This is a genomic window from Mesorhizobium sp. WSM4846, assembly GCF_055811415.1.
This window is the reverse complement of record NZ_JBVVPZ010000033.1, coordinates 22,957-76,332: the sequence shown is the minus strand read 5'-3', so window position 1 is coordinate 76,332 and position 53,376 is coordinate 22,957. Positions and strand designations below refer to the sequence as shown.

40 protein-coding genes and 3 pseudogenes are annotated in these 53,376 nt (G+C 63.6%); 23 read left to right on the top strand and 20 right to left on the bottom strand.

Annotated features, from left to right (window positions below; all coding sequences use genetic code 11):
• Positions 1–11: 11 nt before the first annotated feature.
• The 3 genes from AC0L15_RS24010 to AC0L15_RS24000 all read right to left on the bottom strand — a co-directional run bounded on the left by AC0L15_RS24010 (position 12) and on the right by AC0L15_RS24000 (position 1,735).
• Positions 12–602, bottom strand: a complete 591-nt coding sequence (locus tag AC0L15_RS24010; protein WP_473497262.1) for a hypothetical protein — start codon at positions 600–602, stop codon at positions 12–14.
• Between the two features lie 16 nt (positions 603–618).
• Positions 619–1,059: a hypothetical protein gene (locus tag AC0L15_RS24005; RefSeq protein ID WP_473497261.1), complete on the bottom strand. Its 441-nt coding sequence runs from the start codon at positions 1,057–1,059 to the stop codon at positions 619–621.
• A 76-nt stretch (positions 1,060–1,135) separates the two neighbouring features.
• On the bottom strand, positions 1,136–1,735 hold the full coding sequence (locus tag AC0L15_RS24000) for a TetR/AcrR family transcriptional regulator (RefSeq protein ID WP_091592382.1): 600 nt from the start codon (positions 1,733–1,735) through the stop codon (positions 1,136–1,138).
• An 82-nt stretch (positions 1,736–1,817) separates the two neighbouring features.
• On the opposite strand from AC0L15_RS24000, the gene AC0L15_RS23995 reads away from it, so the two are divergent.
• Together AC0L15_RS23995 and AC0L15_RS23990 are read left to right on the top strand one after the other, a co-directional pair.
• Positions 1,818–3,101 carry an MFS transporter gene (locus AC0L15_RS23995; protein WP_473497259.1) on the top strand — a complete coding sequence of 428 codons (1,284 nt, stop codon included), beginning with the start codon at positions 1,818–1,820 and terminating at the stop codon, positions 3,099–3,101.
• A 345-nt stretch (positions 3,102–3,446) separates the two neighbouring features.
• Positions 3,447–5,015: an alkaline phosphatase D family protein gene (locus AC0L15_RS23990; protein WP_287246984.1), complete on the top strand. Its 1,569-nt coding sequence runs from the start codon at positions 3,447–3,449 to the stop codon at positions 5,013–5,015.
• Between the two features lie 250 nt (positions 5,016–5,265).
• Here the strand turns inward: AC0L15_RS23990 and AC0L15_RS23985 are convergent, their stop codons facing one another.
• A complete protein-coding gene (locus tag AC0L15_RS23985) occupies positions 5,266–5,541 on the bottom strand; it encodes a hypothetical protein (protein WP_287063426.1) in 276 nt (91 codons plus the stop codon).
• Between the two features lie 200 nt (positions 5,542–5,741).
• On the opposite strand from AC0L15_RS23985, the gene typA reads away from it, so the two are divergent.
• Both typA and AC0L15_RS23975 read left to right on the top strand, forming a co-directional pair.
• Entirely contained in the window at positions 5,742–7,571 is a 1,830-nt protein-coding gene (typA, locus tag AC0L15_RS23980) for a translational GTPase TypA (protein WP_287246986.1), read from the top strand.
• A 300-nt stretch (positions 7,572–7,871) separates the two neighbouring features.
• A complete protein-coding gene (locus AC0L15_RS23975) occupies positions 7,872–8,486 on the top strand; it encodes a LysE family translocator (RefSeq protein WP_023800471.1) in 615 nt (204 codons plus the stop codon).
• 9 nt (positions 8,487–8,495) lie between these two features.
• On the opposite strand, the gene AC0L15_RS23970 is transcribed toward AC0L15_RS23975, so the two are convergent.
• Positions 8,496–8,819: a YciI family protein gene (locus AC0L15_RS23970; RefSeq protein ID WP_473497257.1), complete on the bottom strand. Its 324-nt coding sequence runs from the start codon at positions 8,817–8,819 to the stop codon at positions 8,496–8,498.
• A 130-nt stretch (positions 8,820–8,949) separates the two neighbouring features.
• Positions 8,950–9,514 (bottom strand): annotated as a pseudogene (locus AC0L15_RS23965) (peroxidase-related enzyme).
• Between the two features lie 135 nt (positions 9,515–9,649).
• Here AC0L15_RS23965 and AC0L15_RS23960 point away from each other — a divergent pair.
• Both AC0L15_RS23960 and AC0L15_RS23955 read left to right on the top strand, forming a co-directional pair.
• A complete protein-coding gene (locus AC0L15_RS23960; protein WP_473497255.1) occupies positions 9,650–14,458 on the top strand; it encodes an NAD-glutamate dehydrogenase in 4,809 nt (1,602 codons plus the stop codon).
• Between the two features lie 92 nt (positions 14,459–14,550).
• Complete coding sequence (locus AC0L15_RS23955; protein WP_287063418.1) at positions 14,551–15,930, top strand: MFS transporter; 1,380 nt, start codon at positions 14,551–14,553, stop codon at positions 15,928–15,930.
• A 47-nt stretch (positions 15,931–15,977) separates the two neighbouring features.
• Here the strand turns inward: AC0L15_RS23955 and purH are convergent, their stop codons facing one another.
• From purH to htpX, 4 genes are all read right to left on the bottom strand, one after another.
• Positions 15,978–17,594, bottom strand: a complete 1,617-nt coding sequence (gene purH, locus AC0L15_RS23950) for a bifunctional phosphoribosylaminoimidazolecarboxamide formyltransferase/IMP cyclohydrolase (protein ID WP_473497253.1) — start codon at positions 17,592–17,594, stop codon at positions 15,978–15,980.
• Positions 17,595–17,685: 91 nt separating this feature from the next.
• Positions 17,686–19,410, bottom strand: a complete 1,725-nt coding sequence (locus tag AC0L15_RS23945) for a heparinase II/III family protein (protein ID WP_287063413.1) — start codon at positions 19,408–19,410, stop codon at positions 17,686–17,688.
• A 133-nt stretch (positions 19,411–19,543) separates the two neighbouring features.
• On the bottom strand, positions 19,544–20,944 hold the full coding sequence (locus AC0L15_RS23940) for an RsmB/NOP family class I SAM-dependent RNA methyltransferase (protein WP_473497251.1): 1,401 nt from the start codon (positions 20,942–20,944) through the stop codon (positions 19,544–19,546).
• Complete coding sequence (gene htpX / locus AC0L15_RS23935; protein ID WP_287171787.1) at positions 20,935–21,948, bottom strand: zinc metalloprotease HtpX; 1,014 nt, start codon at positions 21,946–21,948, stop codon at positions 20,935–20,937. Before htpX ends, AC0L15_RS23940 begins: the two co-directional genes overlap by 10 nt.
• A gap of 122 nt (positions 21,949–22,070) precedes the next feature.
• Here htpX and AC0L15_RS23930 point away from each other — a divergent pair, with 122 nt between their 5' ends.
• Positions 22,071–22,310 (top strand): DUF1674 domain-containing protein, encoded by a 240-nt coding sequence (locus AC0L15_RS23930; protein WP_473497249.1) that lies wholly within the window; start codon positions 22,071–22,073, stop codon positions 22,308–22,310.
• A gap of 180 nt (positions 22,311–22,490) precedes the next feature.
• Here AC0L15_RS23930 and AC0L15_RS23925 read toward each other — a convergent pair whose 3' ends face one another.
• A complete protein-coding gene (locus AC0L15_RS23925) occupies positions 22,491–23,156 on the bottom strand; it encodes an HAD-IA family hydrolase (protein WP_128173621.1) in 666 nt (221 codons plus the stop codon).
• Positions 23,157–23,328: 172 nt separating this feature from the next.
• Between AC0L15_RS23925 and AC0L15_RS23920 the strand changes: the two genes are divergently transcribed.
• From AC0L15_RS23920 to AC0L15_RS23910, 3 genes are all read left to right on the top strand, one after another.
• Positions 23,329–24,198: a transglutaminase-like domain-containing protein gene (locus AC0L15_RS23920; RefSeq protein ID WP_287063406.1), complete on the top strand. Its 870-nt coding sequence runs from the start codon at positions 23,329–23,331 to the stop codon at positions 24,196–24,198.
• Positions 24,199–24,539: 341 nt separating this feature from the next.
• Entirely contained in the window at positions 24,540–25,901 is a 1,362-nt protein-coding gene (locus AC0L15_RS23915; protein WP_287246992.1) for a pilus assembly protein, read from the top strand.
• 431 nt (positions 25,902–26,332) lie between these two features.
• Positions 26,333–27,601 (top strand): SAM-dependent methyltransferase, encoded by a 1,269-nt coding sequence (locus AC0L15_RS23910; protein ID WP_287246993.1) that lies wholly within the window; start codon positions 26,333–26,335, stop codon positions 27,599–27,601.
• Positions 27,602–27,660: 59 nt separating this feature from the next.
• Here AC0L15_RS23910 and acs read toward each other — a convergent pair whose 3' ends face one another.
• A complete protein-coding gene (gene acs / locus AC0L15_RS23905) occupies positions 27,661–29,616 on the bottom strand; it encodes an acetate--CoA ligase (RefSeq protein WP_287246994.1) in 1,956 nt (651 codons plus the stop codon).
• 306 nt (positions 29,617–29,922) lie between these two features.
• Here acs and AC0L15_RS23900 point away from each other — a divergent pair, with 306 nt between their 5' ends.
• Positions 29,923–30,195 (top strand): usg protein, encoded by a 273-nt coding sequence (locus AC0L15_RS23900; RefSeq protein WP_023800098.1) that lies wholly within the window; start codon positions 29,923–29,925, stop codon positions 30,193–30,195.
• 265 nt (positions 30,196–30,460) lie between these two features.
• On the opposite strand, the gene AC0L15_RS23895 is transcribed toward AC0L15_RS23900, so the two are convergent.
• Together AC0L15_RS23895 and AC0L15_RS23890 are read right to left on the bottom strand one after the other, a co-directional pair.
• Positions 30,461–31,495 carry an aldo/keto reductase gene (locus AC0L15_RS23895; RefSeq protein ID WP_128168592.1) on the bottom strand — a complete coding sequence of 345 codons (1,035 nt, stop codon included), beginning with the start codon at positions 31,493–31,495 and terminating at the stop codon, positions 30,461–30,463.
• A 38-nt stretch (positions 31,496–31,533) separates the two neighbouring features.
• Positions 31,534–32,711: pseudogene (locus tag AC0L15_RS23890) on the bottom strand (MFS transporter).
• Between the two features lie 137 nt (positions 32,712–32,848).
• Between AC0L15_RS23890 and AC0L15_RS23885 the strand changes: the two are divergent.
• On the top strand, positions 32,849–33,757 hold the full coding sequence (locus tag AC0L15_RS23885; RefSeq protein ID WP_023800095.1) for a LysR family transcriptional regulator: 909 nt from the start codon (positions 32,849–32,851) through the stop codon (positions 33,755–33,757).
• A 49-nt stretch (positions 33,758–33,806) separates the two neighbouring features.
• Here AC0L15_RS23885 and AC0L15_RS23880 read toward each other — a convergent pair whose 3' ends face one another.
• The 4 genes from AC0L15_RS23880 to AC0L15_RS23865 all read right to left on the bottom strand — a co-directional run bounded on the left by AC0L15_RS23880 (position 33,807) and on the right by AC0L15_RS23865 (position 36,397).
• Positions 33,807–34,856 carry an aldo/keto reductase gene (locus AC0L15_RS23880; RefSeq protein ID WP_287246996.1) on the bottom strand — a complete coding sequence of 350 codons (1,050 nt, stop codon included), beginning with the start codon at positions 34,854–34,856 and terminating at the stop codon, positions 33,807–33,809.
• 135 nt (positions 34,857–34,991) lie between these two features.
• Positions 34,992–35,393 carry a type II toxin-antitoxin system VapC family toxin gene (locus tag AC0L15_RS23875; protein ID WP_287063389.1) on the bottom strand — a complete coding sequence of 134 codons (402 nt, stop codon included), beginning with the start codon at positions 35,391–35,393 and terminating at the stop codon, positions 34,992–34,994.
• On the bottom strand, positions 35,393–35,647 hold the full coding sequence (locus AC0L15_RS23870; RefSeq protein ID WP_123151235.1) for a type II toxin-antitoxin system Phd/YefM family antitoxin: 255 nt from the start codon (positions 35,645–35,647) through the stop codon (positions 35,393–35,395). The genes AC0L15_RS23875 and AC0L15_RS23870 overlap by 1 nt, the downstream gene beginning before the upstream one ends.
• A gap of 87 nt (positions 35,648–35,734) precedes the next feature.
• Complete coding sequence (locus AC0L15_RS23865; RefSeq protein WP_023800093.1) at positions 35,735–36,397, bottom strand: YggS family pyridoxal phosphate-dependent enzyme; 663 nt, start codon at positions 36,395–36,397, stop codon at positions 35,735–35,737.
• Positions 36,398–36,543: 146 nt separating this feature from the next.
• Here AC0L15_RS23865 and leuS point away from each other — a divergent pair, with 146 nt between their 5' ends.
• Together leuS and AC0L15_RS23855 are read left to right on the top strand one after the other, a co-directional pair.
• Positions 36,544–39,168 (top strand): leucine--tRNA ligase, encoded by a 2,625-nt coding sequence (leuS, locus tag AC0L15_RS23860; RefSeq protein ID WP_287246997.1) that lies wholly within the window; start codon positions 36,544–36,546, stop codon positions 39,166–39,168.
• On the top strand, positions 39,155–39,742 hold the full coding sequence (locus AC0L15_RS23855; protein WP_287246998.1) for an LPS assembly lipoprotein LptE: 588 nt from the start codon (positions 39,155–39,157) through the stop codon (positions 39,740–39,742). Before leuS ends, AC0L15_RS23855 begins: the two co-directional genes overlap by 14 nt.
• Before the next feature lie 118 nt (positions 39,743–39,860).
• Here AC0L15_RS23855 and fsa read toward each other — a convergent pair whose 3' ends face one another.
• On the bottom strand, positions 39,861–40,514 hold the full coding sequence (gene fsa / locus AC0L15_RS23850; RefSeq protein ID WP_287246999.1) for a fructose-6-phosphate aldolase: 654 nt from the start codon (positions 40,512–40,514) through the stop codon (positions 39,861–39,863).
• A gap of 187 nt (positions 40,515–40,701) precedes the next feature.
• On the opposite strand from fsa, the gene AC0L15_RS23845 reads away from it, so the two are divergent.
• The 7 genes from AC0L15_RS23845 to AC0L15_RS23815 all read left to right on the top strand — a co-directional run bounded on the left by AC0L15_RS23845 (position 40,702) and on the right by AC0L15_RS23815 (position 48,980).
• A complete protein-coding gene (locus AC0L15_RS23845; RefSeq protein ID WP_287247000.1) occupies positions 40,702–42,885 on the top strand; it encodes a primosomal protein N' in 2,184 nt (727 codons plus the stop codon).
• Between the two features lie 294 nt (positions 42,886–43,179).
• Positions 43,180–43,575 carry an AGROH133_08824 family phage infection protein gene (locus AC0L15_RS23840; protein ID WP_287247001.1) on the top strand — a complete coding sequence of 132 codons (396 nt, stop codon included), beginning with the start codon at positions 43,180–43,182 and terminating at the stop codon, positions 43,573–43,575.
• A 246-nt stretch (positions 43,576–43,821) separates the two neighbouring features.
• Positions 43,822–44,382, top strand: a complete 561-nt coding sequence (locus AC0L15_RS23835; RefSeq protein WP_077380756.1) for a F0F1 ATP synthase subunit delta — start codon at positions 43,822–43,824, stop codon at positions 44,380–44,382.
• Positions 44,382–45,911, top strand: coding sequence for a F0F1 ATP synthase subunit alpha (gene atpA / locus AC0L15_RS23830; protein WP_287247003.1), 1,530 nt, complete (start codon positions 44,382–44,384; stop codon positions 45,909–45,911). The genes AC0L15_RS23835 and atpA overlap by 1 nt, the downstream gene beginning before the upstream one ends.
• A 33-nt stretch (positions 45,912–45,944) precedes the next feature.
• Positions 45,945–46,829, top strand: coding sequence for a F0F1 ATP synthase subunit gamma (locus AC0L15_RS23825; protein ID WP_287247004.1), 885 nt, complete (start codon positions 45,945–45,947; stop codon positions 46,827–46,829).
• 72 nt (positions 46,830–46,901) lie between these two features.
• On the top strand, positions 46,902–48,473 hold the full coding sequence (atpD, locus tag AC0L15_RS23820) for a F0F1 ATP synthase subunit beta (protein ID WP_287247005.1): 1,572 nt from the start codon (positions 46,902–46,904) through the stop codon (positions 48,471–48,473).
• Positions 48,474–48,572: 99 nt separating this feature from the next.
• Positions 48,573–48,980: a F0F1 ATP synthase subunit epsilon gene (locus AC0L15_RS23815; protein ID WP_027154563.1), complete on the top strand. Its 408-nt coding sequence runs from the start codon at positions 48,573–48,575 to the stop codon at positions 48,978–48,980.
• Positions 48,981–49,199: 219 nt separating this feature from the next.
• Here AC0L15_RS23815 and AC0L15_RS23810 read toward each other — a convergent pair whose 3' ends face one another.
• Positions 49,200–50,684 (bottom strand): mannitol dehydrogenase family protein, encoded by a 1,485-nt coding sequence (locus AC0L15_RS23810; protein ID WP_287247188.1) that lies wholly within the window; start codon positions 50,682–50,684, stop codon positions 49,200–49,202.
• Between the two features lie 177 nt (positions 50,685–50,861).
• Here AC0L15_RS23810 and uxaC point away from each other — a divergent pair.
• A pseudogene (uxaC, locus tag AC0L15_RS23805) lies at positions 50,862–52,270 on the top strand (glucuronate isomerase).
• A gap of 36 nt (positions 52,271–52,306) precedes the next feature.
• Entirely contained in the window at positions 52,307–53,284 is a 978-nt protein-coding gene (locus AC0L15_RS23800; RefSeq protein WP_287050659.1) for a TRAP transporter substrate-binding protein, read from the top strand.
• Positions 53,285–53,376: the final 92 nt, after the last annotated feature.

Below are 53,376 nucleotides of genomic sequence, written 5' to 3'. Positions count from 1 at the left end.
GGATGACGAAGTCAGTTATCGACGCGGCCGAAAGCGGGTACATCGCCGATAACCACGCGCTTGTCCTTGCCGCAGGCAAAGGTCCGCGCCTTCTCGTCGGCGAGCTTGCGGGCCTGGTCGTTGGCGCCGGGGTTGCCGGTGGCCAGCACCAGGCCGACGGTGCAGCCCTCATAGGTCTCCGGCTGGGCGACCTTGGCGACGATCAGCACGTCGGTCGGTTTGTTCTCCGCCTCGGGATTGCTGATCGAGCGCCGATGGATGACCGCAAACGGGACGGCGCGATCGCCGTTCGTCTCGATGCGCCACTCTAGTTTGGGTGCCGCCGTGTTGAAGGCGACAAAACTTTCCCAGACCGCGGTCATGTCGCTGGGCGGAAAACCATAAAACAGCGATTCGCGGGCGTCGTCGTAGGCGATCAGCACCGGGTAGCCGCGATAGCCCGAACAGACGAGACTGGCCCAGTCGCCTTCGCCTTCCTCCGCCTGCGCGTAGGTCACGCAGTCCTTCTTCCAGTAGAGATCGGTGTAGGCACTGGAAATGTCGCCGGCCCGGGCAGGCTGGCAGAGGCCGGCGAGGGCAAGCGGGATCAGAAGCGCACGCACGCGATACACCCTGTGGTCATTTTCGCTGCCGGGCTCTAAGCTTCGCAAAAAAATACAGGGCGTACAACGCGGAAAAACAAATGGATACAATGGACGTTTGGTAGTCCATCCAGGAAATTGCGACGAGCGACCCGAAGGTTGCAAACAGCGTTACCGGCACAGCGACGCCGGTGTACAGGAAAATCAAAGCCGAGGCCGATATCAAGACGATAAGAGCGCTCCCTGTGGGACTATAGTCGGGAGCCTTAAATAAGAAATAGGCAAGGGCTGATGAAATAAGTATGAGAAACAAAAATCTGCGCAGGACGGCTTCCTTGACCGTATACTCGTTCAGGTCAAAGACCGTCCGAATGTCTCTTTTCTCCTGCTCGCCAATTAAACCCGAACTCCCTCGCCTCAGGTAGTGAAGCAGGAACATCTTTTCGAGGTCGTCTAAAAACGTTCGAGCAAGGTTCAAGTCGTTACCGGCAATTATCAGCAGACCACGAGCGTGACGGCCATACTGCTTCCGGCTGGAAAGGACCGCAAGAGGTCTATTTCTTCAAGCTCGCTTCGATCAGCAGGTCGGCATTGCGGGCCACAGACTTCGCCGGTCCGCCGGCCCCGAACAGCTGGCCGCTGATATAGGCGCCTTCGATCAGGAGCAGCAGCCCGTCGCCCAGCGTATCGGCGTCGCCGGCACCCATCGCCGCCGCCATGGCGCGCAGGCGTCGGCGCAATTCCTGCTTGTTGGCCTCGCTCACCACGCGGGCCGGGTGGCCGCGTTCGGGATATTCGACGGCCGCATTGGTCATGCCGCAGCCGCGATAGTCGGGTTTTTGCGTGCGCTTGCCGATGCGGGTCAGGAAGGCGGCGATCTGCGCGCGCGGATTGCCGGGATGGGCAGCCACCGCCGCGTCGAAGCGGGCCCAGAACTCGAGGTCGTATTGCCGCAGATAGGACGCGGCCAATTCGTCCTTGGAGGGAAAACTGCGATAGAGGCTGGGCTTGGTGACGCCGGCGCGCCGCACGATCTCGTCGACGCCGATCGCCCTGATGCCTTGCCGGTAGAACAGGTCGCGGGCAACGCGAAGGATTTTTTCGCCCGCGCGGGGCCGTTCATCCGCTTTGATCGCTGGTTCAATGCTTTTCATTCTTGGACGTGCCGTTGCCTGCTTGACAATGTTACCGATCGGTACGTATGTTCCCACGCATTGCAACGTACCGGTCAGTAACATGATAGCTCGATCCCGCCCGTTTGGCCAGCGCTATGCTTTCGTCGTGGTCGCCGTCATTTTCCTGTGCCTGCTGATCGCGGCGGGCCTGCGGTCGGCGCCGGCCGTGATGATGCTGCCGCTGGAGGAGAGTTTCGGCTGGCGGCGCGATGTCGTCTCGCTCGCCGCGGCCATCGGCATCTTCCTCTACGGCCTGACCGGGCCGTTTGCCGCGGCACTGATGGAACGGATCGGGCTGCGCCGCACGCTGCTGGCGTCGCTGGTGCTGATGTCGGGCTCGACGGCGCTCAGCCTGTTGATGACCCAGCCGTGGCACCTGCTTCTCACCTGGGGCGTATTCTCCGGCGTCGGTTCCGGCGCGGTCGCCACGGTGCTCGGCGCCACCATCGTCAATCGCTGGTTCAAGACCAATCGTGGCCTGGTGATGGGGCTGATGTCGGCCTCCGCCGCCACCGGCCTGCTGGTGTTCCTGCCGTTGCTCGCCGCGCTCGCCCAGTCGGGCGGCTGGAAGCCTGTCGCCATCGCCATTGCCGTCGCCACCGCCTGCCTGGTGCCGCTGGTCTGGCTGCTGGTGCCGGAACTGCCGTCCGCGATCGGCATGGTGCGCTACGGCGCTGAGGCCGACGACGTGCCGCCGGTTCCGCCGGCCTCGCAAGGCAATTTCCTCACCCACACGTTCAGCACGCTGTGTCGTGCCGCCGGCACGCGCGTGTTCTGGTACCTGTTCGCCACCTTCTTCATCTGCGGTTTCACCACCAATGGACTGGTCGGCACGCACCTGATCGCGTTTTGCGGCGACATGGGCATCGGCCAGGTGCAAGCCGCCGGTCTGCTGTCGCTGATGGGCATCTTCGACCTGATCGGCACGACTCTGTCGGGCTGGCTCACCGACCGTTTCGACCCGCGCAAGCTGCTCGGCGTCTATTATGGCATCCGCGGCCTGTCGCTGATCTATCTGCCTTATTCCGGCTTTTCGTCGACCAGCCTGATCATCTTCGCCGTGCTCTACGGATTGGACTGGATCGCCACCGTGCCGCCGACACTCAGGCTGTCGAACGAGGCGTTCGGCGACCGCAGCGGCCCGATCGTCTTCGGCTGGATCGTCGCCGGCCATCAAGTGGGTGCGGCGGCGGCCGCCTTCTTCGGCGGCACCATGCGTGAATTGCAGGGCAATTACGAACTTGCCTTCCTCATCGCTGGCATGACGGCAATAGCCGCAGCCTGCATCTCGCTGTTGATCAACACCAGCCGTCCGGCCTTCGAGCCGGAAGGCCAACCGGCGTAGGCGCCCTCGTCACAGGAGAGGCGCCGTCGGCCGGATTGCCAATCTCCCCCTTGTGGGGGAGATGCCCGGCAGGGCAGAGGGGGCGCGAAGGATCGCCAGCCTCTGGATTCTGCGTCGGCAAAGGGTTTGCGACTCTGTCTGATTTCTATCTGTTGTACGTCGGCGGGACAGCCCCCCTCTGGCCTGCCGGCCATCTCCCCCACGTGGGGGAGATCGGCAGTTTCGCCGACTGGGCGACCCAGCCTTCTCCTGTTGTTTGTAACGAAACCTTCATGGTTTCGAGATGTGCGTGAAACATTGAGGCTGGACCTTGGCGGCGACGTTTAAGCCATCCAGGAGACAGCCATGAACAAGATTTCGCGCCGCGCTTTTGTCACGTCAGCGAGCGCCGCCGGCCTCGTCGGCGTATCGGGCCTCGCGCTTCCCTATTATTCGCGCGCCAATCAGCGGCCCGCCTTCACCCATGGCATCCAGTCGGGCGATGTCGACGCAATCAGCGGCGTGGTGTGGACGCGCACCGACCGCCCTTCGCGCGTCATGTTCGAAGTCTCGTCGACGGAAAATTTCGCCAATGCCTTGCGCCTTGCGCCGCTCGATACGTCGCCGGCCAGCGATTACACGGTAAAGCGGCTGCTCACCGACCTCACCTCCGACCAGGACATCTTCTACCGCATGGTCGCGGCCGATCTTGCCGACATCAACGCAGTCTCCGAGCCGATCGTCGGCCGCTTCCGCACGGCGCCGGCCTCGAAACGCGACATCCGCTTCGCCTGGTCGGGCGATACCGCCGGCCAGGGCTGGGGCATCGACGACACCGGCATGAAGACCTATGCCACGATCGGCAAGCATACGCCCGACTTCTTCCTGCATTCCGGCGACACCATCTATGCCGACGGCCCGATGAAGGACGAGGTCGAGCTGCCCGGCGGCAGCAAGTGGAAGAACAAGGTCCTCATCGACGAAAAGCGCAAGGTTGCCGAGACGCTGGACGAGTACCGCGGCCAGTGGAAGTACAACATGATGGATAAGAACGTGCTGGGGCTCAACGCCATCTGCCCGACCTTCTACCAGTGGGACGACCACGAGGTGGTCAACAACTGGTCGGATTCGAAGAACCTGAGCGCCGACGACCGCTACTCGGAAAAAAACATCCATGTGCTGGCGGCACGCGCGGCACGCGCCTTCCATGAGATGACGACGATCCGCTACGAGCCGTCGGAACCGGGCCGCGTCTATCGCAAGATCGCCTACGGGCCGCTGCTCGATGTGTTCTTCCTCGACATGCGCTCCTATCGCGGCGCCAACGGTCCTGGCATGCAGGATACGGTGACGCCGCAATCGCGCATCCTCGGCGAACAGCAGATGAAGTGGCTGAAGCGCGAACTGGCAAACTCCAACGCGACCTGGAAAATCATCGCCGCCGACATGCCGCTTGGTCTCGTCGTCTGGAACGACGCCACCAACAAGGCCGGCGCCGAGGCCGTCAGCAATGGCGACAATGGCCCGGCCAAGGGCCGCGAACTGGAAATTGCCGACCTCCTTCGCTACATAAAGAATGCCGGCATCACCAACACCGTCTGGCTGACCGCCGACGTGCACTACACGGCGGCGCATTACTACAATCCCGACAAGGCGCAGTTCCAGGACTTCAATCCATTCTGGGAATTCGTCTCGGGTCCGCTCCATGCCGGCACCTATGGACCCAATGATTTCGACATGACCTTCGGCCCGGAGCTGAAATTCATCAAGGCGCCAACCGCCGAGCAGGGGCAGAACCTGCCACCCTCGGCCGGCCTGCAGTTCTTCGGCCTCGTCGACATCGATGGCGCCACTGAACAGATGACGGTGCGGCTGATGGATCGCGACGACAATGAACTCTACAAGGTCACGCTCGACCCGGTGCATTCGGCGTGAGGGGACTGGGTTCAATAATGGCCAAAACGCAGGCGGGACAGCGCCCCCCCTCTGTCCTGCCGGACATCTCCCCCACATGGGGGGAGATTGGCAGCTTGGGCGCTCCGCTCGCGCCTGCAACGTTGGAGGTTGGCGAAAGCGGCGGCGACGTCCGATCTCCCCCCTCGTGGGGGAGATGCCCGGCAGGGCAGAGGGGGGCGTGAAGGATCGCGGAACGGTATCTCGGGATGACTACCGCCGTCGGCGGTCGTCAGTCCGGATAGCAAACGGTCGGAATATTGGGCCAAACAGCGCCGTCGCAGTTGGCGGCCTCCTGCCTTTGCTTGAAGGCGGCGCTGACCGGCCCGGTCACCACCGGGTCGACGCCATCGGGAGCGTCGGCAAACAATTGCTCCGCCGTTCGGGTGTCGGACGGCGGGGCAGGCTCCTTCGACGTCGCGGCCGACTGTGCCACGCCTGCCGCAAGCAGAACGGCGAGCGCAGCCCATGCAAGGATTGGCCGGTATCTGATGCCCGTTTTGCTCATGAAATTTGAACTGTCCCGACCGTGAAAGGTTCCGCTTTGGTTAATAATTCAATTTCACACCAAGACGCTTAAGATTTGGTGACCATGTATTTGGTGGCACGCCTCCTCTTTCGCAATTGCGAAAAACCCTGTATGAGCCGCCCAACCGAAAGAGGCAGCGCCTTTTGGCCTGCTGCCTGCAACGCTCCCGAGACCACAATATGAAAATTCGTAATATCGCGATCATCGCGCACGTCGACCATGGGAAAACCACCCTCGTCGACCAGCTCCTGAAACAGTCCGGCTCGTTCCGCGACAACCAGCGCGTTGCCGAACGCGCCATGGATTCGAACGACCTCGAAAAGGAACGCGGCATCACCATCCTGGCCAAGGCGACCTCGGTCGACTGGAAGGACACCCGCATCAACATCGTCGACACCCCCGGCCACGCCGATTTCGGCGGTGAAGTCGAGCGCATCCTGTCGATGGTGGATTCAGCCATCGTGCTGGTCGACGCCGCCGAAGGGCCGATGCCGCAGACAAAATTCGTCGTCGGCAAGGCGCTCAAGGTCGGATTGAAGCCGATCGTCGTCATTAACAAGATCGACCGGCCGGACGCCCGCCACGTCGAGGTGGTCAACGAAGTGTTCGACCTGTTTGCAGCGCTCGACGCCACCGACGAGCAGCTCGACTTCCCGATCCTTTACGGTTCGGGCCGCGACGGCTGGGTCTCGGAAAACCCCGAAGGTCCGAAGGACCAGGGTCTGGCGCCGCTGTTCGACCTCGTCATCGAGCATGTGCCGGCGCCGACCGTCCACCCCGGCCAGTTCCGCATGATCGGCACCATCCTGGAAGCCAATCCGTTCCTTGGCCGCATCATCACCGGCCGCATCGAATCCGGCACGCTGAAATCCAACCAGGCGGTCAAGGTGCTGCATCATGACGGCACCCAGGTTGAAACCGGCCGTATCTCGAAGATCCTGGCTTTCCGCGGCCTCGAGCGCCAGCCGATCGACGAGGCGCAGGCGGGTGACATCGTCGCCATCGCCGGCCTGTCGAGGGGTACCGTCGCCGACACGTTCTGCGACCTGTCGGTGACCGAGCCGCTGCATGCGCAGCCGATCGATCCGCCGACCGTGACGATGTCGTTCCTCGTCAACGATAGCCCGCTGGCCGGCACCGAGGGCGACAAGGTGACCAGCCGCGTCATCCGCGACCGCCTGCTGCGCGAGGCCGAAGGCAATGTCGCGCTGAAAATCGAGGAATCGCCTGACAAGGATTCGTTTTTCGTCTCCGGCCGCGGCGAATTGCAGCTTGCCGTGCTGATCGAGACGATGCGCCGCGAAGGGTTCGAGATTGCCGTGTCGCGGCCGCGCGTCGTCATGCAGAAGGGCGAGAACGGCGAGTTGCTCGAGCCGGTCGAGGAAGTCGTCATCGACGTCGACGAGGAGCATGCCGGGGTCGTCGTGCAAAAAATGTCGGAGCGCAAGGCCGAGATGGTCGAATTGCGCCCGTCAGGCGGCAACCGCCAGCGCATCGTCTTCCACGCGCCGACGCGCGGCCTGATCGGCTACCAGTCGGAACTGCTGACCGACACCCGCGGCACCGCCGTCATGAACCGGCTGTTCCATGCCTACGAGCCTTACAAGGGTGAGCTGCCGGGCCGCACCAACGGCGTGCTGATCTCCAACGAGCAGGGCGAGTCGGTGGCCTATGCGATGTGGAACCTGGAAGACCGCGGCCCGATGGTCATCGATCCGGGCGTCAAGGTCTATCAGGGCATGATCATCGGCATCCATTCACGCGACAACGACCTCGAAGTGAACGTGCTGAAGGGCAAGAAGCTGACCAACATCCGCGCCGCCGGCAAGGATGAGGCGGTGAAGCTGACGCCGCCGATCCGCATGACGCTGGAACGCGCGCTGGCCTGGATCCAGGACGACGAGCTGGTCGAAGTGACGCCGAAGACCATCCGCCTGCGCAAGCTCTATCTCGATCCGAACGAGCGCAAGCGTTTTGAGAAATCGGCGAAAGTGGTCGGCGCGGCGTAAGGCGACGTCTCATTGAAGGGGATCGGCGCTGCCCCTCATCCGCCTGCCGGCACCTTCTCCCCGTGGACGGGGAGAAGATCGCTGACCGCACCCTCGGCGTTCATTTTTTGCAACGCTGGTAATTGGCGGAACCGTCGATGACGGCGCCCTTCTCCCCGTTGACGGGGAGAAGATGGCGGCAGCCAGATGAGGGGCAGCGCCGACGCCTGTTCAGAGGGCAAAGTTCTCTGCAAGCTGCAGGGGTGCCAAACCGCCGCTGATCGGGTATCCTTGGGCTCTCTGACGCTCGAAGGCACTCACATGCACGTCACCTCGCTTTTGATCTTCGCCGCCGCCCTTTTCGTCGCCGCGGGCTCGCCCGGCCCCTCGATTGCCGCCCTGGTGGCGCGGGTTATCGCAAAGGGCTTTCGCGACGTGTTTCCATTCCTGCTCGCCATGTGGATCGGCGAGGCCATCTGGCTGTCGCTGGCGGTGTTCGGGCTGGCGGTGGTGGCGCAGACCTTCCATCTTGCCTTCGTCGTGCTGAAATGGGTCGGCGTCGCCTATCTCGCCTACCTCGCCTGGAAGATGTGGACGGCCCCGGTCGAGGCGCGCGAAGGCGAGATGCCGCGCGAGGAGTCGGCCGTCAAACTGTTCTTTGCCGGCATGGCGGTGACGCTCGGCAATCCCAAGATCATGATGTTCTACCTGGCGCTGCTGCCGACCATCATCGATCTCGCCTCAGTGACGGTCGTCGGCTGGATCGAGCTGACGCTGACCATGGCCGTGGTTCTGGTCGCCATCGATCTGGCCTGGGTGCTGGCGGCAGCGCAGGCGCGAAAACTCTTGAAGAGCAGGCGGGCGATGAAGATCGCCAACCGCGTCAGCGCCACCACCATGGCCGGTGCCGCGGCGGCGATCGCGGCTCGATCCTGAGCCGGTGCGTCAGCCCATTTCGATGATCGGCGCGATCTCGACGCTGAAACCCGGGTCCTTCAGGATAGGACAATCCTTAGCCTTGGCGACGGCATCGTCGATGTCGTTCGCTTCGATGATTGTGTAACCGGCGGTCGGATTGCTGCCGCCATTGTTCTCGACCTTGCCGCCGGGCAGCAAGGTCTTCGACATGCCGACCGGATTGCCACCGTCGACCACGGCCGAGCCAAGCTTGCCGTACCAGCCGTTCCAGGCATCGATCGCCGCTTGCCGTTCGGCCTCGTCGGTCGGCATCTTGCCAGAGCCGTGATAGACATAGAGAAATTTCGCCATGTTCTCCTCCGTTGATCAGCGGCGTCGAACCGACATGCGGGTCACGCCGCAGGAGCGATCATCGGACCAAACCGGCAAAGACGCAACGAGAATGCGCAATAGCTAATATAAGATCCGGTTGGGCCGCACCTCACCGCGCCATCGCGTGGTATTCATCGTTCGGCCGCATGTCGACCGCCGCCACCACCCGGTTCGACATGTTGAAGAAGGCGGCGGTCGAGGCGATGTCCCGGATGTCGCAATCGGAAAAGCCGGCCTCACGCAACGCTGCCCGGTCGGCCTCGACGAACTTGCCCGGCTGCTCAGTCAGCTTCACCGCGAATTCGAGCATCGCCTTATGTTTCGCGGAAAGGTCGGCGGCGCGGAAGTTCATCACCATGATCTCGCCAAAGGCCGGGTCGCCGGAAAGCTTGCGCACCGCCGCGCCATGGGCGGCGAGGCAGCAGTAAGCAATGATTGATGGAGGAGACGGCGACCGCGATCATCTCGCGCTCCAGCTTGGACAGGCCTGAGACACCCAGCATCAGATCGTTGTACATGTCGGTGAAGGCGCGCAGCTTCGTCTCGTCGAAAGCGTAGGCCAAAAGCACATTGGGAACGAGGCCGAGCTTCTCCTCGCATTTGGCGAAATAGGCTTTCGTCGCTTCGCTCAGTTCCGCAGGCGCGAGGTCAAGTGCGATGATTTTGTCTTTTATGGCGGATTTTCTCCTCATTTTCGGTGACCCACCGGCAAATCCCGACATTTCGTCGCAAGCGGTCAAACCTTTGTCGCCAAATATCGGTCATCTGCTACCATAGTCGCAAAACATATGAGGGAGGGATTTAGCGACATGGCCGGCCTGAAATCTGCAAGCCAGTTGAAAAAGATAAGCACGGCCAAGGGCGGCGAGAAACCCGGCAGGCTTGCCGATTACCTGCTGGCCCGTGCGCCGGCCGAAGATGTCGCCGCCTATGAGGTCACCGCCCTCGAACGCGCCGCCGATCTCGCCGGACGCGCCGTCGCCAGGCACAAGAAGGGCGATTGCGTCGTCGCCATAGAGGTTGATTCCGGTGTCGTGCGCCAGGGCAGGCCGATGACGGTGATCACCGTCGTCAACGACAACATGCCGTTCCTGTTCGATTCCATCCTCGGCGAGATCACCGAGAGCGCCGGCGAACCGCTGCTGGTTACCCATCCGGTCATCGTCGTCAGGCACGGCAAGAGCGGCGTCGACGAAATCCTCGGCGATGGCGGCTTCGCCAAGGGCGATCACAGTCATGAACGGCTGAGCGTCATCCACGTCCATATCGGCCGTGTTTCGTCCGAGCAGGCCGAGGCATTGGCTGACCGGCTGAATAAAATATTGGGCCAGGTGCGCGCCGCCGTCACCGACTGGAAGCCGATGCTGGCCCGCCTCGACCAGGCAATCTCCGAGTTCCGCTACGCTCCAGTGCCGCTCGACAAGGCCAACGTCACCGAAGCGATCGCCCTCCTCGAATGGCTGCGCGACGACAATTTCACCTTCCTCGGCATGCGCGAGTTCAAATATACCGGCGGCGAGAAGAGCGGCACCCTGGAGCGCACCGAAAAGCCCGGCCTCGGCATCCTCTCCGATCCCGACGTGCTGGTGCTGCGGCGCGGCACCGAAGCGGTGTCGACGACGCCGGAAATCCGCGCCTTTCTGCACGGGCCGGAACCGCTGATCGTCACCAAGGCCAACGCCAAATCGTCGGTGCACCGCCGCATCTATCTCGATTACATCGGCGTCAAGACCTACACCGCCAAGGGCGTGCTCGCCGGCGAGTTGCGCATCGTCGGCCTGTTCACCTCGACCGCCTACACGCGCTCGGTGATGAAGATCCCCTATCTCAGGTCGAAAGCCGAAACCATCATCGCCAAATCCGGTTTCAACCCTGAAGATCACTCCGGCAAGGCACTGATCAACGTGCTGGAGAGCTATCCGCGCGACGAACTGTTCCAGGTTCCGGTGCCGATCCTGCGCAAGCACGCCGAAGCCATTCTGGGGCTGATCGAGCGGCCGCGCGTCAGAGCGCTGGTGCGCGCCGATCAGTTCGACCGCTTCGTCTCGATCCTCGTTTTCGTGCCGCGCGACCGCTACGACAGCGTCGTGCGCGAGAAGATCGGCAGCTATCTGAAGACGATGTTCCAGGGCCGGCTTTCGGCCTACTACCCGGCCTTCCCGGAAGGCGGGCTGGCTCGTGTCCACTTCATCATCGGCCGTTCCGGCGGCAGGACGCCGAAGGTCGACCAGGCGACGATCGAGGCCGCGATCCGCGCCATCGTGCGGACCTGGGACGACATTCTGCGCGAGACCGCCGAAGAGACCGGCGCCGACGCGGCGCTCACGGCGATCGCCTCGCGCTTCTCGGGAAGCTATCGCGACAGCTTCTCGCCGGCGGAGGCGTTGGCCGATGCTGGTCGCATCGCTAGGATCAGCGCGGCCAATCCGATCGCTATCGACTACTATCGTCATGCCAACCAGGAACCGCATCAGGCGGCGCTGAAGATCTATCACCATGGCAGCCCGGTGGCGCTGTCGCGGCGGGTGCCGGTGCTGGAGAACATCGGTTTCCGCGTTATCAGCGAGCGCACCTTCGAGGTCGGGGACGAGGCTTCCGGCATGATCAATAGTGATCAGCCGGGCATGGTCTTCATCCACGACATGGAACTCGAAAACAGCTACGGCAAGCCAATCGACCTTGGCGATCGCGGCGCGCTGTTCGAAGACGCCTTCCTTTCCGTCTGGCGCGGCGACATCGACAATGACGGCTATAACGGCCTTGCCCAGACCGCCGGCCTGTGGTCGGGCGAGGTTTCCATCCTGCGCGCCTACGGCCGCTATCTGCAGCAGGCCGGCATCCCGCAAAGCCAGGATTTCATTGCCGCCGCGCTCAACCGCTATCCGGAAATCGCGCGTGGCCTGCATGAGCTGTTCGTCGCCCGCCTCGGACCGACGGCGCAGACGGAAGGGGCGGTCGCGGCCAGGCACCTCAAGGCCAAGATCAGGGATGCGCTGGAAGAGGTTCCCAACATCGACGACGACACCATCATCCGTCGCTACCTCAACCTGATAGAAGCCTCGCTGCGCACCAATCATTTCGTTCCCGATCTGAAGGAGAAGAGCCAGTCGCTGGCGATCAAGCTCGACTCGCAAGCGGTCGACGGCCTGCCGGCGCCGCGTCCGTGGCGGGAAATCTTCGTCTACGGCTCCGAGGTCGAGGGCGTGCATCTGCGCTTCGGCCCGGTCGCGCGCGGCGGCCTGCGCTGGTCGGACCGCGCCCAGGACTACCGCACCGAGGTGCTCGGTTTGGTCAAGGCGCAGCAGGTCAAGAACGCGGTGATCGTGCCGGTTGGCGCCAAGGGCGGTTTCTATCCGAAGAAGCTGCCGATGGGCGCCGGCCGCGACGCCATCTTCGAAGCCGGCGCGTCCGCCTACAAGAATTACGTCTCCAGCCTGTTGTCGATCACCGACAATATCGGCCTGGACGGCGTCATTCCGCCGGCTGAGGTCGTGCGGCGCGACCAGGACGATCCCTATTTCGTCGTCGCCGCCGACAAGGGCACGGCGACCTTCTCCGACGCCGCCAATGCCATCAGCGAGAAGCATGGCTTCTGGCTCGACGACGCCTTCGCCAGCGGCGGCTCGGCCGGCTACGACCACAAGAAGATGGGCATCACCGCCAAGGGCGCCTGGGAAGCGGTCAAGCGGCATTTTCGCGAGATGAACCGCGATATCCAGACCACACCCTTCACCGTTGTCGGCGTCGGCGACATGTCGGGCGACGTGTTCGGCAACGGCATGCTCCTGTCCGAGCAGACCCGGCTGATCGCCGCCTTCGACCATCGTGACATCTTCATCGATCCCGCTCCCGACATGGCGGTTTCGATGGCCGAGCGCCGGCGCATGTTCGCCCTCGCCCGTTCGAGCTGGCAGGACTACGACAAGACAAAACTGTCCGAAGGCGGCATCATCGTCTCGCGCAACCAGAAATCGATCACCCTGCCGCCGGCCGCGGCCGCGGCGATCGGCCTCGGCAAGACGACCGCCTCGCCGGTCGAGATCATGAGCGCCATCCTCAAGGCGCCGGTCGACCTTTTGTGGTTCGGCGGCATCGGTACCTATCTCAGGGCATCGACGGAAACCAACCAGGACGCCGGCGATCGCGCCAACGATGCTATTCGGGTGACTGCGCTCGAAGTGCGCGCCAAGGTCATCGGCGAGGGCGCCAATCTCGGCGCGACGCAGCGGGCCCGCATCGAGTTCGGGCTGAATGGCGGGCGCTGCAATTCCGACGCCATCGACAATTCGGGCGGCGTCAACTGCTCCGACGTCGAGGTCAACATCAAGATCGCGCTGGCTTCCGCCATGCGCAAGGGGGCGCTGACCCGCTCCGCGCGCAACAAGCTTCTCGCCGAAATGACCGACGAGGTGAGCGCGCTGGTGCTGTCCAACAATTACGAGCAGACGCTGGCGCTGTCCCTTGCCCGCAAGCGCGGCCTTGCCGATATCGCCCATCAGAGCCGTTTCATGGCAGCGCTCGAGGCGCGCGGCCTGCTCGACCGAAATGTCGAAGCTCTGCCGTCGCCGGCAGCCCTTGCCGAGCGCGAGACGCGCAGCGAGCCGCTGACCAGGGCCGAGCTCGGCGTGCTGTTGGCCTATGCCAAGATCGTGCTGTTTTCCGACATCGTCGCCAGCGACGTGCCGGACGATCCGCATTTCGACCGTGACCTGATGGGCTATTTCCCGGACCGTATGACCAAGAAATTCGCGGCCGAAATCCATGGCCATCGCCTGCGCCGCGAAATCATCGCCCGTGTCGTCGCCAACGATCTGGTCAATCGCGGCGGCCCATCCTTCATCAACAGGCTGCAGGAAGCAACCGGCCGCAGCGCGGCCGACGTGGTCCGGACCTTCGCTGTGGTGCGCGACGGCTTTGGCTTGCCGGCGCTCTATCGCCAGATCGACGCGCTCGACAACCAGATCGACGGACAGGTGCAGCTCGACCTTTATCAAGCCGTCAGCCGGCTCACCTATGTCGCCAGCGGCTGGTATCTCAAGAACTATACCGGTACCGCTCCGCTGGGCCAACGGATCGCCGAATTGCAGAACGCCCGCAAGGCACTGGAGCCGAAGCTCCCTTCGCTGCTTCCGGCCTTCTCGCGCGAGCGGATAGAGGAGCGGCGGCATGGTCTGGCCAAGGGCGGCGCGCCCGAACAGCTGGCAGAACATCTGGCGCTGACCGATGTGGCCGGCGTCGTGCCTGACATCGCGCTGACGGCCCGAACGGCCAACGCCGACATCATCGCCGCCGCGAAGGCGTTTTTCGCGGTCAGCGATGCCTTCCGCATTCCGCGCGTCGAGGATGCGGCGCGCTCGATCGCGCCGTCCGACTACTACGATCAATTGGCGCTTTTCCGCGCCACCGACACGATCGGCGCAGCCAGGCGCGGCATCGCCGTCGCAGCGCTCACCGGCCATGCCGAAGCGGCGGACCCGGTGGCGGCATGGCTGGAGGCCGGCGGCGAGAGGGTCGGGCGCATCCGCGAGCGGCTGCAGGCGCTGACCGAGGGCGGCGACATCACCGTGTCGCGGCTGTCGGTGGCATCGGGGCTGATCAGCGACCTGACGGCGCTGTGAGAAGTCTTCCACATCGCGCGCGATTGCCAGCAGGAACTGCGCTATAGAGCGAAACGGTGCCCTGCTTCGGGGCACCGTCTGCGGGAGGGCATATGGCCGAAATAGCAGTGCAGCGGACGTCGGGACGCGGCATCTGGGGATGGATGCTGTTCGACTGGGCGGCGCAGCCGCTCTTCACGGTTATCACCACCTTCATCTTCGGCCCCTATTTCGTCTCGCGTATGGCAAGCGATCCAGTCATTGGCCAGGCGGCCTGGGGCTACGGCATTGCCGCCGCTGGACTAGTCATAGCTGTGCTGTCGCCTGTCCTCGGCTCGATCGCGGACCAAACCGGTCCGCGCAAACCATGGATCGGCTTTTTCGCGGTGATCCAGATCGCTAGCCTGTGCATGCTGTGGTTCGCCGCTCCCGGCTCCAACGTTTTCCTGGTCGTGCTGTTCTTCTCGCTGGCTTCGGTAGCGGCGGAATTCTCGACGGTGTTCAACGATTCGATGATGCCGCGCCTAATGCCGAAGAGCGAGATCGGCCGCATCTCCAACATCGCCATGGGCCTTGGCTATCTCGGCGGCATGATCGCGCTGATCTTCGTGGTCTTGTTCATGGCCGGTTCGCCAGAAACCGGCAAGACGATTCTCGGCCTTAGCCCGGTCCTTGGCCTCGACCCGCGGCTCGGCGAGGACGCGCGGGCAAGCGGACCAATGGCAGCGGTGTGGTATCTCTTGTTTATCCTGCCGATGTTCTTCTTCACGCCCGATGCTATGAAAGGCATCCCCCTTCGGCCGGCGGTGCGCGAGGGCCTTTCGGAACTGAAGTCGACGCTGGCCGAAGTGCGCAAACGCAGCGGCATCTTCCGTTTTCTCGTCGCTCGCATGATCTATCAGGACGGCGTCAACGCGCTGCTGGCGCTCGGCGGTACGTTCGCGGCGGCAATGTTTCTCTGGTCGATTCCCGAGATCGGCCTGTTCGGTATCATCCTCAATGTCGTTGCCATCATCGGCTGTCTTGTAGCAGCCCGTCTCGACACGGTTCTCGGCTCCAAGGGCGTGGTCATGATCGCGCTTGTCATGTTGTCGGCCGCTACTATCGGCATCGTCTCGACCGGGCCAGGCTTCACGCTGTTCGGAGCGCTGCCGCTGTCCACCGCCGATTCGGGCGGCATGTTCGGCACGGCGGCGGAAAAGGCCTACATACTTTACGGCTTGCTGATCGGGCTGGCCTTCGGGCCGGTGCAGGCGTCGTCACGCTCCTACATGGCGCGCAGCGTCACCCCAGCCGAGTCGGGCCGTTATTTCGGCATCTATGCGCTGGCCGGACGGGCTACGAGTTTCCTCGCCCCATTCATGGTGGCGACCATCACCGCCGCCAGCGGCTCGGCGCGGCTAGGCATGGCGGCAATCGTGCTGTTCCTCGGCGTCGGCCTGGCGATCCTGGTCCGCACGCCGTATCCGGCGGACAACCGGCCGGCGCAGTAGAGGCGCGGCTTCCCTTCTCCCACAAGAAGGGGAGAAGGCAAGAGGCGCTAATGCCTGAAATGCCTGACGCCGGTAAACACCATGGCGATGCCGTGGGCGTCGGCGGCGGCGATGACATCGTCGTCGCGCATCGAGCCACCCGGCTGGATGACGGCGGTGGCGCCGGCTTCGATCGCCGACAGCAGCCCATCGGCGAACGGGAAAAAGGCATCCGAGGCGACGACAGAATTCTTGGTCAGCGGCTCGGCCAGGTCGGCTGCCTCGGCCGCGTCGAGCGCCTTGCGCGCGGCGATGCGCGAGGAATCGACGCGGCTCATCTGGCCGGCGCCGATGCCGACGGTGGCACCGTCCCTGACATAGACGATGGCGTTCGACTTGACGTGCTTTGCGACGCGGAAAGCGAATCTGAGATCGGCCATTTCGGCCGTTGTCGGCGCCCGCCGGGTCACCACTTTCAGGTCGAGGTCGTCGACCACCGCATTGTCGCGGCCCTGGACGAGCAACCCGCCGGAAACGGATTTCACAGTGGAGCTGGCCGCGCGCGGATCGGGCAAGCCGCCGGTGACCAGCAAGCGCAGGTTCTTCTTGGCGGCGACGATGCGGATTGCTTCGTCCGAGGCGCCCGGCGCGATGATGACCTCGGTGAAGGTTTTGACTATCTCTTCGGCGGCCTCGGCATCGAGGGTGCGGTTCATCGCGACAATGCCACCAAAGGCCGAGACCGGATCGCAGGCAAGCGCCTTGGCATAGGCCGCCTTCAGCGAAGCGCCCTCGGCGACGCCGCATGGGTTGGCGTGCTTGATGATGGCGACGGTGGCGGAGCGGGCCGGATCGAACTCGCCGACCAGTTCGAAGGCGGCGTCGGTGTCGTTGATGTTGTTGTAGGAAAGCTGCTTGCCCTGAAGCTGGCGCGCCGTCGCGACGCCCGGTCGCTTGTCGCCATCGACGTAGAAGCCGGCGCTCTGGTGCGGGTTCTCGCCGTAGCGCATCACCTGGTCAAGCCTGCCGCCGAAGGCGCGCCAGGTGGGATGCTCGATCTCCAGCGCTTCGGCGAACCAGCCGGAAATCGCCGCATCATAGGTCGCGGTGCGGGCGAAGGCCTTGGCCGCCAGCTTCTTGCGGAAATCCAGTGAGAGCGAGCCGAAATTCATCTCCAGCGCGTTGAGCACCGAGGCATAGTCCTCGGGATCGGTGACGATGGCGACGTAAGCGTGGTTCTTGGCCGAAGCGCGGATCATCGCCGGGCCGCCTATGTCGATGTTCTCGACGATCCAGGCGTAAGCGGCGCCGGAGCGGCGGACATCCTCGAAAGGGTAGAGATTGGAGACGACGAGATCGATCGGCTCAATACCATGATCGCTCATCGCCGCGGCGTGTTCGGGATCGTCGCGCACGCAAAGCAGCGCGCCGTGCACGGACGGATGCAGGGTCTTGACGCGGCCGTCCATGATCTCGGGAAAGCCGGTGAGTTCGGAGACGTCGCGCACAGCCATGCCTGCCTCGGCGATCGCCTTTGCCGTGCCGCCGGTGGAGACCAGCTCGACGCCGGCCGCGGCCAGCGCCCTGGCGAAATCGATGAGCCCGGTCTTGTCGAAAACGGAAAGCAGCGCGCGACGAACGGGAACGAGGTCGGGCGCGGGAATGTTCTTGGCGGCAACGGCCATGGGCTGGCGGCCTTTCACGGCTGGTTGGGACAGTGTCCGCGCGCCGTAGCACATGAGGCCTGGAAATCAAACTGCGTGACTAACCGCAGTCTCAGCTTTTTGCCGGATGACCGGCGATGAACGTCCGTGTCAGTTGCCAATGGACTTCGGAAATCTCTGACGCCTTGAAGGCCAGCACGATCTGCCGGCTGCGGCGCGGGCCGCCAAGACCGGCGAAATAAATGGATTCTTCGACCTCGGGCGCCACCTCGGTGCAGGTGAACACCCATGTGTCGGCTTCATCGGCGGTCAGCACCAGACGGTCGTGCTCGTCCTTGAGCAGGCCTATGTCGGGATGGATGTGGAAGCGCACGGTGACGAAATCGCGGCCGTTGTTGCGGATCGCAGCATTGCCCGGCCGCAGAAGGCGATCCCTGCCGGCGAGCACATTGCCGTTCGTCGACAATTTCAGTTCGCGCTCATGCAGCAAGCCGAAGCGCGCGACATAGCCGTCATGGCGAGCCAGAAAACCCTGTGTGCCTTGCTGGTCGGTGCGCTTGCAAGGCACATGCTGCGGGCCGCCGATCAACGGCGTGCCGAGCAGATCGTTGACGCGCAGCGAGTGGCTGAAACGCGCCGACGAGGTGTCGTTGATGGTGGCTGTCGAATGGGCGGCCGTGGCGCGGGCAAGCGGCCGGAATTCGGCGGCGCCATAGGTGTCCACGCCGGCGTTGACGACATAGTGGCGGCGGCCGGAAGACAGCTCGAAGGAAAGGCATCCGGCGTGCGCCGCGTTGGAAACATCGATGCGCGGTGGCGGGCCGGTATCGGCGATCACGGTGACGCCGCCCATGGAGAGGCGCTCGTAGCCCGAATGCGGTGCGTGCAGCAATGGCGCGCCGGCGGTGTCGTCGTGGCGCAGAATGGTGGCGATGCGGTTGTGGATGGTCGCGCCCATGCCGTTGAAGCGGGCGAGGCTGCCGTCCTGGTGGCGAAAGAAACGCAGCGCCGGCAGCATGCGATCGATGGCGCCCATCAGCGCCGCCGGCGGCGTTTCGGCCTGATTGGCATAGGTCTGGCGCAGCGGCAGAAGGTCGGCGAGGATTTCAAGCACGGCCATCGGATTGCGCGAAATATGGCCGCCATCCGGCAGAATCTGACGGTCGAGTTCCTCGGCGAGGTTGCGGGTCGCGCCGCGCAGCGCCGATGCCGGCGCCGGTAGCGACAGAGCGGCAAAGGCAAGCGCGATGCGGGCGCGCAGCCTGTCCTTGCCGTCCGGCATCTCGCGTGCCATCGCCCTGAGATAGCGGATCTGCATGGCCAGCGATTTCAGGAAGGCCCGGTAGAAGGGAAATTCAGCACCCTGCAGCACCACCGAGGAATGCTGCAGCCAGGCAATGACGCGCTTGGCCGTCGTGCCGGGCTCCCAGGCGACACCGGAAATATTGCTGCCATGGATGGTGATCCAGTCGGAGACCAGCGCGCGGGCATTGGCGGCGGCAAGCTCGGTGCCGGCGGCGCGCATATGGCGCAGCCAGCGAAAGCCGTGCAGGGCCTTTTGCCAGCCGGGATTGGCCACGGCAATCTGGAAGGGCGACTTGCCGCCGGTCTCTACCAGATGTCCCGACAGCGGATAGCGGCCATAATAAATCTCGAGCGCAATCTGTCGGTCGGCCAGGCGCAGGTCTGGCGGAGCGATCAACACGCGTTCCGGTGTGCGGCCGGAGTAGCGCCAGCGATGGATCGGCCCGCCACGCAGGCGCCGGCGCGTCTTGCGCCAGAACTCCTTCGCGACAAGCGTCCATAGACGCGTCGTGCTGCCGGCAGCGATCGCCAAAAGCCCTCCTCATAGCGCCCAATCCGAAGACAAGCTTATGCGATTCAAGAACTTATGCGAAGGTGAATTCCACGGAGGCCTTGAAATTCAGCCTGTTTTCCGCAGGATTCTTCCTAAAACAGTCTTCAAATTTTCAGCGTTGGCCGGTTCTGCGCATGCGGGCGGCGAAGAAGCCATCCAGGCCGGACCGTTCCGGTGAGCCGAGCTCCAGATCTGCGGGCGTGGTGCGCAGAGTGCCCTGCGGCGTCAGGAACGGATCGATGCCGGCGATCTCGCCCGGGCGGAGCGGGTCGTCGACGACATCAGCCGTCCCGGCGAGGAAGGCGCGATGGAGCGCCTCGCCTTCGAGCGGGTCGAGCGAGCAGTTGGAAAAGACGATGCGCCCGCCAGGCCTGACCAGGCTGACGGCGCGGGCGAGCAGCCTGCGTTGCAGATCGGCGAGTTTTTCGATGTCGGCCGCCGTCTTCGTCCACGGCACGTCGGGATGCCGCCGCACCGTGCCGGTCGAGGAGCAGGGCGCGTCGAGGAGGACGGCGTCGAACAGTTGTTCCGGCTCGTATTTGAGCAGATCGGCCTGGACAACCTCTGCGGACAAACCGAGCCGTTCGAGATTTTGCGAGAGCCGCGCCAACCGGTTCTTCGAGGAATCGATCGCGGTGACCGTGGCGCCGCCGAGAATGAGCTGAGCGGTCTTGCCGCCGGGGGCGGCGCAGAGATCGGCGACGCGCAAACCCCTCACGTCGCCGAAAAGCCGGGCCGGAAGGCTGGCGGCGGCATCCTGGACCCACCAGGCGCCGTCTTCAAAGCCGGGCAGTTCAGTGACCGAGGCGCTGAGTTTCTCCACGCGCACAGTGCCGGTCGGCAGCACGATGCCGCCGAGCAGCTCGGCCCACAGCGCAGGATCGGTCTTGACCGTGAAGTCGACCGGCGCCTCGTATCTGTGGGCGGCGAGGATTTGCCGGGCTTTCTCAGTGCCATAGGCGGCTTTCAGCCGGTCGGAAAACCATTTCGGCGCTTCGTCGGTGGCGGCAAGCGCTGCAGCGAGTTCGGCCTGCTTGGATCGCGCCAGCGTGCGCAGCACGCCATTGACGAGACCGGAGAAGCGCACCGTGCGCGGATCGGACTTGGCGTGGGTCACGGCAAGGTCGACTGCGGCACTGTCGGGAATATCGAGGAACAGGATCTGCGCCGCTGCTATATGCAGAATATGCGAAAGCGCGGTGGCGTTGGGTGGCAGCGGCTTTTCCAGGCGGCGGGCCAGCAACCCTGATATGGTCATTCGGAAGCGCAGCGCAGTGACCAGTATGGCGCGCACCAGCGCCCGGTCACGCAGGTCGAGCGCCTTGTATTGCGGATGGCCGTTCTCGTGGTCGGTCAGCCCGTCCAGCGGCGTCCTTGCATCGATGACGGCGGCCAGCATTCGTGCCGCGGCCTTGCGCGCGGCCAGGCCCGCAACAGGTTCGCCGGGGCTCGCTGCATTGTTTTCATGATCGCCTGAAATTCGGTGCCGGCGTTTCGCTTCGCTCACGACCACGGACCCTTGGGTCTGGTCGGATTGCGGCCCCAGGGATTGGACTTCGGCCTGGCCGGTTCAGCCGGCTGCTCAGCTTTCTCCCACGGGCCCGATGGCCGCTGTTCGTCGGCCTGCCGCGGCATCGGCGTTTGCGGCCGCGCGGAGGCGGATGCGCCACCGGCCATGTCCTGCGCCATCGCCTGCAGGGCGGCGATGCGGTTGTCGGTGCTCGGGTGGGTCGAAAACAGGCTGTCCATGCGCTCGCCGGAAAGAGGATTGATGATGAAGAGGTGGGCAGTTGCCGGATTGCGCTCGGCATCCGGGTTGCGGATGCGTTCGGCGCCGCGAGCGATCTTGTCAAGGGCCGAGGCAAGCCAGAGCGGCTGTCCACAGATCTCGGCGCCGCGCCGGTCGGCCTCGTATTCGCGGGTGCGGCTGACCGCCATCTGCACGATCATCGCGGCAAAGGGCGCCACGATCATCGCCACCAGCACACCGATAATGCCAAGGGAATTGTTGTTGTCGCGGTTGCCGCCGAAAAAGAAGGCGAAATTGCCGAGCATCGAGATCGCGCCGGCAAGCGTGGCGACGATCGTCATGGTCAGCGTGTCGCGGTGCTGCACATGGGCGAGCTCGTGCGCCATCACCGCCGCGACTTCCTCGTGCGATAGTTGCTGCAACAGTCCGGTGGTGGCGGCGACCGCGGCATTCTGCGGGTTGCGGCCGGTGGCGAAAGCGTTGGGCTGCGGGTTGTCGATCAGATAGGTTTTCGGCATCGGCAGGCCGGCCTGTCTGGCGAGGCTCTGCACGATGGCGTAATATTCCGGGGCGTTCCTTTCGTCGACCTCGACGGCGCGGTTCATCGACAGCACCATCTTGTCGGCGTTCCAATAGCTGAACAGGTTCATCGCGGCGGCAATCAGCAAGGCGATCACCATGCCGCCCGATCCGCCGATCAGATAGCCGACGCCCATGAACAGCGCGGTCATCGCTGCCAAAAGCATGGCGGTGCGAAGTGTGTTCATTGTCTGCTCCGTTCCTGCCGGCCTTTCGGAAAAGGGTCGATCCTTGTCGGCTCATCGCTATATGATGGGAAACGTGTGGCCCTGTTTCAATTGGGGCCGGTTTCAATCGCCGGGAATATCGCATGATCGACGAAGCCAATATATCAGGCGAAACCAGCAATGCAGACGCCGGCCCCGGTCACGACGTGCCGCAAAGGACGCTGACACCGGCAGCCCGCCGCGCTTTGGCGGAAGGGGAAGCACGGCGCGAACACTATCGCCAGCAGGAAGCCGCGATGCCCAGGGAACTCGGCGGCCGTGGCGGCAGGGAACCCGGCCGCTATGGCGATTGGGAAGTGAAGGGCCTGACCAGCGATTTCTAAGGGCCAGCGATTTCTAAGGGTATGTCGATATTCAGGTGATGCCGGCCTGCGAACAGCGGATTCCTGCGCTTCTCACGGACCTGAAAGTCCGCTCCGTTCCGGTTCTCGGAACCCACCTAGTCTGGTCGCTTCGCGCCCGTCTTCGACTCCGGCTCGGCCTGACCTGAATCTCAACATACCCTAAGCCGCAGCGCGCTCCGCGCCGAGGACAATCCAGCCGCGGTCGTCGACGGTGACGCCGATCCCCTCATAACCGGCGATCGCAGCATGCGGCGTTTGCAACGGATGCTGGTGCGTGGCGCTGATCACCACGACGGTGGCTCCCGCGGCCTCGGCCGCCGCTATCCCGGCGGGCGCATCTTCGAAAACGAGGCAGTCGCGCGCGTCGACGCCCAGCCGCTCGGCCGCCAGCCGGAAGCAATCCGGCGCCGGCTTGCCGCGGGAAACGTCCTCGGCCGCGACAAGGGTGGCGGGAAGCGGGATGCCGGCGGCCGCGATGCGCAGCAGAGCCAGCTCGCGCGGCGCCGAAGTGACGATTGCCCAGCGCTCGGGTGGCAGCGACGCCAGAAACGCCGCGGCGCCGGCGATTGGAAGGATGCCGTCGATATCGGCCACCTCGGCCTGCAGAAGCGCATCGGCTTCACGCATCGGGTCAACGCCTGGAAGCGCCAGCCGAGCGATGGTCTCGATCGCCCGCACGCCGTGGATCGTTGGCAGGAATGCGGCAACGTCGAGATCTTGCCGGCGTGCCCAGTCTGCCCAGACCCTTTCTGCCGCGGCAATCGAATTGACCACCGTGCCGTCCATATCGAACAGCAAGGCTGCGAATTTTCTGCCTGCGAACATCTGCTATCCCAAGTTGTTTCGGAAGGAACCAAAGCCTGTCGATCGACCGTAACGTCGCACCGGCGGCATGGGAAGGCACGAGATCGCCTTTTTCGACAGACCAGGGAACCACGGCCGGCCATCTCGCGTTAATCCAATCGTCTTCCACGACACTCACAAGAGGGGAACCGCAATGCTGATTCGGCTCGGCTACGAAATCGCCATCGACTGTGCTGAATCCACCCCGGTGATTTCGCTGCTCGAGATCCACAAGCAGCGCCAGGCCGACATCAAGCGGCAAACGCGCGTGCTGACCTCGCCTTCCGTCCCAACCAGGCTCTATCACGATCTTTATGGCAACACCTGCCGCCGCTTCACCGCGCCTGGCGGAGGCTTTCGCATTCTTTACGACGCCGTCGTCGAGGACAGCGGCGAGACCGACGAGGTCAACACGCTGGCCAGGGAAGTGCCGGTGGCGGAGTTGCCCGACGAGGTGTTGTGTTATCTGCTCGGCAGTCGCTATTGCGAAACCGATCATCTCAGCGATCTGGCCTGGCAGGTTTTCGGGCCTGTTCCATCCGGCTGGGCCCGGGTGCAGGCGATCGTCGACTATGTCCACAACCGTCTGTCGTTCGGCTACGGCTATGCGCGCCCGACCCGCACGGCGGCGCAGGCGCATGAGGAGCGCGTCGGCGTCTGCCGCGACTTCGCTCATCTGGCGATCACGCTCTGCCGCTGCATGAACATCCCAGCCCGCTACGTGAACGGTTATCTCGGCGACATCGGCGTGCCGGTCGACCCGGCACCGATGGATTTTTCGGCGTGGCTGGAAGTGTTCCTCGACGGCAAGTGGTACACGTTCGACCCCCGCCACAACGTGCCGAGGATCGGCCGCGTCGTCATCGCGCGCGGCCGCGACGCGACCGACGTGCCGCTGCTGCACAGTTTCGGCCCGCACCGGCTCAGCCTGTTCAAGGTCTGGACCTACGAGCAGGAAAGCAATCTGTTCAACCCGCCTCATCGCGGGGTCGACAGGACGGCCAGCGCGCAGATGCTGACATAGCGGCGCAGCGCGTCCAGCGCGTCCGGCTGTTACGATCATCGGGCTGTCCTACGGATATCATGCCCCTGATCCGCTTCGGCACAGACCCTCTGTGCCGGATCGGGATCGGGCTGTTGTGCTCCACGGCAGACGTCGGGATCATGGTGAGCGCTTGGTAAACGAAACTGCCGCAGCGGCTTGTCGTTTACCAGTTGTTTACATTGCCGCATTTCGAAACAAAGCAAAAACAATGGCTTGACGATGAGCCGCTGGCTTTTGCTGCGTTGACGACGCCGCCCGGCCGGAATCCTGCAATGCGGCCTTCACACGGCTTCGAGGTCGTGGCGAATGGAGGCGAAAGCATGCGGCGTTTTGGGGGTCTTGTTCACGCGATCGGCGGCTTTGCCCGAGATCGAAGCGGAAATTTGGCGGTTCTGTTCGGCATGGTCGCGTCGGTGCTGGCGCTTGGCGTTTGCTTTGCCGTCAATGTTTCCCAGCTCTACAACACCAAATCGAGCTTACAGGGCGTGGTCGATGCGGCGGTGACCTCGACGGCACGCGACCTGACCACCGGCGTCATCAACGAGGCCGACGCCAACAAGTCGGTGCAGGCGTTTCTCGATGCCAACAGCCGAGCGGGCATGCTGCAGGCTGATCGGATCGTCCTCGACAAATTGACCATCGACAAAATCGCCAAGACGGTTCAGGCGGAGATCCATGTCGATCTTGGCCTCTATTTTCCAATCTTCGGCATGGGCGACATGAAGCGCATAGCCGCATCGACGACGGCAGTCTATTCGGACAAGACGATCGAAGTGGCGATGATGCTCGACGTCACAGGTTCAATGGCCGGCCAGAAAATAATCGACCTGAGGACGGCCGCCGCGAACGCGGTCGACAGCTTCCTGGGCGGTCAGGACCCCGCCAGCCCCCGAGTGCGAGTCTCCATCGTGCCCTACGCCAATTCGGTGAATGCCGGCGCGCTTGCCGGCAGCAGCGTCTACGTCGAAGCCTCGACCAGCCAGCGCAAGCAGGCGCCCGGCAATGGCGCTATACAGTATGTCTCCGGCTTAACGCGTCCGGACAATTGCGCCACTGAGCGCAAGGGCACCTATCAATATTCGGATGTAGGTCCCGACATCAGCATGATCAATCGCGATTACCTGTTGTCGTTCTTCGCCTGGCCGACCGGCACGGCTGCCTGCCCGGTCGCCGCGTTGAAGCCGCTGACGGCGGACGCCGTGGCGCTCAAGAACGTCATCAAGAACTTTGTCGCATCGGGCGGCACCGCGGGCCATATCGGCGTGCAGTGGACCTGGTACATGCTTTCGGAAAACTGGGGCAGTGTGATGAACGCGTCGCAGCGGCCGGCCAAGGCGGATCCGAAAAAGGTCGCCAAAATCGCGATCCTGATGACCGACGGCGAGTTCAACCTGTCCTATTTCGATGCCAGCACTGTCGGTGAGGTCTACAATGATGCCGGCAAGGAACCGACCCGCACGGCAGCCAAGACGCTCTGTACCGCCATGCGCGACAAGGGCATCGAAATCTTCACCATCGGTTTCGATCTCAACGAGGAGAATGCCCAGGCGACACTGCAGAATTGCGCGAGCCCGGATACCGGCAAGATCAAGCACTTCTATCAGGCCGCGAACGGGACGGAGCTCAACCAGGCTTTCCAGGATATAGCGCGCAACATCGAAAGCCTGGCATTGACCAAATAGAGGGCATTGACCAGGCAGGATCCGGACAGGAAAAGGCCGCCGCTTCTTTCGAAGCCGGCGGCCTTCCGTGTTTCCGTCCATGGCGCGGCTCATGGCAGCGACGTGACTTAAAGTGCTGGAGCGTCCTTTGCGCATCCAAAGGACGCGCGGCGCTCCAGGCGTCGCCAGCCGCGCATCTCGCGCCTTAACGGGAAGACTGCTTCCCGAAAGTGCAATCCGCTGAGGCCACGTTCAGGAAAACGAAATCACTCGACATCGGATCACCTCCTTTCGATTTGTTGAACACGCCCTCATGATGGGGTGTCGATCTGCAAATGGCAAGGCGCCATCGTGAAAATGCGGTGCGCGTTTGCCGCTAACTGCTTGCGGCTATCCGATCGGACAGGCAATGTCGCTGCCGGACCGCCAGGGGCTGAGCAGGAGGAACGCGGATGGAGGCAGCCGAGAGAGCCGCACGGATCGTTAGAACGGTTATCGAGACGTTGAAGCCGGGTTTCGCGGTCAAGCTGTGGAACGGCGAGCGGATCGGCCCCGCCACCGGCCCCGTGGTCACCATCAACGACCAGGACATCGTCTGGCAGGTGATGCGGCGGCCCAACCTCTCGACGCTGATCGAAATGTGGATTTCCAAGACCATCGACGTGGAAGACGGGTCGCTGTTCGATTTCTACGCTCTGCCTGCGCAGGGCAAGCTCAGGGCGAAGCTCAAGTCGTTGCCCAAGCTCGCGGTCCTGCGCGACCTGCCAGCCGTGCTGTTTTCGCGAAAACAGATGACGGCGCGGACCGACCTTTCCGGGCGCAACCCCTTCGTCAGCGGGTCGAACAGACAGGCAATCCAGCACCACTACGACATTTCGAACGCCTTCTATCGGCTCTTCCTCGACGAACGCATGGTCTATAGCTGCGGCTATTTCACCGATTTCGCCAATGGCATCGACCAGGCGCAGAAGGACAAGCTCGATCATATCTGCCGCAAGCTGCGGCTGAAGCCCGGCGAAAGGCTGCTCGACATCGGCTGCGGCTGGGGAGCCATGCTCATCCATGCCGCGAAAAATTACGGCGTCGTCGGCCATGGCGTCTCGCTGTCGGAAGCCCAGACCCAGCTCGCCCGCGAGCGCATCCGTGCTGAGGGACTGGAGGATCGCATCACCATCGAGATAAAGTCCTATGCCGAGCTGTCCGGCTCCTTCGACAAGATCTCGTCGATCGGGATGTTCGAGCATCTGGGGCTGGCCAACCACGCCGCCTATTTCTCGACCATTCGTCGCCTGCTCAAGCCGGGCGGCATCTATCTGCATCACGCCATCACCCGGCGCGACAAGGGCAGCATCAAGAAGACCTTGCGCAAGGGCCCGGAATTCAAAGCGCTGATCAAATACGTCTTTCCCGGCGGCGAACTCGACACGATCGGCATGACGCTCGGCAATCTCGAAGCGCACGGCTTTCTTGTCTACGATGTCGAGAATTTGCGCGAGCACTATGCCCGCACTTGCCGTCTGTGGGCCGAGCGCCTCCACGCACGCTTCGACGAAGCGATCGCCGAGGTCGGCGAAGCCAAGGCGCGCCTCTGGCTGCTTTATCTCACCGGCTGTTCGATCACTTTCGAACGCGCCTCGGCACAGATTTTCCAGACCGTCGTCACCAAGCGCGCGCGGGGCCCGAGCGGACTGCCACCGACACGGGCGGACCTTTATCGGTAGAGCGGGAGCGAGCCGATCTCATCCGATCGGGTTTCCGCCGACCGTTGATCGAATGTTTTTTATGCCCGCTTGTTCTGCCGGTTGGCGACGAGGTCGTCGACGACCGCCGGGTCGGCCAGCGTCGAGGTATCGCCGAGCGCGGCAAAATCGTCCTCTGCGATCTTGCGGAGGATGCGCCGCATGATCTTGCCCGAGCGGGTTTTCGGCAGGCCGGGAGCGAACTGGATCTTGTCGGGCGTGGCGATGGCGCCGATGTCCTTGCGGACATGGGCGACAAGTTCCTTGCGCAACTCTTCGTCCGGCTTCTCCCCGGCCATCAATGTGACGTAGCAGTAGATGCCCTGGCCCTTGATGTCGTGGGGGTAGCCGACGACGGCGGCTTCCGAGACCTTCTCGTGCGAAACCAGCGCGGATTCGACCTCGGCCGTGCCCATGCGGTGACCGGAAACGTTGATGACGTCGTCGACGCGGCCGGTGATCCAGTAGTAGCCGTCGGCGTCGCGCCGGCAGCCGTCGCCGGTAAAATACTTGCCCTTGTAGGTGGAAAAATAGGTCTGCACGAAGCGCTCGTGGTCGCCATAGACAGTGCGCATCTGGCCCGGCCACGAATCGGTGATGCAGAGGTTGCCGCTTGCAACACCTTCCAGCACCTTGCCGTCGCTGTCGACAAGTTGCGGCTTGACGCCGAAGAACGGCCGCGTCGCGGACCCTGCCTTCAGGTCAGTGGCACCGGGCAGCGGCGTGATCAGGATGCCGCCAGTCTCGGTCTGCCACCAGGTGTCGACGATCGGCACCTTGCCGTTGCCGACGACGTTGAAATACCACTCCCAGGCTTCCGGGTTGATCGGCTCGCCGACCGTGCCGAGCACGCGCAGCGATTTGCGCGAGGTTTTGGTGACATGGGCGTCGCCGGCACCCATCAGCGCGCGCAAAGCCGTCGGCGCGGTGTAGAAGATGTTGACCCTGTGCTTGTCGATGACCTCCCAGAAGCGGGATTGCGACGGATAGTTCGGCACGCCTTCGAACATCAGCGTGGTCGCGCCGTTGGCGAGCGGCCCGTAGACGATATAGCTGTGGCCGGTGACCCAGCCGACATCGGCGGTGCACCAGTAGATGTCGCCGTCGTGGTAGTCGAAGACATATTGGTGGGTCATCGAGACATAGACGAGATAGCCGGCGGTGGTGTGCAGCACGCCCTTCGGCTTGCCCGTCGAGCCCGATGTGTAAAGGATGAACAGCGGGTCCTCTGCCTTCATCTTCTCCGGCTTGCATTCCGCCTCAACTGTCGCGATCTCGTCATGGTACCAGACGTCGCGCCCCGGAGCCCAACCAACCTTGGCGCCGGTGCGGCGCACGACCACGACCTTGTTGACCATCACGAAGTTCTTCGCGGCGATGTCGATCGCCTTGTCCGTGTTCTCCTTCAAGGGAATGGACTTGCCGCCGCGCAGGCCTTCATCGGCGGTGATGACGAAAGTCGATTCGCAGTCGACGATGCGGCCGGCCAGCGCGTCCGGCGAAAAGCCGCCAAAGACCACCGAATGGATGGCGCCGATCCGCGTGCAGGCGAGCATCGCATAGGCGGCTTCCGGGATCATCGGCATGTAGATGGTGACGCGGTCGCCTTTCCTAACGCCGTGCTTCTTCATCACATTGGCGAGCCGGCAGACATGCCTGTAGAGCTCGTTATAGGTGATCTTCCTGTCGTCGTAGGGATTGTCGCCTTCCCAGATGATGGCGGTCTGGTCGCCGCGCTTCTTCAGATGCCGGTCGATGCAGTTCCAGGAAACATTGGTCTGGCCGTCCTCGAACCATTTGATCGAGACCTTGCCGTCGAAGGAGGTGTTCTTGACCTTGCTGTAGGGCTTGAACCAGTCGATGCGCTTGCCGTGCTTGCCCCAGAACTTGTCCGGGTTCTTCACGCTGTCGGCGTACCATTTCAAATAGGTGTCATTGTCGATCAGTGCGTTCTTTTTCCACGCCGGCTGGACGCGATGGACATGAACATCGGACATTTTTTCCATTCCCTCCCAAGACCAACTGCCAGCTTGCCCGCCGAGCAGCATCGCGGCGCAGAGGCCGCGAATTCGCGCGCATTATTAACAGTTCCGCGGTGACGGCAACATTAGACGTTGGATTCGCGCGGCGGGATGCCGCAGACGTCGTTTTCGCCGCTATCAGCACTCGACCACGATCGCTGCTAACCGTATGTTTTTGTGTCGTAAATCCGGTCTATACCACAAAAAATCAATAGACGATTAAGCAAATTGCGCGCACAATTTCAAATTGGGAGGAAAGGAGAATCAACCAGGGGGACCGCGATGCGCGACCAATCCGAAATGGACCTGATGCTCAAGGGCTATGGCTTGACCACGGCCCAGATCCTTTATCATTTTCCCGATCATCCGCATCTGCTGCAGAGCTTCATCTGGCAGGACTACGACATCGCCCCGAAATTTCCGGTGCTGATCCGGTTCATCGAGTTCTGGCAGACCAAGCTCGATGGCCCGCTGCATTCGGTGAGCTATACGCACCAGAAACTGATCGCGCCCAATGAGTGGCGGAAGCTCGATGGCGAGTTCGTGCTGCATTAGTGTAACGGCGCAGGATGTCAGCTTGCAGTTGTATGGCTGTTGAGATCCGCGTTTTACGGCGCCCCCCTCTGTCCTGCCCTCTTTGCCAAAACTTGGCATTTCCCCCACAAGGGGGGAGATCGGATGGTGCAGCGGCTTTCGCCAGATCTCCAACGTGGTTAAAGAGTGGCACGGTCAGCGAAGCTGCCGATCTCCCCCCTTGTGGGGGAGATGTCCGGCAGGACAGAAGGGGGGCGCTGTCCCGCGGCCTGGCGGCCCGCGCGCATTAAACCGCAGGCTGGCTCAGCCGGGCAAAACCCTCCTGCCGGCGATACGGAAAATACGGATAGGCTGCGGTCACCGCGCTTGCTGCGTCGAGCGTCTTGATCTGGTCTGATGTCAATGACCAACCGACGGCACCAAGATTCTGGCGCAGCTGTTCCTCGGTGCGCGCGCCGATAATGACAGAGGCGACGGTCGGCCGCTGCAGCAACCAGTTGATGGCGATCTGCGGCACGGTCTTGCCGGTTTCCCTGGCCACGGCTTCGAGCGCATCGACAACCCTGTAGAGCAGCTCGTCTTCGACCGGCGGCCCGAAGCTTGCGGTGTCGTGCAGCCGGCTTTTTTCCGGCAGTGGCTCGCCGCGGCGGATCTTGCCGGTCAGGCGGCCCCAGCCGAGCGGGCTCCACACCAGCGCGCCAACGCCCTGGTCGAGGCCGAGCGGCATCAACTCCCATTCATAGTCGCGCCCGACCAGCGAATAGTAGACCTGATGGGCGACGTAGCGCGGGTAGCCGTGCTTGTCCGCCAGCCCGAGCGATTTCATCACTTGCCAGCCGGAAAAGTTGGAGACGCCGACATAGCGCAGCTTGCCGGCGCGCACGAGACTGTCCAGCGTCGACAGCACCTCCTCGATCGGCGTTGCGGCGTCGAAAGCATGCAGCTGCAGCAGGTCGATGTAATCGGTGCCGAGACGCTTGAGCGCGTCCTCGACCGCGTTGATGAGGCGCGAACGGGAGGACCCGGCATCATTGGGTCCGTCGCCCATCGGCAGCGAGGTCTTGGTCGAAATCAGCACGGCATCGCGGCGGCCCTTGACGGCCGCGCCGAGCACTTCCTCGGAGGCGCCGTTCGAATAGACGTCGGCGGTGTCGAATAGGTTGACGCCGGCCTCCAGGCAGATGTCGACCAGCCGCCGCGCTTCCGTCGCATCGCTGTTGCCCCAGGCGCCGAACAGCGGCCCCGAGCCGCCGAAGGTTCCAGCGCCGAACGAGAGCGCCGGAACCTTCAGGCCCGAGGCGCCAAGACGTCGATAATCCATCTTTTTCTCCTGTGATGTCTAAGGGGTTCGTCGGGTTGCTACGAGCGGGCAGATGCCGGTTCTCCAAGCGTCGGGCGATCGAGGCGCAGCGCCAGCCACGCCACGGCGAGCGCCGAGAGCGGCAGCAGGGCGGCGACCCAGGTGACGGCGCCGAGGCCGAGGCCATGCGCGATGACCATGCCGCCGAGCCAGGCGCCGGCGGCGTTGCCGAGGTTGAAGGCGGCGATGTTGAAGGACGAGGCGAGGCTCTGGCCGGCGCCTTCAGCCTTTTCCAGCACCCACATCTGCAGCGGCGCTACGGTGGCGAAGGCGGCGGCGCCGAGCAGGCCGACATGGATGACGGCCATCGCCCGGCTGTGCAGGGCGAAGGTCATCGTGCCGAGCACCAGCGCCAGCACAACGAGACTGCCGAGGACGGAAGGCACCAGCCAGCGGTCGGCGAACTTGCCGCCGGCGAGATTGCCGGCGATGAGGCCGCCGCCGAAGACAAGCAGGATCGGCGACACCGCCGCTTCCGCAAAACCGGTGATCTCGGTCAGCAGGGGGGCGATATAGGTGAAGACGGCGAAGACGCCCGCATAGCCCAGCACGGTGACGGCGAAGCCAAGCAGAACCGGGGCGCGGCCGAGCAGGGCGAGATCGCCGCGCAGGTCGCTCTTTTCCAGCGCTGCCGGGCTGCGCGGCACCAGCAGGAGAATGATGGCGAAGGCGACGATGCCGACCAGGGTTACAGCCCAGAAGGTCGCCCGCCAGCCGAAGGCCTGGCCGAGCCAGGTGCCGAAGGGCACGCCGAGGATGTTGGCGATGGTCAGGCCGGTGAACATCAGGGCGATCGCCGAGGCCTTCCTGTTGGGAGCGACCAGCCCGGTCGCAACCACCGCACCAACGCCGAAGAAGGTGCCGTGGGCGAAGGCGGTGAGCACGCGGGCAGCCATCAGCGTCCAGTAGTCGGGGGCCAGCGCGCAGGCGAGGTTGCCCAGCGTGAAGACCGCCATCAGCGCCAGAAGCACGGTCTTGCGCGGCCAGCGGCCGGTGGCGATCGTCAGCAGCGGCGCGCCGATGACGACGCCCAGCGCATAGCCGGAGATCAACTGGCCGGCGGCCGAGATCGAGACGCCGAGATCGGCGCTGACGTCGAGCAGCAGGCCCAGATGACGAATTCGGTGACACCGATGCCGAACGCACCACCGGCGAGAGCATAAAGTGCAAGAGGCATTGCGGTTCCCACTCCGATGACAGCAGTTTTGACGACAGGACGCCGTGTCCTCCTGCGCCCCGGCCCGGAAGATCGTGTTGCCATGTGCTGTGAACCAGCCTTGCGTCGGGCACATTGTCTGTGAAATAGATTCACGAATGGCGAGGCCTGACATCAACCGCTCCGGCGAGATCGAAGTGTTTGTCCGTGTCGTCGAAGCGGGCAGTTTTTCGGCTGCGGCGCGGATGCTGCGGATGACGCCGTCGGCGGTGAGCAAGCTGATTGCGCGGCTTGAGGCGCGGCTTGGCGCGCGGCTGATCAGCCGTTCGACGCGCAAGCTCCAATTGACTCCAGAAGGCGCGGCCTTCTTCGACAGCGGCGTGCGCATCCTGGCCGACATGGCGGCAGCCGAGCGCGAGGCGGCGGCCGGTGCTGCGCCGCGCGGCCGGCTGCGGGTCAACAGCTACGTGCCGTTCGGGCAGCACCGGCTGATCCCGCTCTTGCCGCGCTTTCTCGAACGCTATCCGGAAATCGCCATCGATCTGGTTTTGACCGACAATGTCATCGACCTGATGGAGGAGCGCGCCGATGTCGCCATCCGCGCCGGGCCGCTCGGCGAATCACGTTTGGTGGCGCGCAAGCTCGGGCAGAGCCGGCTGGTCGTCGTCGCCGCGCCATCGTACATCAGGACGCATGGCGCGCTCCAAACGCCGGCCGATCTCGATCATCACAACCGGATGGGTTTCTGCTTCGTGCGCCATGTCGACGGCTGGCCCTTCGTCGCTGCGGCCGGCGACGCCTTCATCGTCCCGATCACCGGAAACGCGCTGGTCAGCGACGGCGAGGCGATGCGGCTGATGGCGCTTTCGGGCACTGGCATCGCCCGGCTGGCGCGCTGGCATGTCGAGCCCGACATCGCCGCCGGCCGGCTGGTCCCGCTTCTGGAGGACTTCAACCCCGGCGACGAGGAGCTTACCCACGCTGTTTACGTCGGCCAGGGCAAACATTTGCCGGCCCGAGTGCGGGCCTTTCTCGACTTTCTGGTCGAGACGGTCCGGCTGAGCTGAGCCCAAGAAAGATCGGGAGCCCGCCGGCTCCCGAAATCGAAGATGAGATTTACTTCTTCTCCGCAAAGGGCGCCGGACGCCGGCCAGCCGCCTGGCGCTCGAGCATCCAGCCCGGATATTCGGATGGCAGCGCGCTGACTTCGTCGAGACGAGCAAGATCGTCGCTGTCGAGCTTCAACTCGGTGGCGGCAAGGTTCTGTTCGAGCTGCTCCATGCGGCTGGCGCCGATGATCACGCTCATCACGAAAGGCTTGGCCAAGACATAGCCAAGTGCCACCGTGGCGACGCTGACGCCGTGCTTGCCGGCGATCTCGCGCATGACGGCGACCGCCGCCCAGGCGCGGTCTTCATTGACCGGCGGGAAATTGAAGCTGGCGCGGCGGCCCTCGCCATTGCCAGGCGCGCCGGGTCCGTATTTGCCGGAAAGCAGCCCGCCCGCCATCGGCGACCAGACCATCAGCCCAAGCTTCTCCTCGTTGAGCAGCGGCACGATCTCGCGCTCCAAATCGCGGCCGGCGATCGAATAGTAGGACTGGACCGTCTCAAAACGGGCAAAGCCCTTGCGTTCGGCGATGCCCAATGCCTTGGCGATGCGCCAGGCCGCCCAGTTCGAGACGCCGACATAGCGGACCTTGCCGCTGGTAACCAGATCGTCGAGCGCCCGCAGCGTCTCGTCGATCGGTGTCACCGCGTCGGTGCCGTGAAGCTGATAGAGATCGATATGGTCCAGTTGCAGCCGCTCGAGACTGCCGTCGACCGAATCCATGATGTGGCCGCGCGAGGAGCCGCGCTGGTTGGGGCCGTCGCCCATGGCGCCATGGACTTTGGTGGCGATGATCACGTCCTGCCGCTCGATGCCGAGATTGCGCAGCGACTGGCCGAGAAACCGTTCCGATGCGCCGAAGGAATAGACATCGGCCGTGTCGAAGAAATTGATACCGGCGGCGAGCGAGCGCTGGACGATCCTGTCGACGCCATCCTGGTCGAGGCTGGCGATCAGGCCCCATTGGTTGTTTTGGTCGGCGGCGCCGAAGGTCATGGTGCCGAGACACAGTACGGAGACAAACATCCCCGTGTTTCCAAGTTGACTGTAGCGCATGGTGCGGCTCCGGAAAGTTTTGGAATGACCCGGTCGATATAGGAACGATACGTTTCGTTTCTACTTGTTGGCGTAACAGCCTGGTGGTTCTGGACCAAGCTCCGCGACCGACGATCCGGTGCAACGGGGAACAGATCAGATTGTCCAAGGATCGAGGACCGTCACCCCGGTATCGTCGAAATCGGCGACGTTGCGCGTAACCAGAATGAGGTCGTGGACAAAAGCTGTGGCGGCAATGAGCGTGTCGGCGCTACCCCGTGTGCGGCCAGCCGAGATGCGACCCCACGACAACGCGACATCTTCAGTAACCGCAAGGATGCGGTCGGCATTGTCCCGCCGAAGCTCTCGCAGCCACAGATCGAGGCGCGTTGCCCGTTCGGGATCGACCTTGCGCAGCTTGACGATCCCGCGTTCGATCTCGCCGAGCGTGATGACGCTGAGATTGACCGAACCCGGACCCACTGAAGCTAGCCAAGCGGTGGGCTTGGGCAAGCGTCGTTCCACATCCGAAACGATGTTCGTGTCGAGCAGGTACATCAGAGGTCGATGTCGCGGATCATCGTATCCGAGCGACGGTTGACCTCTTCGGCGAAATCATCATCCCAGACCGGGCCGGTCAGAAGATATTCTGCCAGTGACTTCTTTTTTCCCGACAAGCGGTCATAGTCTTCGGCAGAAAGCACCACAGCCGCGCGCTCGCCACGCAGGGTCACCGTCTGCGGTCCCTCGCTGCGCGCGCGCTGAACCACTTTGGAAAAGTTGTTTTTCGCATCCTGAAGGTGCCAGTTCATCGGTCCTCTCCTGGCTAGCTTGGCTAGATATATGCCTGATGTGCCCGACTATCAAGGCTGATCGCTAAACTGCCGCTAAAATGCCCGCTAGCGGCTGCCGAAGATCGCCGAGCCGACCCTGATGCTGGTTGCACCGAAGGCGATCGCGGTTTCGTAGTCGCCGGACATGCCCATCGAAAGCGCCTCCACCCCTGCCTCCGTGCTGAGCTTTTCCAACAGCGCGAAATGCGGGCCGGGATTCTCATCGGCCGGCGGAATGCACATCAGGCCTTCGATGGCGAGGCCATGGACCTCGCGGCAGCGCGTAACGAAGGGTACGGCTTCGCGCGGCTCGATCCCTGCCTTTTGCGGTTCCGAGCCGGTGTTGACCTGAACGTAGAGTTTTGGTGACCGACCTTGCCTGGCGATTTCCTTGGCGAGTTCGGCGGCGATCTTCTCGCGATCGACCGTCTCGATGACGTCGAACAGGGCGACCGCTTCCTTCGCCTTGTTCGATTGCAGCGGACCGATCAGGTGCAACTCGATGTCGGGGAAGGCTTGCTTCAGCGCCGGCCATTTGGCTTGTGCTTCCTGGACGCGGTTCTCGCCGAAGACGCGCTGGCCGGCGTCGATGACCGGGCGGATATCGTCGGCGCTGAAGGTCTTCGAGACCGCGACCAGCGTCACCGCGCCGGCTTGCCGTCCTGCCTCGCGCTCGGCGGCGGCGATCCTCGCCTTGACCGTGAAAAACTGTTCGACGGCGCTCGCCATCCCTATATCCTGACTCTGGTTTTTGTCCTGGCCGGGGCGTCGCAGTTGACGGGTCCGGCAATCCATGGTGAACACCGCGACGACATTTCCTGAGCCGCCGGGCATGTCCGGCTGTTCGCGCATGCTTTTTAAGTGAAAAACACCCAATGGCAACCGAACGATACAATCCGCGCGCATCAGAGCCCAAATGGCAGAAGGCCTGGGACGCCAAGAAGCTGTTCGAGGCTGACAACGACGACCCGCGTCCGAAATACTACGTGCTCGAGATGTTTCCGTATCCGTCGGGGCGCATCCATATCGGCCATACCCGCAACTACACGATGGGCGACGTGGTGGCGCGCTACAAGCGGGCCAAGGGTTTCAACGTGCTGCACCCGATGGGCTGGGACGCCTTCGGCATGCCGGCCGAGAACGCGGCGATGCAGAACAAGGTCCATCCCAAGGACTGGACCTATCAGAACATCGCCGCCATGCGCGAGCAGCTCAAGGTCATGGGCCTGTCGCTCGACTGGGCGCGCGAATTCGCCACCTGCGATGTCGACTACTACCACCGCCAGCAGATGCTGTTCCTCGATTTCGTCGAGAAGGGGCTGGTGACGCGCAAATCCTCCAAGGTCAACTGGGATCCGGAGGACATGACGGTGCTTGCCAACGAGCAGGTCATCGACGGACGCGGCTGGCGCTCCGGTGCGCTGGTCGAACAGCGCGAACTGACGCAGTGGTTCTTCAAGATCACCGACTATGCGCAGGACCTGCTGGACTCGCTGGAAGGCCTCGACGAATGGCCGGAAAAAGTGAAGCTGATGCAGGCGAACTGGATCGGCCGTTCGGAAGGCCTGCTGATCCGCTGGCCGCTGGCCACTCCAGTTGACGGCGAAGATGAGCTGGAGGTCTACACGACGCGACCCGACACCATCTTCGGCGCCTCCTTCATGGCGGTCGCAGTTGACCATCCGCTGGCCAAGAAGGCGGCCGAAAACAATCCGGCGCTGGCCAAGTTCATCGACGAGGTTCGCCACATGGGCACTTCGGTGGCGGCGCTGGAAACGGCCGAAAAAAAGGGCATGGATACCGGTATACGAGTCGTCCATCCGTTCGACGCGAACTGGACGCTGCCTGTCTATGTCGCCAATTTCGTGCTGATGGAGTACGGCACCGGCGCCATATTCGGTTGCCCGTCCGGTGACCAGCGCGACCTCGACTTCGCTAACAGATATGGCCTGCCGGTCATTCCGGTGGTGATGCCAGAAGGCGAGATCCAGGGAAACTTCCAGATCATCGACGAGGCCTATGTCGGCGACGGCGTGATGATCAATTCGCGCTTCCTCGACGGCATGAAGCCTGATCAGGCGTTCGACGAAGTGGCCAAGCTGCTGGAACAAAAGACCGTCGGCAACCGGCCGATGGCCGAGCGCAAGGTCAACTTCCGCCTGCGCGACTGGGGCATTTCGCGCCAGCGCTACTGGGGCTGCCCGATCCCGATGATCCATTGCGAGGATTGCGGCGTCGTGCCGGTGCCGAAGGCGGACCTGCCGGTCAAGCTTCCCGACGACATCGAGTTCGACCGGCCGGGCAATCCGCTCGACCGCCATCCGACCTGGCGGCACGTCAAATGCCCGCAATGCGGCAAGGATGCACGCCGCGAAACCGACACGATGGACACGTTCGTCGATTCGTCCTGGTATTTCGCGCGCTTCACCGCGCCCTGGGCCAACGATCCGACCGATCCCAAGGCAGCTACCGAATGGCTGCCGGTGGACCAGTATATTGGCGGCATCGAGCACGCTATTTTGCACCTGCTCTATTCGCGCTTCTTCACCCGCGCCATGCGCGAGACCGGCCATGTCGACCTCGCCGAGCCGTTCAGGGGCCTGTTCACGCAAGGCATGGTGGTGCACGAGACCTATCGGGTCGGCAGTGGATCGAACAGCCGCTGGGTTGCGCCCAGCGAGGTGCGGCTGGAAGACGTCGACGGCAAGCGCCGCGCCATCGAAATCGCGACCGGCGAAGAGGCGGTGATCGGCCCGCTCGAAAAAATGTCGAAGTCGAAGAAGAACACAGTGAGCCCGGAAGAGATCACCGACGGCTATGGCGCCGACACCGCGCGCTGGTTCATGCTGTCGGACTCGCCGCCCGAGCGTGACGTCGAATGGACCGACGAGGGTGCCGCCGGCGCGCACCGCTTCATCCAGCGTATCTGGCGCCTGGTGTCGACGGCTGCCGAATCGCTCGCCGGAATCCGACCGGCAGCGGCGAAGGAGGGCGAGGCAGGGACTGTTTCCAAGGCCGCGCACAAGGCGTTGAAATCGGTCGGCGAGGATATTGAAAAGCTCGCCTTCAACCGCGCCATTGCCCGCATCTACGAGCTCGCCAATGCGCTCACCACGCCGCTCAACGAGGCGGCCGAAGGCAAGGCCGATCCGGCGCTCAAGGCTGCCTGCCGGCAGGCCGTCGACATCCTCGTCCATCTGATTGCGCCGGTCATGCCGCATTTGGCCGAGGAATGCTGGCAGACGCTCGGCGGTACCGATATGGTCGCCGAACGGCCTTGGCCCGTCTATGATCCGGCGCTTGTCGTCGACAGCGAGATCGTGCTGCCGGTTCAGGTCAACGGCAAGAAGCGCGGCGATTTGACAATTGCCCGCGACGCGGACCAAGGTGCCGTCGAAAAAGCGGTTCTGGCTCTCGACTTCGTGCAGAAAGCGCTTGAAGGTAGGGCACCGCGCAAGGTGATCATCGTCCCGCAGAGGATCGTCAATGTCGTTGCCTGATCCGAGGAAGACAGAAGTGACGCATTTGCTGCGCCGTATAACGCTGTATGGCCTGGTCGCTTCGGTTGCGCTGGTTTCGGCCTGCACGGTGCGCCCGCTCTATTCGAGCGCGCCGCTGTCGGCCGGCTCGCAAGTCGGGGCTGCCGCCGAACTCGGGTCCATCTCGGTCAAACCGGTCAACACCCGTTACGCCCAGCAGGTCCGCAACAATCTGATCTTCGCGCTCGGCCAGGGTGCGGGCGAGCCGGCGTCCCCCGCCTATTCGCTCGATCTCGGCGTTACCGAACTTGTTGAATCCGCTGCAACCGTGCAGATCACGACCGATGACGACGAGCCAACGGCGGGCACGGTGACACTGACCGCGAATTATCTCCTGACCGACGCCAGGACCGGCAAGACCATCGCGACCGGCAAGCGCTCGATAGCGTCGTCCTTCGACAGGCCGCGTCAGGAGTTTGCCTCCTACCGGGCGCAAATCGACGCCGAGAACCGCGCGGCGCGCGAGCTGGCGGACCTGCTGCGCCTGTCGATCGCCCAGGCTCTGGTCAAGCACGGCAAGACGGTGGCGGGTTAGCGCCGTTCGGCCTGGATCAAGACGTTCCGGCTACCGCCGAGACCTGATCGCTGGCGCAAAAAAAGGCCGATTGCTCGGCCTTTTTTACGCGTCTTGATTTAAGCCGATCTCCTTGATTTCAGCCGATTTTCTGGCCGGTCTTGGCCCAGTCGGCGAGGAACTGCTCCAGGCCCTTGTCGGTCAGCGGGTGCTTGACCAGCGCCTTCAGCGTCGCCGGCGGCGCGGTGATGACGTCGGCGCCGATCAGTGCGGCCTGCTTGACGTGGTTCACCGTGCGCACCGAGGCGGTCAGGATCTCGGTCTGGAAATCATAATTGTCGTAGATGGTGCGGATATCGGCAATCAGTTCCATGCCGTCCCAGCCGCTGTCGTCGATGCGGCCGACGAAGGGCGAGATGAAGGAGGCGCCGGCCTTGGCGGCGAGCAGCGCCTGGGTGGCCGAAAAGCACAGCGTGACATTGACCATGCGGCCGTCCGAGCGGATGTCCTTGCAGGCCCTCAGGCCGTCGAGCGTCAGCGGCACCTTGATGCAGACGTTGTCGGCGATCCTGGCCAGGATCTTGGCCTCGGCCATCATGTCCTTGTATTCGGTGGCGACGACTTCGGCCGAGACCGGGCCCTTGACGATCTCGCAGATCGCTCTGGTGACGTCGGCGATCTTGCCGCCGGATTTGAGGATCAGCGAAGGATTGGTGGTAACGCCGTCGAGCAGCCCCAAATCGTTCAGTTCACGGATTTCCTTGACATCGGCGGTGTCGACAAAAAATTTCATGACGGTCTCCTGAAGATTTTTATCGCATCGGCCTGAAAATCGAATCGATTTTCGGAAGCACGATGCGAGGTTTAAAGTTCTAGAGCGTACTTTGTGCGTCCGGATGGACGCACGTCGCTCTAGTGCATGTCATGCACTTTGGGGTCGGACTTTGATCTAGACGAAAGTCGGGGCAAGGTCACGCCTCATGATCGAAGATTCGCCCTTTGTCGCGGCCGCACCGGTGCTGGTGCCGATGCCCGCCGAGCGGCCCTACACCTATGCCGTGCCCGCCGGCATGCGCGTGGTGCCGGGCTCGATCGTGCGCGTGCCGCTCGGTCCCCGCCAGGTTGCCGGCATCGTCTGGGACGGCGCCGTCGAAAAGGTCGATGCCAAAAAACTGCGCTCGATCGAGCAGGTCTTCGACTGCCCGCCGATCGACCGCGCCATGCGCCGCTTCGTCGACTGGATCGCGCAATACACGCTGTCGCCGCCCGGCATGGTGGCGCGCATGCTGCTGCGGGCGCCGGAGGCCTTCGACCCGGAACCGTGGATCGAAGGCCTGCAACGCACCTTGGCCAGACCCGACCGTGTGACGGATGCGAGGATGCGCGTGCTGGAGACAGCCGAAGGCGGGCTCGCCTGGACGCGGTCCGGGCTGGCGCATGCGGCCGGCGTGTCGTCGACGGTCATCGACGGGCTGAAGGCGCAAGGCGTGTTCGAGACCGTCATGATCCCGCCGCGACCGGTGGTCGCAGCTCCCGATCCGAATTACGCCCAGCCTTCGCTGATGCCGGACCAGCACGATGCGGCCGAGATGCTGCGCAGCAATGTCGCGGCCGGTGCATTCGGCGTAACGCTGCTCGACGGGGTGACCGGATCGGGCAAGACCGAGGTCTATTTCGAGGCGGTGTCGGCGGCGCTCGACCGCGGCAAGCAGGTGCTGATCCTGCTGCCGGAGATTGCGCTGACCCACGCCTTCCTCGAGCGCTTCCAGGAACGGTTCGGCGCCAAGCCGGCCGAATGGCATTCGGACCTGCCGCCAAGGATGCGCGAGCGTGTCTGGCGGCAGGTGGCGGAAGGTGGCGTGCGCGTCGTTGCCGGCGCGCGTTCGGCGCTGTTTTTGCCGTTCAGGGAGCTTGGGCTGATCGTCGTCGACGAGGAGCACGACCCCGCCTACAAGCAGGAAGACCGCGTCTTCTACAATGCCCGCGACATGGCGGTGGTGCGCGGCCACATCGGCGGCTTTCCGGTCGTGCTCGCCTCGGCGACACCGTCGGTCGAAAGCCGGGTCAATGCGAGCCAAGGCCGCTATAGCAGGGCGGTGCTTTCGGCGCGCTTTGCCGAGGCGGCGCTTCCCGACCTGAAGACGATCGACATGCGCCGCGCCCCGCCGGCACGCGGCGGCTTCCTGTCGCCGGTGCTGCTTGGCCATATGCGCCAGACACTGGAGAAGAAGGAACAGTCGCTGCTGTTCCTCAACCGGCGCGGCTATGCGCCGCTGACGCTGTGCCGGGTCTGCGGCCATCGCTTCGGTTGCCCGGTCTGCTCGGCCTGGCTGGTCGAGCACCGCTTTCGCGGCCAGCTCGTCTGCCACCATTGCGGGCACAATGAGCGGCGGCCCGAGGCCTGCCCGGAATGCGGCACGCTCGACCATCTGGTCGCCTGCGGGCCGGGCGTCGAGCGCATCGCCGAAGAGGTCGTCGCGCATTTCCCCGACGCCCGCACCATCGTCCTGTCGTCCGACCTGATGGGCGGCGTGCGGCGGCTGAGGCTGGAGCTTGAAGCCATCGCAAATGGCGAGGCCGACATCGTCATCGGCACGCAGCTCGTCGCCAAGGGCCACAATTTCCCCAACATGACGCTGGTCGGCGTGGTCGACGCCGACCTCGGCCTGGCCAATGGCGATCCGCGCGCCGCCGAGCGCACCTTCCAGCTGCTCAGCCAGGTCACTGGCCGCGCCGGCCGCACCGGCAAGAAGAGCCTTGGCCTGTTGCAGACCTTCCAGCCCGACCACCCGGTCATGCGGGCGATCGTCTCCGGCGACGCCGAGGCTTTTTACGAGCGCGAGATCGCCGAGCGCGAGCGGGCGGTGCTGCCGCCTTTCGGCCGGCTCGCCGGCGTCATCGTCAGTGCGGCGACGCGGGCGGAAGCGGAGGGCCATGCGCGGGGTTTGCGGCGCGCCGCACCTCAGGCCGCCGATCTGTTCGTGCTCGGCCCGGCCGAGGCGCCGCTGTCGCTGATCGGCGGCCGCCATCGCTTTCGCCTGCTGATCCAGGGCGAGCGGCGCGCCGACATGCAGGGGTTCATTCGCGCCATGCTGGCCGAGGGACCGAAGCTGCGGGGCTCGGTGCGCGTGCAGGTCGACATCGACCCGCAGAGCTTTTTGTGAGGCGTTTGGAGTTAGTCTAGTCGGCCGCACGCGGGTCTTGCAATATATTCCAGCACCACACCTCGAGCGCCTCACTCCCTGTGTGGTCTCATGTGGTCATAATGCATAGCGTTCCATAGCGGAGGAATAGCCCGTCATGAAGCGCTTGGTACAACGCGCATCCATACCGGGGCGGCGGTCGGATTCGCGCTGGGCTGATGCGCTTTGCGCAATTCGCCGACGCGCATCTGGCGCATGGCTCTTGCTTCGCTAGAATGCCCGAAATTTCGAAACAGCCATTTGCGAGGGGACAGTATGGAATTTGCGTTTCCGTGGCCGATGAGCCAGGGCGAGTGGCTGGCGTGGTCGAGCGCGGTCGTGACCTTGCTGCTGGGCCTGCTGCTGTTCCTGGCGCCGGGGCTGGGCTTCCGGATTCTCAGACTGCAGGTCAAGCCCGAGAAGGCGGCGGCGATCGCCGAAGGGCGCGGCAGGATGTCAGGCTTTTATCTCGGCGTCGGCCTGTGCTGCATTCTGCTGGCGCAACCGCTGCTCTACATGGCGCTTGGCTTTTCCTGGCTGTTCACCGCCTTCGGCCGCCTGCTGTCGATGATGTCGGATGGCGCCAATACGCCATTCAACTGGGTTTCCATCGTGGTGGAACTGGTGCTGGCGGCGCTGCCGCTTGCCTTCGCCTTCGGCTTTGTGCCTTGAATCAAAGGCTAATTCGGGACCGGCGGTCGAACTGCGCCGCCGGATGCGACAATAGTGCCTGAAAACCATGCCGGGCGACGCATTGCGGTCTTAAAATGCCTGTGCTAGACGGCAATCGACTTTCGGCCGGGGATAGCGGAAGCCGCGTCTTCGTGCTTGGAAAAATGCAGTAAGGTCAAAGATTTAGCCAGAGTTTTCGCTCGCGCCAATAATCTGCGGCCTGTCAGACAAGAGAAAAGACGGTCCGTGGCCCAATCGTCATCGCCAATCTCAGGTGTCGCAGAGCGCTATGCGGGTTCGCTGTTTGAACTCGCGCTCCAGGCGAATTCGGTCGCCCAGGTCGAGGCCGACCTCAACAGTTTCGCGGCGATGCTCGAAGGCAGTGCTGATCTGACCCGCCTGATCAATAGCCCGGTGTTCTCCAGCGAGGACCAGGCCAAGGCCATTGCGGCGATCGCCGACAAGGCAGGGATCACCGGCCTTACCGGCAATTTCCTGCGCGTCGTCGCCCAGAACCGCCGTCTGTTCGCCATCCCTGGCATGATCAAGGCATTCCGCCAGATCGCCGCCGAGCATCGTGGCGAGACCGCCGCTGAAGTGACCTCGGCGCATGCGCTCACCGACGCCCAGCAAACCGAGCTGAAGGCGGCGCTGAAAAGCGTTGCCGGCAAGGATGTCGCGATCACCGTGACCGTCGATCCGTCGCTGCTCGGCGGGCTGGTGGTCAAGATTGGCTCGCGCCAGATCGATACGTCGCTCAAAACCAAACTCAATTCGCTCAAGCTTGCACTGAAAGAGGTCGGCTGATGGACATCCGCGCCGCGGAAATTTCCGCAATTCTGAAAGACCAGATCAAGAATTTCGGCAAGGAGGCCGAGGTCTCCGAAGTCGGCCAGGTTCTGTCCGTCGGTGACGGCATCGCCCGCGTCTACGGCCTCGACAATGTCCAGGCCGGCGAGATGGTCGAGTTCCCCGGCGGCATCCGCGGCATGGCGCTCAATCTCGAAGCCGACAATGTCGGCGTCGTCATCTTCGGCGCCGACCGCGACATCAAGGAAGGCGATATCGTCAAGCGCACCGGCGCCATCGTCGATACGCCTGTCGGCATGGGCCTGCTCGGCCGCGTCGTCGATGCGCTCGGCAACCCGATCGACGGCAAGGGCCCGATCCAGGCGACCGAGCGCAAGCGCGTCGACGTCAAGGCGCCCGGCATCATTCCGCGCAAATCGGTGAACGAGCCGATGTCGACCGGCCTCAAGGCGATCGACGCGCTGATCCCGGTCGGCCGCGGCCAGCGCGAGCTGGTCATCGGCGATCGCCAGACCGGCAAGACCGCGATCATCCTCGACACGATGCTCAACCAGAAATCGGTGCATGAGCACGGGCCGGAAAAGGAAAAGCTCTACTGCGTCTACGTCGCCATCGGCCAGAAGCGCTCGACCGTCGCGCAGTTCGTGAAAGTTCTCGAAGAGCGCGGCGCGCTCGACTATTCGATCATCGTTGCCGCCACCGCGTCCGACCCGGCGCCGATGCAGTACCTGGCGCCGTTCACCGCCTGCACCATGGGCGAATATTTCCGCGACAACGGCATGCACGCGCTGATCTCCTATGACGATCTGTCGAAGCAGGCGGTCGCCTATCGCCAGATGTCGCTGTTGCTGCGCCGCCCGCCTGGCCGTGAAGCCTATCCGGGCGACGTGTTCTACCTGCACTCGCGCCTTCTGGAGCGGGCCGCCAAGCTCAATGACGAAAATGGCGGTGGTTCGCTGACTGCACTGCCGATCATCGAGACCCAGGCCAACGACGTGTCGGCCTACATCCCGACCAACGTCATCTCGATCACCGACGGCCAGATCTTCCTGGAAACCAATCTGTTCTTCCAGGGCGTCCGCCCGGCGGTCAACGTTGGCCTGTCGGTGTCGCGCGTCGGCTCCTCCGCGCAGATCAAGGCGATGAAGCAGGTCGCCGGCTCGATCAAGGGCGAGCTCGCGCAGTATCGCGAAATGGCGGCCTTCGCCCAGTTCGGCTCCGATCTCGACGCCGCCACGCAGCGCCTGCTCAACCGCGGTGCGCGCCTGACCGAACTCCTGAAGCAGCCGCAATTCTCGCCGCTCAAGGTCGAAGAACAGGTCGCGGTGATCTTCGCCGGCGTCAACGGCTATCTCGACAAGCTGGCAATCGATCAGGTCAGCAAATTCGAGCATGGTTTGCTCAGCCACATGCGCTCGGCCGGCAAGGAGGTGCTCGACGGCATCCGCAAGGAGAAGGCACTGTCGGACGATCTGCGCGCCAAGCTGAAGGCGGAGATCGACACCTTCGCCAAGACCTTTGCTTGAATGAGGCCGGTCGGACGGGATCAGGTTTGAAGCATGCCTTCACTAAAAGACCTTCGTAACCGTATCGCCTCGGTCAAGGCGACGCAGAAGATCACCAAGGCGATGCAGATGGTCGCCGCGGCGAAGCTGCGCCGCGCGCAGGAGGCGGCGGAAGCCGCGCGTCCCTATTCGGAGCGCATGGGCGCGGTGCTGGCCAACATCACCCAGGCGATCGGCGGCGGCGGCGAGGCCCCAGCGCTGATGACCGGCACCGGCAAGGACGACGTGCATCTGCTTGTCGTCTGCACCGCCGAGCGTGGTCTGTGCGGCGGCTTCAATTCGCAGATCGCGCGCCTTGCCCGCGACCACATCCGCAAGCTTCTGGCCGACGGCAAGCAGGTCAAGATCATCTGCGTCGGCAAGAAGGGGTTCGACATCCTGCGTCGCGACTACGCGGCGCTGATCCTCGAGCGTGTCGATTTGCGCGAGGTGAAGACGCTGGGCTTCGTCAATGCCGATGGCATTGCCAAGAAGGTCATCCAGCTCTTCAACGAGGGCGGTTTCGACATCTGCACGCTGTTTTATTCGCAGTTCAAATCGGTGATCAGCCAGATCCCGACAACCCAGCAGATCATCCCGGCAGGCGTGCCTACCGCTCCCGCCGAAGCGACGGACGGCGGCAGTGCCGTCTATGAATACGAGCCGGAGCCGGGCGAAATCCTCTCCGATCTCATTCCGCGCAACATTTCCGTCCAGGTTTTTCGCGCCCTGCTCGAAAACGCCGCCGGCGAGATGGGCGCCAAGATGAGCGCCATGGACAATGCGACGCGCAACGCCGGCGACATGATCAACAAATTGTCGATCACCTACAACCGCCAGCGGCAGGCGCAGATCACCAAGGAATTGATCGAAATCATTTCGGGCGCCGAGGCGCTCTAGGCGCGCTCCCATGAGGGTCAGCGACCTTCAAGCGGATCGCGTGAGAAACAAAGGACGAGAAGGGTAAAGACGATGGCGAAAGCAGCGACCCCCAAGACGGCGGCTCCGAAGGCCGCCGCGAAGGCAGTGGCACCGGCAGCAGCAGCGAAGGCCGCACCGGCCACGAAGGCGGTCGCGCCCGCCAAGGCCGTCGCATCCAAGGCGCCGAGCGTTTCCATCAAGAAAACCGGCCTTGCCGGCAAGGTCCGCCAGGTCATCGGCGCCGTTGTCGACGTGCAGTTCGGCGAACATCTGCCGGCGATCCTGAACGCGCTGGAGACGGTCAATGTCGGCAACCGCCTGGTGCTCGAGGTCGCCCAGCATCTTGGCGAGAACACCGTGCGCTGCATCGCCATGGATTCGACCGAAGGTCTGGTCCGCGGCCAGGATGTCTATGACACCGGAGCGCCGATCACCGTGCCGGTCGGCCCGGGCATGCTCGGCCGCATCATCAACGTCATCGGCGAGCCGGTCGACGAGGAAGGTCCGGTCGATGGCATCGAGATGCGCGCGATCCACCAACCGGCGCCGTCCTATGTCGAGCAGTCGACGGAAGCGCAGATCCTGGTTACCGGCATCAAGGTTCTCGACCTGCTGGCACCCTACGCCCGTGGCGGCAAGATCGGCCTGTTCGGCGGCGCCGGCGTCGGCAAGACGGTGCTGATCCAGGAACTGATCAACAACGTCGCCAAGGCGCATGGCGGCTTCTCGGTGTTTGCCGGCGTCGGCGAACGCACCCGCGAGGGCAACGATCTCTATCACGAGTTCATCGAGTCCGGCGTCAACAAGAAGGGCGGCGGCGAAGGCTCCAAGGCAGCACTTGTCTTTGGCCAGATGAACGAGCCGCCGGGCGCGCGCGCCCGCGTCGGCCTGACCGGGCTGACGGTTGCCGAATATTTCCGCGACCAGGGCCAGGACGTGCTGTTCTTTGTCGACAACATTTTCCGCTTCACGCAGGCGGGTTCGGAAGTGTCGGCGCTGCTCGGCCGTATTCCTTCGGCCGTGGGCTACCAGCCGACGCTGGCCACCGACATGGGTGCGCTGCAGGAGCGCATCACCACGACGACCAAGGGCTCGATCACCTCGGTGCAGGCGATCTATGTGCCGGCCGACGATCTGACCGACCCGGCGCCGGCGACCTCGTTCGCCCACCTGGACGCGACGACCGTGCTCAACCGTGCGATCTCGGAGAAGGGCATCTACCCGGCTGTCGATCCGCTGGATTCGACCTCGCGCATGCTCGACCCCATCGTGGTCGGCGAGGAGCACTACCAGGTCGCGCGCCAGGTGCAGTCGATCCTCCAGCGCTACAAGTCGCTGCAGGATATCATCGCCATCCTGGGCATGGACGAACTGTCGGAAGAGGACAAGCAGACGGTGGCCCGCGCCCGCAAGATCGAGCGCTTCCTGTCGCAGCCCTTCTTCGTCGCCGAAGTGTTCACGGGTTCGCCGGGCAAGCTGGTCGACCTCGCCGACACCATCAAGGGCTTCAAGGGTCTCTGCAACGGCGACTATGACCACCTGCCGGAAGCCGCCTTCTACATGGTCGGCGGCATCGAAGAAGCGGTCGAGAAGGCACAACGCCTGGCGGCCGAAGCGGCGTAATCAAGCGAATAGCGAATAGGGAGTAGCGAATAGGGGCGATGTGAGCCGAGCGTTTTTGTCTATTCGCTACTCACTACTCGCTATTCGCTAAAATCGATCATGCCTGAAGCTTTCAAATTCGAACTGGTTTCGCCGGAGCGCCTGCTGGTTTCCGAGCAGGTTGAATCCGTCGTCATTCCGGGCGCCGAAGGCGAAATGACAGTCATGGCCCATCACGCGCCGGTCATGACCACGATCAAGCCCGGCGTCGTCACGGTGAAGACCGCAGAAGGCAAGGCAGAGCGCTACGTCGTGTTCGGCGGCTTTGCCGACATTGTTCCGGCCGGCTGCACGCTGCTGGCCGAATCGGCTGTAGCCGTCGGCGACATCGACCGCGCCGACCTCGCCCGCCGTATCCAGGAAGCCAGGGAAGACGTCGCCGACGCCAAGGACGACGAGACGCGCAGCAAGGCCGAGCAGTTCCTTAGCCAGCTCACCACACTCGAAGGCGCGATTTTGCCGGCATAGGGCGGGGCGCTCTCTTGCCTTCTCCCCTTGTGGGAGAAGGTGGATTGGCGCGCAGCGCCAAGACGGAAGAGGGGTGTTGGACGGAGTGCTGTCGGCGCCAAGCTGGAGCACCCCTCATCCGACCTCGCTTCGCGAGGCCACCTTCTCCCACAAGGGGAGAAGGTAAGTGCCTCAGCCCGTTCGCGATCTACCGCGCGCATGGCGCGTTGCAGGCCGGCCTCAGAGCTTTTCGCCCTCAATGCCCAGCGCTGTGAAAGCAGCAGCCACGCCGCCCTGGCGCAGGCGTTCGAGATGGGCGGCCGCGAGGTCGATCAGCGTCAGGCGCTCGGCACCGCCCTTGGCGAAGCCGGCCAGGTCGAACACCGCCACCACCGCTTCGCCAGCCGACAGATGCCGAGTGTCGAGTGCGGCCAAAGCCAAGTCGAGCGGGTCGGTGAAGTGGTTTTCCGGCAAGGCTTTGCCGCGCGCCTCGCAAGCCGCGATCCAGGCGGCCACCACCAGCATCAGATAGGCGGGCGGGGCACCGTTACTCATCCGCTCCATTGCCGAGGCAATGATGCGCTGAGGCAGTTTCTGGCTGCCATCATTGGCGATCTGCGCCGTCCGATGGGCGAGCGCGGTGTTCGAATAACGATTGGCGAGCTGGGCCGTGTAGTCGGTCGTGTCGAGCCCGGCGTCTTTCGGCAGTGTCGTGATCGCCTCGGCCCACAATCCGTCGACGAATTGCCGGATCGCCGGATCGGCGAAGGCGCGGTCGACCGTCTCATAGCCGCTGAGCAGGCCAAGATAGGCGATCGCCGAATGCGAGCCGTTGAGCAGGCGCAGTTTCATGTCCTCGAACGGCCCGACGTCACCGACCATGGTGACGCCGAACCTTTCCCAGGCCGGCCTGCCCGCCGGGAAATCGTCTTCGACCACCCATTGGCAGAACGGCTCGGTCATGACAGGCCAGGCGTCGACGACGCCGAGCTGGCCCGATATCCGTGCCCGGTCGGCATCGGTGGTCGCCGGCACGATGCGATCGACCATGCTCGACGGAAATGCCACCTCGTCAGCGATGTGGCGGGCGAGATCGGTACCGCGCAAAGCGCCGAATTCGACCAGCAGCCGGCGCAGCGTGGCGCCATTGGCAGGGAGATTGTCGCAGCACAGCACGGTGAATGGCTGGATACCGGCGACGCGGCGGCGCGCAAGCGATTCGGCCAGAAAACCATGCGTCGTCCGCGGCATTTGCGGGTTGGCCAAATCGTGGACGATGTCGGGATGGGCTGTGTCCAGTCCGCCACCCGCCGCCCTGAGATAGGCTTTTTCGGTGATCGTCAGTGTGACGATGGCGGTGCGCGGATCAGTCAGCGCGGCCAGCACCGCACCGGGATCTTCCGGCGCCACCAGCATCGACAGGATCGAGCCGACGACGCGCAGGCTTTCGCTGTCGCTGCTCCTGACCGCCAGCGTGTAAAGTCCGTCCTGCGGCGCCAGCGCGTCGCGTGTGTCGGCGCTTCGCAGCGAGACGCCGACAATGCCCCAATCCGTCTCTCCTGCCTCCAGGCAGTCGTCGACATAGGCTGCCTGATGGGCGCGGTGGAATGCGCCGACGCCGAGATGGACGATGCCGGGTACGACACGGTTGCGGTCGTATCCGGGGACCGCGACCGAGGCCGGCAATGCCTGCCGCGTGCTGTTGGAAAGGCGTCTGTCTGTCATCGTGCGATGGGTCTGATCGAGCTCGTGCCGGGCGTGGCCGGCAATGCGGCGTAACATCCGTTTCGTTCCCGCACAATGGGCTAACGTTGCGTTAAAGTCATCATACAACAATCTATTTTTTGTATGTTGACATTATTTCTTTCCGATCCTACCGATTGCCGGGTTTGGAGGAACGACGTGGCCGCATTGACCGATCCGGATCTGCTGTTTCCGTCGGAGGCGCGTCCGCTGTCGTTCGCCCGCGATCTTTACGCAGCTGTCAAGGATCTGCCGATCGTCAGCCCGCACGGTCACACCGATCCGCGCTGGTATGCGCTCAACGAGGCGTTTTCCGATCCAGCGCAATTGCTTGTTGTGCCGGACCATTACATCTTCCGCATGTTGTTCAGCCAGGGCGTCCGGCTCGAGGATCTCGGCGTGCCAACGCTCGACGGCTCACCGGTGGAGACCGACGGCAGAACGATCTGGCGGCGCTTGCCGAGCACTATCATCTGTTCCGCGGCACGCCGACGCGGCTGTGGTTCGACCATGTGCTTGCCCATCTGTTCGGCATCGAAGAGCCGCTGACGGCCGCAACCGCCGACGGCCATTACGACTCGATCTCGTCCTTGCTGCAGTGGGAGAATTTTCGCCCGCGAGCCCTGTTCGAGCGCTTCAACATCGAGGTCATCGCGACGACCGAAGGCGCGCTCGACGATCTCAGATGGCACCAGATGATCCGCGACAGCGGCTGGGAGGGCCGCGTCGTCACCGCCTACCGGCCGGACGCCGTCGTCGATCCCGATTTCGAAGGCTTTTCTGCCAATCTCGATCGACTCGGCGACATCACCGGCTGCGATACCGGCAGCTGGGCCGGCTATCTCAATGCGCATCGCCAGAGAAGAGCCTTCTTCAAAAGTTTTGGCGCGACCGCGTCGGATCACGGCCATCCGACGGCAGAGACCGCCAATCTGTCGGATGCTGCCGCGCATGAACTGTTCAACCGCATCCGCCGGGGTTCGGACGACGAGCGTGAGCGAAAACTGTTTCGCGCCCAGATGCTGACCGAGATGGCCAAGATGAGCCGCGACGACGGGCTGGTCCTGCAGATACATCCCGGCTCCTGGCGCAATCATTCGCCTGCCGTCTTCCAGAGGTTCGGCAGGGACAAGGGTTTCGATATCCCGACCAGAACCGACTATGTGACGGCGCTGAAGCCGCTGCTCGACTGCGTCGGCCTGGAGCGCGACCTTGCAATCATCCTGTTCACGCTCGACGAGACCAGCTATGCGCGCGAACTGGCGCCACTCGCCGGCGTCTATCCTGCGCTGAAGCTCGGGCCGGCCTGGTGGTTCCACGACAGCCCGGAGGGCATGCGCCGGTTCCGCGAGATGACCACCGAGACTGCCGGCTTCTACAACACCGTCGGCTTCAACGACGACACCCGCGCCTTTCCATCCATCCCGGCTCGCCACGACGTGGCGCGTCGGGTCGATTGCGCCTTTCTTGCGCGTCTCGTCGCCGAGCACCGGCTCCGCGAGGACGAGGCGCACGAGCTGGCGCTGGAACTTGCCTATACGCTCGCGAAAAAGGCGTACCGGCTCTAACGGCGCTTGCCGCCATCGTTCAAACGGGAGGAACCAATGCTGCATTTTTCTAGACTGGCGGGAGCTACGCTACTGGCCGCCGCACTGATGGCCGGAACGGCAAGCGCCCAGACGGTCCTGCGCTCGTCCGACACGCACCCGGACGGCTATCCGACGGTCGAGGCTGTCAAATATTTTGGCGAGCTGGTGAAGGAGCGCACGGCCGGCCGCTATTCGGTCGATGTCTATCATTCCGCGCAGCTCGGCGAGGAAAAGGACACGATCGAGCAGGTGCGCTCGGGCGTGATCGACCTCAACCGCGTCTCAATGGCGCCGTTCAACGGACTCATCCCTGAAACCACCGTTCCCTCGCTGCCCTACATCTTCCGCTCGGAAGACCATATGCACAAGGTCATGGACGGACCGGTCGGCGACCAGATCGCGGCGGCGTTCGAACAGGTCGGGCTGGTGCTGCTCGCCTTTTATGACGGCGGCGCGCGCTCCTTCTACAATTCGAAGAAGCCGATCAACACTGTAGCCGATATGGCCGGCTTGAAGTTCCGCGTCATCCAGTCCGACATCTTCGTCGACATGGTGGCCGCACTCGGCGCCAACGCGACGCCGATGCCGTATGGCGAGGTGTATTCGGCGATCGAAACCGGGGTCATCGACGGCGCGGAGAACAATTTTCCGAGCTACGACACCGCCAAGCATGCGGAAGTCGCCAAGCACTATTCGCTCGACGAGCACACGATGGTGCCGGAAGCTTTTGTCATGGCGAAGTCGAGCTGGGACAAGCTGACGCCGGAAGACCAGGCGATCTTCAAGGCGGCCGCCAAGGAAAGCGTCGCCAAGCAGCGTGAGCTGTGGGCCGCCAAGGTCAAGGAATCGCGTGCCAAGGTCGAGGCGGCCGGTTCGCAGATCACGACGCCGGACAAGCAGCCCTTCATCGACGCGATGGGACCGGTCTACGAAAAGCACGTCAAGGACGACAAGCTGAAGGCGATGGTCGAAGCCATTAGGGCCGTGCAGTGATCAGCGGCGGGGGGGGGCGTACCCCCCCCCCCCCGAGGGGGGTCGACAACAGGCCCCCCCCCGCGCCACCAACCCCGGCCCGGGCCGGCCCC

Excerpts from the sequence above, each read along its gene's own strand:
- acs (WP_287246994.1), bottom strand. The coding sequence starts at position 29,616 with ATGTCCGATGTTCATGTCCATCGCGTCCAGCCGGCGTGGAAAAAGAAC.
- AC0L15_RS23800 (WP_287050659.1), top strand. The coding sequence starts at position 52,307 with ATGCTGCATTTTTCTAGACTGGCGGGAGCTACGCTACTGGCCGCCGCA.
- AC0L15_RS23925 (WP_128173621.1), bottom strand. The coding sequence starts at position 23,156 with ATGTTCGCAGGCAGAAAATTCGCAGCCTTGCTGTTCGATATGGACGGC.
- fsa (WP_287246999.1), bottom strand. The coding sequence starts at position 40,514 with ATGAAATTTTTTGTCGACACCGCCGATGTCAAGGAAATCCGTGAACTG.
- atpA (WP_287247003.1), top strand. The coding sequence starts at position 44,382 with ATGGACATCCGCGCCGCGGAAATTTCCGCAATTCTGAAAGACCAGATC.
- AC0L15_RS23915 (WP_287246992.1), top strand. The coding sequence starts at position 24,540 with ATGCGGCGTTTTGGGGGTCTTGTTCACGCGATCGGCGGCTTTGCCCGA.
- AC0L15_RS23910 (WP_287246993.1), top strand. The coding sequence starts at position 26,333 with ATGGAGGCAGCCGAGAGAGCCGCACGGATCGTTAGAACGGTTATCGAG.
- AC0L15_RS23870 (WP_123151235.1), bottom strand. The coding sequence starts at position 35,647 with ATGAACTGGCACCTTCAGGATGCGAAAAACAACTTTTCCAAAGTGGTT.
- AC0L15_RS23875 (WP_287063389.1), bottom strand. The coding sequence starts at position 35,393 with ATGTACCTGCTCGACACGAACATCGTTTCGGATGTGGAACGACGCTTG.
- purH (WP_473497253.1), bottom strand. The coding sequence starts at position 17,594 with ATGGCCGTTGCCGCCAAGAACATTCCCGCGCCCGACCTCGTTCCCGTT.
- AC0L15_RS23995 (WP_473497259.1), top strand. The coding sequence starts at position 1,818 with ATGATAGCTCGATCCCGCCCGTTTGGCCAGCGCTATGCTTTCGTCGTG.
- leuS (WP_287246997.1), top strand. The coding sequence starts at position 36,544 with ATGGCAACCGAACGATACAATCCGCGCGCATCAGAGCCCAAATGGCAG.
- AC0L15_RS23865 (WP_023800093.1), bottom strand. The coding sequence starts at position 36,397 with ATGGCGAGCGCCGTCGAACAGTTTTTCACGGTCAAGGCGAGGATCGCC.
- AC0L15_RS23855 (WP_287246998.1), top strand. The coding sequence starts at position 39,155 with ATGTCGTTGCCTGATCCGAGGAAGACAGAAGTGACGCATTTGCTGCGC.
- atpD (WP_287247005.1), top strand. The coding sequence starts at position 46,902 with ATGGCGAAAGCAGCGACCCCCAAGACGGCGGCTCCGAAGGCCGCCGCG.
- AC0L15_RS23985 (WP_287063426.1), bottom strand. The coding sequence starts at position 5,541 with ATGAGCAAAACGGGCATCAGATACCGGCCAATCCTTGCATGGGCTGCG.
- AC0L15_RS23970 (WP_473497257.1), bottom strand. The coding sequence starts at position 8,819 with ATGGCGAAATTTCTCTATGTCTATCACGGCTCTGGCAAGATGCCGACC.
- AC0L15_RS24000 (WP_091592382.1), bottom strand. The coding sequence starts at position 1,735 with ATGAAAAGCATTGAACCAGCGATCAAAGCGGATGAACGGCCCCGCGCG.
- AC0L15_RS23815 (WP_027154563.1), top strand. The coding sequence starts at position 48,573 with ATGCCTGAAGCTTTCAAATTCGAACTGGTTTCGCCGGAGCGCCTGCTG.
- typA (WP_287246986.1), top strand. The coding sequence starts at position 5,742 with ATGAAAATTCGTAATATCGCGATCATCGCGCACGTCGACCATGGGAAA.
- AC0L15_RS23975 (WP_023800471.1), top strand. The coding sequence starts at position 7,872 with ATGCACGTCACCTCGCTTTTGATCTTCGCCGCCGCCCTTTTCGTCGCC.
- AC0L15_RS23990 (WP_287246984.1), top strand. The coding sequence starts at position 3,447 with ATGAACAAGATTTCGCGCCGCGCTTTTGTCACGTCAGCGAGCGCCGCC.
- htpX (WP_287171787.1), bottom strand. The coding sequence starts at position 21,948 with ATGAACACACTTCGCACCGCCATGCTTTTGGCAGCGATGACCGCGCTG.
- AC0L15_RS23955 (WP_287063418.1), top strand. The coding sequence starts at position 14,551 with ATGGCCGAAATAGCAGTGCAGCGGACGTCGGGACGCGGCATCTGGGGA.
- AC0L15_RS23900 (WP_023800098.1), top strand. The coding sequence starts at position 29,923 with ATGCGCGACCAATCCGAAATGGACCTGATGCTCAAGGGCTATGGCTTG.
- AC0L15_RS23880 (WP_287246996.1), bottom strand. The coding sequence starts at position 34,856 with ATGCGCTACAGTCAACTTGGAAACACGGGGATGTTTGTCTCCGTACTG.
- AC0L15_RS23960 (WP_473497255.1), top strand. The coding sequence starts at position 9,650 with ATGGCCGGCCTGAAATCTGCAAGCCAGTTGAAAAAGATAAGCACGGCC.
- AC0L15_RS23845 (WP_287247000.1), top strand. The coding sequence starts at position 40,702 with ATGATCGAAGATTCGCCCTTTGTCGCGGCCGCACCGGTGCTGGTGCCG.
- AC0L15_RS23885 (WP_023800095.1), top strand. The coding sequence starts at position 32,849 with ATGGCGAGGCCTGACATCAACCGCTCCGGCGAGATCGAAGTGTTTGTC.
- AC0L15_RS23930 (WP_473497249.1), top strand. The coding sequence starts at position 22,071 with ATGATCGACGAAGCCAATATATCAGGCGAAACCAGCAATGCAGACGCC.
- AC0L15_RS23825 (WP_287247004.1), top strand. The coding sequence starts at position 45,945 with ATGCCTTCACTAAAAGACCTTCGTAACCGTATCGCCTCGGTCAAGGCG.
- AC0L15_RS23920 (WP_287063406.1), top strand. The coding sequence starts at position 23,329 with ATGCTGATTCGGCTCGGCTACGAAATCGCCATCGACTGTGCTGAATCC.
- AC0L15_RS23895 (WP_128168592.1), bottom strand. The coding sequence starts at position 31,495 with ATGGATTATCGACGTCTTGGCGCCTCGGGCCTGAAGGTTCCGGCGCTC.
- AC0L15_RS23810 (WP_287247188.1), bottom strand. The coding sequence starts at position 50,684 with ATGACAGACAGACGCCTTTCCAACAGCACGCGGCAGGCATTGCCGGCC.
- AC0L15_RS23840 (WP_287247001.1), top strand. The coding sequence starts at position 43,180 with ATGGAATTTGCGTTTCCGTGGCCGATGAGCCAGGGCGAGTGGCTGGCG.